Source organism: Janthinobacterium sp. OK676 (assembly GCF_900103595.1).
Lineage (GTDB): Bacteria > Pseudomonadota > Gammaproteobacteria > Burkholderiales > Burkholderiaceae_D > Janthinobacterium.
The window spans coordinates 115,344-171,403 of sequence record NZ_FNHA01000011.1 but is presented as its reverse complement, the minus strand read 5'-3'; the positions used below and the strand labels follow the sequence as shown (position 1 = coordinate 171,403).

At 63.9% G+C, this 56,060-nt stretch carries 54 protein-coding genes (2 of these 54 cut by a window edge); 21 read left to right on the top strand and 33 right to left on the bottom strand.

Features of this window, described 5'->3' with window-relative positions:
• The 3 genes in view from moaD to thrC are tightly spaced (at most 10 nt apart) and all read right to left on the bottom strand, a layout consistent with a single transcriptional unit that may run on beyond the window.
• On the bottom strand, positions 1-75 hold the start of the coding sequence (gene moaD, locus BLU39_RS20945) for a molybdopterin converting factor subunit 1 (protein WP_092716476.1). The gene continues 180 nt to the left of window position 1, outside the view; the window shows 75 of its 255 coding nt (coding positions 1-75); the start codon lies at positions 73-75; its stop codon lies off the left edge, out of view.
• Positions 76-85: 10 nt separating this feature from the next.
• The gene (glp, locus tag BLU39_RS20940; RefSeq protein WP_092716474.1) at positions 86-1,312 is read right to left on the bottom strand and encodes a molybdopterin molybdotransferase MoeA; all 1,227 of its coding nucleotides are present in this window, start codon (positions 1,310-1,312) and stop codon (positions 86-88) included.
• Positions 1,312-2,793 (bottom strand): threonine synthase, encoded by a 1,482-nt coding sequence (thrC, locus tag BLU39_RS20935; protein WP_092716472.1) that lies wholly within the window; start codon positions 2,791-2,793, stop codon positions 1,312-1,314. Before thrC ends, glp begins: the two co-directional genes overlap by 1 nt.
• 269 nt (positions 2,794-3,062) lie before the next feature.
• Between thrC and BLU39_RS20930 the strand changes: the two genes are divergently transcribed.
• A complete protein-coding gene (locus BLU39_RS20930) occupies positions 3,063-3,803 on the top strand; it encodes an AAA family ATPase (protein WP_092716470.1) in 741 nt (246 codons plus the stop codon).
• Positions 3,804-3,970: 167 nt separating this feature from the next.
• Here BLU39_RS20930 and BLU39_RS20925 read toward each other — a convergent pair whose 3' ends face one another.
• From BLU39_RS20925 to kbl, 3 genes are read right to left on the bottom strand one after another with little or no spacing between them, the layout of a single operon-like run.
• Positions 3,971-5,371, bottom strand: coding sequence for an L-serine ammonia-lyase (locus BLU39_RS20925; protein ID WP_092716467.1), 1,401 nt, complete (start codon positions 5,369-5,371; stop codon positions 3,971-3,973).
• 47 nt (positions 5,372-5,418) lie between these two features.
• Positions 5,419-6,384, bottom strand: a complete 966-nt coding sequence (locus BLU39_RS20920; RefSeq protein ID WP_092716465.1) for an NAD-dependent epimerase/dehydratase family protein — start codon at positions 6,382-6,384, stop codon at positions 5,419-5,421.
• 20 nt (positions 6,385-6,404) lie between these two features.
• Positions 6,405-7,628: a glycine C-acetyltransferase gene (gene kbl / locus BLU39_RS20915; protein ID WP_034781436.1), complete on the bottom strand. Its 1,224-nt coding sequence runs from the start codon at positions 7,626-7,628 to the stop codon at positions 6,405-6,407.
• Positions 7,629-7,846: 218 nt separating this feature from the next.
• Between kbl and BLU39_RS20910 the strand changes: the two genes are divergently transcribed.
• The 6 genes from BLU39_RS20910 to BLU39_RS20885 all read left to right on the top strand — a co-directional run bounded on the left by BLU39_RS20910 (position 7,847) and on the right by BLU39_RS20885 (position 13,706).
• The gene (locus BLU39_RS20910) at positions 7,847-8,422 is read left to right on the top strand and encodes a helix-turn-helix domain-containing protein (protein WP_092716463.1); all 576 of its coding nucleotides are present in this window, start codon (positions 7,847-7,849) and stop codon (positions 8,420-8,422) included.
• Between the two features lie 170 nt (positions 8,423-8,592).
• Positions 8,593-9,519: an STM4015 family protein gene (locus tag BLU39_RS20905; protein ID WP_092716461.1), complete on the top strand. Its 927-nt coding sequence runs from the start codon at positions 8,593-8,595 to the stop codon at positions 9,517-9,519.
• 6 nt (positions 9,520-9,525) lie between these two features.
• Positions 9,526-10,602, top strand: coding sequence for an STM4014 family protein (locus BLU39_RS20900; protein WP_092716459.1), 1,077 nt, complete (start codon positions 9,526-9,528; stop codon positions 10,600-10,602).
• A complete protein-coding gene (locus BLU39_RS20895) occupies positions 10,595-11,437 on the top strand; it encodes an STM4013/SEN3800 family hydrolase (RefSeq protein ID WP_092716457.1) in 843 nt (280 codons plus the stop codon). Before BLU39_RS20900 ends, BLU39_RS20895 begins: the two co-directional genes overlap by 8 nt.
• Positions 11,434-12,813: an STM4012 family radical SAM protein gene (locus BLU39_RS20890; protein ID WP_217635097.1), complete on the top strand. Its 1,380-nt coding sequence runs from the start codon at positions 11,434-11,436 to the stop codon at positions 12,811-12,813. Before BLU39_RS20895 ends, BLU39_RS20890 begins: the two co-directional genes overlap by 4 nt.
• A complete protein-coding gene (locus tag BLU39_RS20885; protein WP_217635096.1) occupies positions 12,807-13,706 on the top strand; it encodes an STM4011 family radical SAM protein in 900 nt (299 codons plus the stop codon). The genes BLU39_RS20890 and BLU39_RS20885 overlap by 7 nt, the downstream gene beginning before the upstream one ends.
• Positions 13,707-13,781: 75 nt before the next feature.
• On the opposite strand, the gene BLU39_RS20880 is transcribed toward BLU39_RS20885, so the two are convergent.
• Positions 13,782-15,977 (bottom strand): prolyl oligopeptidase family serine peptidase, encoded by a 2,196-nt coding sequence (locus BLU39_RS20880; RefSeq protein WP_092716455.1) that lies wholly within the window; start codon positions 15,975-15,977, stop codon positions 13,782-13,784.
• Between the two features lie 411 nt (positions 15,978-16,388).
• Here BLU39_RS20880 and BLU39_RS20875 point away from each other — a divergent pair, with 411 nt between their 5' ends.
• Complete coding sequence (locus BLU39_RS20875; protein ID WP_092716453.1) at positions 16,389-18,176, top strand: GGDEF domain-containing protein; 1,788 nt, start codon at positions 16,389-16,391, stop codon at positions 18,174-18,176.
• A gap of 25 nt (positions 18,177-18,201) precedes the next feature.
• Here the strand turns inward: BLU39_RS20875 and BLU39_RS20870 are convergent, their stop codons facing one another.
• From BLU39_RS20870 to BLU39_RS20850, 5 genes are all read right to left on the bottom strand, one after another.
• Positions 18,202-18,630, bottom strand: a complete 429-nt coding sequence (locus BLU39_RS20870) for a DUF6386 family protein (protein WP_092716451.1) — start codon at positions 18,628-18,630, stop codon at positions 18,202-18,204.
• Positions 18,627-19,103, bottom strand: a complete 477-nt coding sequence (locus tag BLU39_RS20865; protein WP_092716449.1) for a DUF4262 domain-containing protein — start codon at positions 19,101-19,103, stop codon at positions 18,627-18,629. Before BLU39_RS20865 ends, BLU39_RS20870 begins: the two co-directional genes overlap by 4 nt.
• Positions 19,104-19,196: 93 nt before the next feature.
• A complete protein-coding gene (locus BLU39_RS29205; protein ID WP_092716667.1) occupies positions 19,197-20,585 on the bottom strand; it encodes a tetratricopeptide repeat protein in 1,389 nt (462 codons plus the stop codon).
• Between the two features lie 175 nt (positions 20,586-20,760).
• Positions 20,761-21,390, bottom strand: a complete 630-nt coding sequence (locus BLU39_RS20855) for a 3'-5' exonuclease (RefSeq protein WP_175539376.1) — start codon at positions 21,388-21,390, stop codon at positions 20,761-20,763.
• A 38-nt stretch (positions 21,391-21,428) separates the two neighbouring features.
• Positions 21,429-22,679, bottom strand: a complete 1,251-nt coding sequence (locus BLU39_RS20850) for an Hsp70 family protein (protein WP_092716447.1) — start codon at positions 22,677-22,679, stop codon at positions 21,429-21,431.
• 179 nt (positions 22,680-22,858) lie between these two features.
• Here BLU39_RS20850 and BLU39_RS20845 point away from each other — a divergent pair, with 179 nt between their 5' ends.
• Both BLU39_RS20845 and BLU39_RS20840 read left to right on the top strand, forming a co-directional pair.
• The gene (locus tag BLU39_RS20845) at positions 22,859-24,910 is read left to right on the top strand and encodes an Ig-like domain-containing protein (protein WP_092716445.1); all 2,052 of its coding nucleotides are present in this window, start codon (positions 22,859-22,861) and stop codon (positions 24,908-24,910) included.
• Between the two features lie 238 nt (positions 24,911-25,148).
• The gene (locus BLU39_RS20840; protein ID WP_232731065.1) at positions 25,149-26,186 is read left to right on the top strand and encodes a LacI family DNA-binding transcriptional regulator; all 1,038 of its coding nucleotides are present in this window, start codon (positions 25,149-25,151) and stop codon (positions 26,184-26,186) included.
• Positions 26,187-26,238: 52 nt separating this feature from the next.
• Here BLU39_RS20840 and BLU39_RS20835 read toward each other — a convergent pair whose 3' ends face one another.
• On the bottom strand, positions 26,239-26,658 hold the full coding sequence (locus BLU39_RS20835) for a YidB family protein (RefSeq protein ID WP_092716440.1): 420 nt from the start codon (positions 26,656-26,658) through the stop codon (positions 26,239-26,241).
• Between the two features lie 260 nt (positions 26,659-26,918).
• Here BLU39_RS20835 and BLU39_RS20830 point away from each other — a divergent pair, with 260 nt between their 5' ends.
• The 3 genes from BLU39_RS20830 to BLU39_RS20820 all read left to right on the top strand — a co-directional run bounded on the left by BLU39_RS20830 (position 26,919) and on the right by BLU39_RS20820 (position 28,509).
• Complete coding sequence (locus BLU39_RS20830) at positions 26,919-27,131, top strand: hypothetical protein (protein ID WP_034751103.1); 213 nt, start codon at positions 26,919-26,921, stop codon at positions 27,129-27,131.
• Positions 27,132-27,240: 109 nt separating this feature from the next.
• A complete protein-coding gene (locus BLU39_RS20825) occupies positions 27,241-27,948 on the top strand; it encodes a hypothetical protein (RefSeq protein WP_092716438.1) in 708 nt (235 codons plus the stop codon).
• Between the two features lie 87 nt (positions 27,949-28,035).
• Positions 28,036-28,509: a DUF6328 family protein gene (locus tag BLU39_RS20820; protein WP_092716436.1), complete on the top strand. Its 474-nt coding sequence runs from the start codon at positions 28,036-28,038 to the stop codon at positions 28,507-28,509.
• Positions 28,510-28,542: 33 nt separating this feature from the next.
• Here the strand turns inward: BLU39_RS20820 and BLU39_RS20815 are convergent, their stop codons facing one another.
• Positions 28,543-29,001 carry a DUF421 domain-containing protein gene (locus BLU39_RS20815; RefSeq protein WP_092716663.1) on the bottom strand — a complete coding sequence of 153 codons (459 nt, stop codon included), beginning with the start codon at positions 28,999-29,001 and terminating at the stop codon, positions 28,543-28,545.
• 30 nt (positions 29,002-29,031) lie between these two features.
• Entirely contained in the window at positions 29,032-29,955 is a 924-nt protein-coding gene (locus tag BLU39_RS20810; protein WP_092716434.1) for a LysR substrate-binding domain-containing protein, read from the bottom strand.
• A 102-nt stretch (positions 29,956-30,057) separates the two neighbouring features.
• Here BLU39_RS20810 and BLU39_RS20805 point away from each other — a divergent pair, with 102 nt between their 5' ends.
• The 5 genes from BLU39_RS20805 to BLU39_RS20790 all read left to right on the top strand — a co-directional run bounded on the left by BLU39_RS20805 (position 30,058) and on the right by BLU39_RS20790 (position 34,769).
• Entirely contained in the window at positions 30,058-31,074 is a 1,017-nt protein-coding gene (locus BLU39_RS20805; protein WP_092716432.1) for an aldo/keto reductase, read from the top strand.
• A gap of 21 nt (positions 31,075-31,095) precedes the next feature.
• On the top strand, positions 31,096-31,512 hold the full coding sequence (locus BLU39_RS20800; protein WP_092716429.1) for an SRPBCC family protein: 417 nt from the start codon (positions 31,096-31,098) through the stop codon (positions 31,510-31,512).
• A gap of 294 nt (positions 31,513-31,806) precedes the next feature.
• Entirely contained in the window at positions 31,807-33,024 is a 1,218-nt protein-coding gene (locus BLU39_RS20795; protein WP_092716427.1) for an MFS transporter, read from the top strand.
• A 168-nt stretch (positions 33,025-33,192) separates the two neighbouring features.
• Positions 33,193-33,933, top strand: a complete 741-nt coding sequence (locus BLU39_RS28350; RefSeq protein WP_139178416.1) for a HipA family kinase — start codon at positions 33,193-33,195, stop codon at positions 33,931-33,933.
• Positions 33,930-34,769 carry a DUF3037 domain-containing protein gene (locus BLU39_RS20790; protein WP_175539375.1) on the top strand — a complete coding sequence of 280 codons (840 nt, stop codon included), beginning with the start codon at positions 33,930-33,932 and terminating at the stop codon, positions 34,767-34,769. The genes BLU39_RS28350 and BLU39_RS20790 overlap by 4 nt, the downstream gene beginning before the upstream one ends.
• Positions 34,770-34,870: 101 nt before the next feature.
• Here BLU39_RS20790 and BLU39_RS20785 read toward each other — a convergent pair whose 3' ends face one another.
• The 5 genes from BLU39_RS20785 to BLU39_RS20765 all read right to left on the bottom strand — a co-directional run bounded on the left by BLU39_RS20785 (position 34,871) and on the right by BLU39_RS20765 (position 38,983).
• Positions 34,871-35,569 carry an aspartate/glutamate racemase family protein gene (locus BLU39_RS20785; RefSeq protein WP_175539374.1) on the bottom strand — a complete coding sequence of 233 codons (699 nt, stop codon included), beginning with the start codon at positions 35,567-35,569 and terminating at the stop codon, positions 34,871-34,873.
• Between the two features lie 64 nt (positions 35,570-35,633).
• Positions 35,634-36,038: a hypothetical protein gene (locus BLU39_RS20780; protein WP_092716419.1), complete on the bottom strand. Its 405-nt coding sequence runs from the start codon at positions 36,036-36,038 to the stop codon at positions 35,634-35,636.
• Positions 36,035-36,580 (bottom strand): hypothetical protein, encoded by a 546-nt coding sequence (locus tag BLU39_RS20775; protein WP_092716417.1) that lies wholly within the window; start codon positions 36,578-36,580, stop codon positions 36,035-36,037. The genes BLU39_RS20780 and BLU39_RS20775 overlap by 4 nt, the downstream gene beginning before the upstream one ends.
• A 25-nt stretch (positions 36,581-36,605) precedes the next feature.
• Positions 36,606-38,141 (bottom strand): hybrid sensor histidine kinase/response regulator, encoded by a 1,536-nt coding sequence (locus BLU39_RS20770; protein WP_254789027.1) that lies wholly within the window; start codon positions 38,139-38,141, stop codon positions 36,606-36,608.
• A gap of 11 nt (positions 38,142-38,152) precedes the next feature.
• Entirely contained in the window at positions 38,153-38,983 is an 831-nt protein-coding gene (locus BLU39_RS20765; RefSeq protein WP_092716413.1) for an alpha/beta fold hydrolase, read from the bottom strand.
• A 237-nt stretch (positions 38,984-39,220) separates the two neighbouring features.
• Here BLU39_RS20765 and BLU39_RS20760 point away from each other — a divergent pair, with 237 nt between their 5' ends.
• On the top strand, positions 39,221-40,489 hold the full coding sequence (locus BLU39_RS20760) for a PepSY-associated TM helix domain-containing protein (RefSeq protein WP_092716661.1): 1,269 nt from the start codon (positions 39,221-39,223) through the stop codon (positions 40,487-40,489).
• 10 nt (positions 40,490-40,499) lie between these two features.
• Here the strand turns inward: BLU39_RS20760 and BLU39_RS20755 are convergent, their stop codons facing one another.
• The 10 genes from BLU39_RS20755 to mdcA form a co-directional block, all read right to left on the bottom strand.
• Positions 40,500-41,492 carry a S41 family peptidase gene (locus tag BLU39_RS20755; RefSeq protein WP_092716411.1) on the bottom strand — a complete coding sequence of 331 codons (993 nt, stop codon included), beginning with the start codon at positions 41,490-41,492 and terminating at the stop codon, positions 40,500-40,502.
• 94 nt (positions 41,493-41,586) lie between these two features.
• Complete coding sequence (mdcH, locus tag BLU39_RS20750; protein ID WP_092716409.1) at positions 41,587-42,519, bottom strand: malonate decarboxylase subunit epsilon; 933 nt, start codon at positions 42,517-42,519, stop codon at positions 41,587-41,589.
• Positions 42,516-43,124, bottom strand: coding sequence for a malonate decarboxylase holo-ACP synthase (locus tag BLU39_RS20745; RefSeq protein WP_092716407.1), 609 nt, complete (start codon positions 43,122-43,124; stop codon positions 42,516-42,518). The genes mdcH and BLU39_RS20745 overlap by 4 nt, the downstream gene beginning before the upstream one ends.
• Complete coding sequence (madM, locus tag BLU39_RS20740) at positions 43,124-43,888, bottom strand: malonate transporter subunit MadM (protein WP_034751139.1); 765 nt, start codon at positions 43,886-43,888, stop codon at positions 43,124-43,126. The genes BLU39_RS20745 and madM overlap by 1 nt, the downstream gene beginning before the upstream one ends.
• The gene (gene madL / locus BLU39_RS20735; protein ID WP_092716405.1) at positions 43,881-44,294 is read right to left on the bottom strand and encodes a malonate transporter subunit MadL; all 414 of its coding nucleotides are present in this window, start codon (positions 44,292-44,294) and stop codon (positions 43,881-43,883) included. The genes madM and madL overlap by 8 nt, the downstream gene beginning before the upstream one ends.
• Before the next feature lie 54 nt (positions 44,295-44,348).
• Entirely contained in the window at positions 44,349-45,161 is an 813-nt protein-coding gene (gene mdcE / locus BLU39_RS20730) for a biotin-independent malonate decarboxylase subunit gamma (RefSeq protein WP_092716403.1), read from the bottom strand.
• Entirely contained in the window at positions 45,158-46,012 is an 855-nt protein-coding gene (locus BLU39_RS20725; RefSeq protein ID WP_092716401.1) for a biotin-independent malonate decarboxylase subunit beta, read from the bottom strand. Before BLU39_RS20725 ends, mdcE begins: the two co-directional genes overlap by 4 nt.
• A complete protein-coding gene (locus BLU39_RS20720) occupies positions 46,009-46,317 on the bottom strand; it encodes a malonate decarboxylase subunit delta (protein WP_092716399.1) in 309 nt (102 codons plus the stop codon). The genes BLU39_RS20725 and BLU39_RS20720 overlap by 4 nt, the downstream gene beginning before the upstream one ends.
• Positions 46,304-47,170 (bottom strand): triphosphoribosyl-dephospho-CoA synthase, encoded by an 867-nt coding sequence (locus BLU39_RS20715; protein WP_254789029.1) that lies wholly within the window; start codon positions 47,168-47,170, stop codon positions 46,304-46,306. The genes BLU39_RS20720 and BLU39_RS20715 overlap by 14 nt, the downstream gene beginning before the upstream one ends.
• 20 nt (positions 47,171-47,190) lie before the next feature.
• The gene (gene mdcA / locus BLU39_RS20710; RefSeq protein WP_092716395.1) at positions 47,191-48,864 is read right to left on the bottom strand and encodes a malonate decarboxylase subunit alpha; all 1,674 of its coding nucleotides are present in this window, start codon (positions 48,862-48,864) and stop codon (positions 47,191-47,193) included.
• Between the two features lie 119 nt (positions 48,865-48,983).
• Here mdcA and BLU39_RS20705 point away from each other — a divergent pair, with 119 nt between their 5' ends.
• Positions 48,984-49,904 (top strand): LysR family transcriptional regulator, encoded by a 921-nt coding sequence (locus BLU39_RS20705; protein WP_092716393.1) that lies wholly within the window; start codon positions 48,984-48,986, stop codon positions 49,902-49,904.
• Positions 49,905-49,976: 72 nt separating this feature from the next.
• On the opposite strand, the gene BLU39_RS20700 is transcribed toward BLU39_RS20705, so the two are convergent.
• From BLU39_RS20700 to BLU39_RS20690, 3 genes are read right to left on the bottom strand one after another with little or no spacing between them, the layout of a single operon-like run.
• Complete coding sequence (locus BLU39_RS20700) at positions 49,977-51,818, bottom strand: glycoside hydrolase family 15 protein (RefSeq protein WP_092716391.1); 1,842 nt, start codon at positions 51,816-51,818, stop codon at positions 49,977-49,979.
• Positions 51,819-51,821: 3 nt separating this feature from the next.
• Positions 51,822-52,583, bottom strand: coding sequence for a trehalose-phosphatase (otsB, locus tag BLU39_RS20695; protein WP_092716389.1), 762 nt, complete (start codon positions 52,581-52,583; stop codon positions 51,822-51,824).
• The gene (locus tag BLU39_RS20690; RefSeq protein WP_175539373.1) at positions 52,583-54,868 is read right to left on the bottom strand and encodes an alpha,alpha-trehalose-phosphate synthase (UDP-forming); all 2,286 of its coding nucleotides are present in this window, start codon (positions 54,866-54,868) and stop codon (positions 52,583-52,585) included. The genes otsB and BLU39_RS20690 overlap by 1 nt, the downstream gene beginning before the upstream one ends.
• Positions 54,869-55,106: 238 nt before the next feature.
• Between BLU39_RS20690 and BLU39_RS20685 the strand changes: the two genes are divergently transcribed.
• Positions 55,107-56,060, top strand: the 5' portion of a protein-coding gene (locus BLU39_RS20685; RefSeq protein WP_092716385.1) for a mechanosensitive ion channel family protein. Its footprint extends 174 nt past the window's final position; the window shows 954 of its 1,128 coding nt (coding positions 1-954); its start codon is at positions 55,107-55,109; its stop codon lies off the right edge, out of view.

The following is a 56,060-nucleotide window of genomic DNA, read 5'->3' as shown; positions in this document are numbered from 1 at the left end:
GGCTACTTCCAGCACTTCATGGCCGGTGCCCACCAGCTCGCGCACGCTGGCAAAAAAACGCAGATTGATCTTCATCGATGCTTCCTCAGTACAGCAATTCATTAAACGGGATGAAACGCAGCATGTCGCCGCGCGCGATCGACAGCCCCGGCGGGCAATCGATCAAGCCGTCGCCCCACACGGTGGAGGTCAGCACGCCCGAACTCTGGTTGGCAAACAGTTCCAGCTCGCCCTCGTCATTGACCTTGGCACGCAAGAACTCGTTGCGCTTGTCCGCCTTCTGGCGCTCGAAAGCGGCGGGCAGCATGTAGCTGCGCGGCGCCAGATTCCCCGCCACGCCTTGCAGGCGCAGGATGAACGGGCGCACGAACAGCAAAAACGTGACAAAGCTCGACACCGGATTGCCGGGCAAGCCGACAAAGAAGGCATCCCGCACTTCGCCAAACGCCAGCGGCTTGCCCGGCTTGACGGCGATCTGCCACATGTTCAGCCGCCCTTCCGCTTCCACGGCCGGCTTGATATGGTCTTCCTCGCCCACGGACACGCCGCCCGAGGTGATGATCAGATCATTGCCCTGGGCCGCCTGGCGCAGCACGGCCTTCGTCGCCTCCAGGCTGTCGGGCACGATGCCCAGGTCCGTGATCTCGCAGCCCAGGTTTTCCAGCAAGCCGCGCAAGGTAAAACGGTTCGAGTTGTAGACGGCGCCCGGCGCCAGCGGTTGGCCCGGCATGGCCAGCTCGTCGCCCGTAAAAAACACGGCGACGCGCAGCTTGCGCAGCACGGGAACTTGGGCCAGTCCCACCGAGGCGGCCAGGCCCATTTCCTGGCTGCGCAGGCGACGCCCCGCGCCGAGGATCACGCCGCCGGCGCGGATATCCTCGCCCTGGCGGCGCACCCATTCGCCCGCTTTCGGCACGTGATTGACCGTCACCACGCCATCAAGCACGGTGCACTGCTCCTGCATCACGACGCAGTCGGCGCCTTCCGGGATCAGGGCGCCCGTGAAGATGCGCGCCGCCGTCCCCGGTTGCAGCGGCTGGCCCACGTGGCCGGCCGCGATGCGCTGCGACACGGGCAAGCTGGCCGCGCCGCTGGCGCAATCCTGCGCGCGCACGCAATAGCCATCCATCTGCGTGTTGTCGCGCTCGGGCACGTTCAGGGTCGACGTCTGCGCGGCCGCCAGCACGCGGCCGTTGGCGCGCATGGTGTCGACCAGTTCCACCTCGGCCACCGGGCGCGCCGCGCCCAGCATGAAGGCTTGCGCCTCGGCCACCGACAGCATCGGCTTGCGTACAGTGCTGGCGTCTGTCATCACAAACCCGTATTGGCGGCGATGTACGCCTTCATTTTTTCCACGTCCGTGTCCATCACGACGAACTTTTGCGGCAAGTCTTCGATGTTCTCGAAGCCGGCCGGGCGTTCCGCGTCCACGCCCAGCGCTTCGAGGATGGTTTCGTTGAACTTGGCCGCCAGCGCCGTTTCCAGCACGATCATCGGCACGTTGGGCTCCAGGTGCTCGCGCGCCACCTTGATGCCGTCGGCCGTGTGCGTGTCGATGGTGATGCCGTAGTCGTCGGCCACGTCGCGGATGGTGTCGAGGCGGTCCTGGTGCGTGGACTTGCCCGACTTGAAGCCGTATTTGGCCACCAGCTTGAATTCGTCGCCGTCGCTGCCGGGCTTGCCCGACAAGTCGAAGCCGCCGTGCGTTTCCACTTTCGTAAACAGGGCACGCACGCGCTCGCTGTCGCGGCCCACCAGGTCGTAGACGAAGCGCTCGAAGTTCGACGCTTTCGAGATGTCCATCGACGGGCTGCTCGTGTGGTATGTCTCGGCCGACTTGCGCACGCGGTAGACGCCCGTGCGGAAAAATTCGTCGAGCACGTCGTTTTCATTCGTCGCCGCCACCAGTTTCGAGATCGGCAGCCCCATCATGCGGGCGATATGGCCGGCGCAGATATTGCCGAAGTTGCCAGACGGCACCGTGAACGACACTTTTTGCTCGTTGCTGGTGGTGGCCGCCAGATAGCCGCGGAAGTAGTAAACGACTTGCGCCACGACCCTCGCCCAGTTGATGGAATTGACGGTGCCGATCTTCTGCTTGGCCTTGAACGGCAAGTCGTTCGACACGGCCTTGACCATGTCCTGGCAATCGTCGAACACGCCTTCGACGGCGATGTTGACAATGTTCGGGTCTTGCAGGCTGAACATCTGCGCCGTCTGGAAGGCGCTCATTTTCTTGTGCGGCGACAGCATGAAGACGCGGATGCCCTTCTTGCCGCGCATCGCGTATTCGGCCGCGCTGCCCGTGTCGCCCGAGGTGGCGCCGAAGATATTGAGCTCGGCGTCGTGCTTGGCCAAGGTGTATTCGAACAGGTTGCCCAGCAGCTGCATGGCCATGTCCTTGAAGGCCAGGGTCGGGCCGTTCGACAGCGCTTGCAGCATCAGGGTGGTCGATCCGCCCTTGACGATGTTTTCTTCGAGCACGCGCAGCGGCGTGATGTCGGCCGCGTTTTCGCCGGCGCGGGCGTTCTTGTAGACTGCCTTGGTATAGGTTTTCGCCGTCAGTGCCTTCAGGTCCGCGGCCGGGATATCGGTGGCGAACTTCTTCAGGATTTCGAATGCCAGGTCGGCATACGATAATGTGCGCCAGGCGTTGAGCTCGGCACCAGTGACTTGCGGATAGTGTTCAGGGAGATACAGTCCGCCATCGGGGGCCAGGCCGCCCAGGAGGATGTCGGAGAATTGCTGCAGATTCGATGGCGCTTTATCAGCGCGGGTAGACACGTAATGCATAAATTTGAAGAGTCCAGTTGAGCTGAGTGCGGTTGATCATGAATGGCAGCGGATATTATAGTGCCAGCCGCCGTCCAAGGCGAATCGCGTGGCGTCAGCCAGGTCAAGATGCGACAATTGGAGAGTCCGTGTGTTGCCAAACCATCCATAATGCATGAGATCAAGCCAGGCGAAGATGGCTGGCGTACCCACTGGCGCGCGACGCCGATTTGCGCCACACTGTGCTGAGTGTCCCTTGCCATGATCAATATTGGAGTCGAAAACCGGCCATGTCGCTGAGTAAAAAACCGTATCTGCAAAGCGCCGCGCTGCGCCACGACGCCGTCGTCGACCTCGATCACTATCCATTCACCATCCCCGCCATCCGCGACTTCGTGCACATGGACTTCCACCGGGACGTGACGTTTTTCGTGGGCGAGAATGGCAGCGGCAAATCGACCATGCTCGAAGCGCTGGCCGTGGGGCTGGGCTTCGGCAAGGATGGCGGCACGCGCAACGTGCGCATCGCCCTGCCGTCGGACGAGGAATCGGGCTTGCACGCGCATCTGCGCCTGAGCAAGAGCTACAAGAAGCCCGAAGACAGCTATTTCCTGCGCGCCGAGAGCTTTTTCAACGTCGCCACCTACATGGACGGGATGCCCGAGTACCTGGGCAGCTACGGCGGCAAGTCGCTGCATGCGCAATCGCACGGCGAAGCGTTCATGGCGACCCTGATCAACAAGCTGCGGGGCAAGGGTTTATATTTGCTGGACGAACCCGAGGCGGCGCTGTCGCCGAGCCGCCAGATGGCGGCATTGTCCGTGATCCACCAGCTGGTGCAGGACGACTCCCAGCTGATCATCGCCACCCATTCGCCGATTCTGCTCGCCTACCCGAACGCAAAGATTTTGATGTTCACGGGTGGCGGCATCCACGAAGTGGCGTATGAAGACACGGAACACTATGCCGTGACGCGCGATTTCTTGAATAACTACCCGAGGAGGCTGGAGCAGTTGTTTGAGGAGGAGTGAGGTATTGGATGGTGCTTGTCGGCTTACGCGCTTTGCGCTAAGCCGACCTACGCCGACCTACGCCGACCTACGCCCACCAACGCCCACCAACGCCGACCTGCGACATTGCCACTTACCGTAGGTCGGATTAGCGCGTGAGCGCGTAATCCGACAACACCACCGGCGCCTCAACAAGCAGCGTGATTGACCGTAATCACATGCACGGCCAAGCCGCCCAGCGACGTTTCCTTGTACTTGTCCTGCATGTCCGCGCCCGTCTGGCGCATGGTTTCGATGACTTCGTCGAGGCTGACGAAATGCGTGCCGTCGCCCTTCAGCGCCAGCGAGGCGGCCGTAATGGCTTTCACGGCGCCCATGCCGTTGCGCTCGATGCAGGGAATCTGCACCAGGCCGCCGATGGGGTCGCACGTCATGCCCAGGTGGTGCTCGATGCCGATTTCGGCAGCGTTTTCGATCTGCTCGTTCGTGCCGCCCAGGGCCGCCACCAGCCCGGCCGCCGCCATGGCGCAAGCGACGCCCACTTCCCCCTGGCAGCCCACTTCGGCGCCCGAGATCGAGGCATTGCGCTTGCACAGCATGCCGATGGCCGCCGCCGTCAGCATGAAGCGGCGCACGCCGCCGACCGGATCGCTGGGGCGGCAATCCTGCGCGTAGTAGCGCAGCACGGCCGGGATGATGCCGGCCGCGCCATTGGTCGGCGCCGTCACGACCCTGCCGCCGGCCGCGTTTTCCTCGTTGACGGCCATCGCGTACAGGCTGACCAGGTGCACGGCGTCGTGCGGCAAGTCGTTGGCGCGGTTGTCGGACGCCTTCGCCTCCTGCGCCAAGCGCCATAATTTGGCGGCGCGGCGCTTCACGTTCAAGCCGCCCGGCAGGTTGCCCGTCGTTTCCAGGCCGTGCGCGATGCAGTCGCGCATGACGTGCCAGATGCGGTCCAGGCCTGCGTTCAATTCCTCTTCGCTGCGCTTGACGCACTCGTTCGCACGCAGCATTTCAGGAATCGACAAACCGCTTTCCACGCCGTGCGCCAGCAATTGCGCCATGGTATCGAAGGGGAAGACGACTCGCGCGCTGGCGGCCGATTCCACGGCCGCTTCCGCTTGCGCCTCGCCTGCCTCGCGGATAAAACCGCCGCCGATCGAGTAATACACCTTGTCGACACGGCTGCCGTCCGCCAGTTTCAAGGTAAAGCGCATGCCGTTCGGGTGTTCGGGCAGGGATTCGCTCTTGTGCCAGACCAGGCCCGTGGCGGCCGTGAATGGCACCACGTGCGTGCCCAGCAAGGCGATTTCGCCGGCCGCCTCGATGGCGGCCAGCTTGCTGTCGACTTCATCGGGCGCCACGTCTTGCGGCGTTTCGCCCATCAGGCCAAGAATGACGGCCTTGTCCGTGGCATGGCCCACGCCCGTCAGCGCCAGCGAGCCATACAGGGCCGCCTCGACGCCCACCACCTGGTCCAGCGGACCGTATTCGACCAGAAAACGCCGCGCCGCCACCATCGGTCCCACCGTGTGGGAACTCGACGGCCCGATGCCGATCTTAAACAGGTCAAATACGCTCATATCCATGTAGTGTCTCTTTATATTTGTATGTTTTATGAATGCCGGGACTGGACTCAGGCCGCCTTGGCGGCATGGCCCACGTCGACATTGGCCAGCATGTCCGTGACCATCTGTTCGACGCCGATCTGCGCCTTCCAGCCCCAGTCGGCGCTGGCCTTGCTGTCGTCCAGGCTTTGCGGCCAGCTGTCGGCGATGGCCTGGCGGCTGTCCGGCTTGTAGCTGATCTTGAAGTCCGGCACCATGCGCACGATGGCCTTGGCCAGTTGCTCGGGGTTGAACGACACGCCGGCCACGTTGTACGAGGAACGGATCTTGATGGACTCCGCTGGCGCATCCATCAATTCGATGGTGGCGCGAATGGCGTCGGGCATGTAAATCATCGGCAAGGTGGTGTTCGCATCGAGGAAGCAGTCATAGCGCTCGCCGCGCAAGGCCGCGTGGAAAATGGCGATGGCGTAATCGGTGGTGCCGCCGCCCGGAGGCGATTTGTAGCTGATGATGCCCGGGTAGCGGATGCTGCGCACGTCCACGCCATACTTGTTGAAGTAATACTCGCACAGGCGCTCGCCGGCCAGCTTGCTGATGCCGTACATCGACGTCGGGTCCATCACCGTCATTTGCGGCGTGTTCACTTGCGGCGTGTTCGGGCCGAAGGCGGCGATCGACGAAGGCCAGAAGATGCGCAAGGGTTTGCCCGCCTCGCCCCGTTCGCGCGCCAGTTCCAGGATATTGAGCAAGCCATCCATGTTCAGGCTCCACGCCTTCAACGGCGCCGCTTCACCCGTGGCCGACAGCATCGCCGCCAGCTGGTACACCTGGGTGATGCCTTCATCGGCGATGATGCTCGCCAGGCCGTCCTTGTCCAGCACATTGAGCTGGGCGTAGCGCTTGGCCTGGTACAGATTATTCGTGCCGATGTCGCTGGCGATGACGTTGTCCGCGCCGTGCTGCAGCGCCAGCGCGCCCACCAACTCACTACCGATTTGGCCGTTTGCGCCGATGACTAAGATGCGTTCCATGCTATTTTCCTGAATTCGTATTAATTAGTAGTGGTCGTGGTCAGCAAACCAAGTTCCTTGCCAGCCTGTTCGAAAGCGGCCAGCACTTGCACCAGCTGTTCACGCGTATGGGCGGCCGACAGCTGCACGCGCACCCTGGCCTGGCCCATCGGCACGACAGGGTAAAAGAAGCCCGTCACCAGCACGCCCAGTTCATACAGGCGGGCGGCAAACTTTTGCGCCACGGGGGCGTCGAACAGCATCACCGGCACGACCGGGTGCGTGCCCGGCTTGATGGTGAAGCCGATGCGCTCGATTTCGCTGCGGAAGAAGGCCGTGTTGTCATGCAGGCGGTCGCGCAGTTCCGTCGACTTGGCCAACCGTTCCAGTACCGACAGCGACGCGCCGGCAATCGATGGCGCCAAGGTGTTCGAGAACAGATAAGGACGCGATTTCTGGCGCAGGGTGTCGATGACTTCCTTGCGGGCCGACGTGAAGCCGCCCATGGCGCCGCCCAGGGCCTTGCCCAGGGTACCGGTGATGATGTCGATGCGCCCCATCACGTTGTGGTGTTCGTGCGTGCCGCGGCCCGTCGCGCCCATGAAGCCGGACGCGTGGCATTCGTCGATCATCACCAGCGCGCCGTACTGGTCGGCCAGGTCGCAGATCTTGTCCAGCTGCGCGATCGTGCCGTCCATCGAGAACACGCCGTCCGTGACGATGACCTTGTGGCGCTTGCCGGCGGCAATCGCCGCTTTCAGCTGCACTTCCAGGTCGGCCATGTCGTTATGCAGGTAGCGGTAGCGGCCAGCCTTGCACAGGCGGATACCGTCGATGATGGAAGCGTGGTTCAGCGCATCCGAGATGATGGCGTCGTTCTCATCGAACAGGGGCTCGAACACGCCGCCGTTGGCGTCGAAGGCCGCCGCGTACAGAATCGTGTCTTCCGTACCCAGAAAAGCGGAGATCGCCTGTTCCAGTTCCTTGTGCACGGTTTGCGTGCCGCAGATGAAGCGCACGGACGACAGGCCGTAGCCGTACTTTTGCGTGGCGGCAATGGACGCTTCCTGCGTCTGCAGGTCGCCGGACAAGCCCAGGTAGTTGTTCGCACACATATTGATCAGGGTACGGCCATCGTCGCACACCACTTCGGCGCCCTGGCGCGAGGCGATCACGCGCTCGGGCTTGTACAAGCCCTGCTGGCGCAGTTGATCGAGATTCTGTTGCAGACCGCTGAAAAAGGTGTTCTTCGCTTGCTCGCTCATGATGATCCTTGTGTGTCCCTGCGTTTGTGGTATCCGTGTGACCTCAGCCGCCATAGGGAAAAGCGGCCGCTTGACCGGTGCGCGCACTATGCTGTACCGTGAAGCGCTGTTTGAAGTCTACACGTTTCCGTGTTTTTCCTCAAAATCCACTATTTCGAACTGAAATTCAATATAGTGGATATTACCCAAGCCTTTTGAACTTTGCAAGCCACCTGCCGATGAAAACCAGCGTTTCGACCAATTCTCCGCCCGAAGTGGGCGCCACCCTGCAACGGCTGCGCCTGGCGCGCGGCCTGACACTCGAGGATTTGTCGCGCATCGCCGGCGTTTCGAAGTCCATGCTGTCGCAAATCGAGCGCGAAAAAGCCAATCCCACCATCGCCATCACGTGGCGCCTGGCCAACGCCCTGGGCGTGCAGATCAGCGAATTGCTGTCCAGCGCGGAAAAAGCCGTGGAAACCATCCGCATCACGGACGCCCACGAAACCCCCACCCTGCCCGGCGACCACGCGGGCTACGTGCTGCGCATCCTGGGGCCGATGGAACTGGCCGGCAAATACGAATGGTATGAAGTGACCCTGGCGCCGGGCGGCGAACTGGCGTCGCAGCCGCACGACCCGGGCACGACCGAACATTTGACGGTCATCCACGGCAACCTGGAGCTGGAAGTGGGCGCGGCGAAGAAAAAGGTCAAGAATGGCGGCACGGCCCGCTATCCGGCAGACCAGCCGCATACCATCCGGAATTTGGGCAAGACCGAGGGCAAGGCGCTACTCGTGGTCATCCACAGATAAGCACCTCCTGCGGTGCGCAATATGCCTGAATGTCTATGCTAAGATTTTAGAATAGACAAGATTTCCAGGCCTGGATGTCTTCGCAGAGCGTCGCGGCACATTCCGGCTCATCCAGCACCGCTGCCACCGCGCGGCATCCAGGCCTCCAACGCCAACACGGAGCCCACGCGATGACCATTTCCGACAGCACCACCACCTTCCACAACAAGAAAGTCGTGCAGTACGACCCTGACTTGCCGTTCGACGCCTCGCCCGGCATCGTCTACCGCCTGTCGCTCGAATACGACGACGAGCGCAAGATGGACGAGCTGATCGCCGGCTTTCTCGCCAAGGCCGACAAGCACGCGCTGGAAGCGCTGATCATCGGCATGTGGGGCGACCCCTACGAATCGGGCGCCGACGAGGTGATGGCCGCGCTGATCGCCCACGCGCCGCAGCTGCCCAACTTGCGCGCCCTGTTCATCGGCGACATGACGTACGAGGAATGCGAAATCTCGTGGATCGTGCAAGGCAGCTACAAGCCCCTGCTGGACGCTTTCCCGCTGCTGCAGGAATTGCGCATCCGCGGCGGCAATGAACTCGTCATCGAACCGTTCGCCCACCAGCACCTGCGCCGCTTCACCATCGAAGCGGGCGGCCTCGGTCAAAAGATCGCCGAGGCACTGGCGCAATCGAGCATGCCGCAGCTGGAACATCTGGAACTGTGGCTGGGTACGGACGACTACGGCTTTTCCGGCGACGTCGACCTGTACCGCAAGGTGCTGGCGCAGCTGACCGTGCCGACCTTGCGCTACCTGGGCCTGCGCGACGCCGAAATCGCCGACGACCTGGCCGTCTGGCTGGCGGAAGAGCCACTGGTGGCGCAACTCGACACCCTGGACCTGTCGCTGGGCACCATCGGCGACCTGGGCGCCGTGGCCGTGCTCAATCATACGCAGCTGGGCAAGCTGAAACGCCTGGACCTGTCGCACCACTACATCTCGGAAGAAAACCAGGCGAAATTGAAGGCGCTGCCGTTCGAGGTGGTGCTGGACGATCCGCAGGAAGCCGATGAAGACGACGGCGAAAGCTATCGTTATGTCGCCGTCGGCGAATAAATACCGATGCTTTTACTGGCGACACAGGGCAGCAAGCGCGTGCGCCTGATGCAGGCGGCGCGCGCACAGCTGCGCCTGCCGCCCGCGCAAGTGCTGGAATGGCGCGACTGGCTGGCACAGCCGGCGCTGCTGGAAGGCGCTTTGCGCCAGTCCGGCCGGCTGAAGATCGAGCCGCCCGGCGACGATCCCGCCGCCCATGGGCTGTTGCTGGACGCGGGCTGCCGGCTGCTGGACCGTCCTCCGGTCGAGGGGCCCGCGCATGGCGAGCTGCTGGCCATGGATGCGTGGTTTGCCGGCTTTTCCAAGGCCATGCAGGACCTGGAGAGGCAACTGGTGGCCATGCCGCACATACGCGTCTTCAATGCGCCAGCCGAAATCTGTCTCATGACGGACAAGCTGGCTTGCCAGCGCCACCTGGCCGCGCACGACATCGCCATTCCCGCCCTGCTGGGACCCGTGCATGGTTACGACCACCTGCAATCGCTGCTGCACGAACACCAGCTTGACCGCGTCTATTTAAAGCCTCGCTACGGCTCGTCCGCGTCCGGTGTCGTCGCCTACCGCAGGAACAAGGCGGGGCGGCAGCAAGCCACGACCTCGGCCGCCTTGCAGCTGGGAGGCGGCGCGGCGCGTCTGTTCAACGTCAAGCGCATGGCCCGCTACGAGACCCGGCGCGACATCGCCGCCCTCGTGGACGCCTTGGCCGCGCAACAGCTGTATGCGGAAGCGTGGTTGAACAAGCCGCGCTGCGGCGACGGCCATTACGACCTGCGCATCGTCACTGTGGCGGGCCGGCCCGCGCACCGCGTGGCGCGCATCGGACAGCAGATGATGACCAATCTGCACCTCGACAACCGGCGTGGCGACGCGGCAGTCCTCCTGCACGCAGACGACCTGGCGGCGCTGGAAACGACCGCCACCCTGGCCGCACGCGCCTTCCCGCACAGCCACGTGACGGGCTACGACCTCGTCGTGCGCCACGGCCAGGCCTATGTGCTCGAAGCGAACGCCTTCGGCGACCTGCTGCCAGGCCTGTTGTGGCAAGGCGCGGACACTTACGCAGCGCAACTGAACCATGTTTAAAGATACAGCAGCCATCCCCGACATGCACGCCGTCGTCGGCAGCCACGACATCGTCTTCATCACGCTCGACACCCTGCGCTATGACGTGGCGCAAGCGCTGTATGAGGCGGGCGAACTGCCCGTGCTGGGGCGCTTGCTGCCGCCGGGCGGCTGGGACAAGCGCCACTCGCCCGCCACGTTTACCTACGCGGCGCACCAGGCGTTCTTCGCCGGCTTTTTGCCCACGCCGGCCGCGCCGGGCCGTCATCCGCGCCTGTTCGCCAGCGCTTTTGCGGGCAGCGAAACCACCTCGCCGCACACGTTTGCCTTCGAGGAAGCGGACCTGCCCGCCGCACTGGCCGCGCGCGGCTACCGCACCATCTGCATCGGCGGCGTGGGTTTCTTCAATAAACAGACCGCCTTGGGCACCGTGCTGCCATCGCTGTTCCAGGAAAGCCACTGGAGCGCGGGCATGGGCGTGGCCAGCCGCCATTCGACGCAAAAGCAGGTGGCGCTGGCGACCCGGCTGCTGGCGCAAAACGACCAGCGCACCTTCTTGTTCATCAACGTGGCCGCCCTGCACACGCCGAACCGCGCCTACCTGCCCGGCTGCCGCAGCGATAACCTCGATAGCCATGCGGCCGCCCTGCGCTATGTCGACAGCGCGCTGGCGCCCCTGTTTGCCGCCTGCGCCGCGCGCGCGCCCACGTTCGCCATCGTCTGCTCGGACCATGGCAGCGCCTATGGCGAAGACGGCTACCGTGGCCACAGGGTCGCCCATGACAGCGTGTGGACTGTGCCATACGCACACTTCGTCGTCGCGCCAGATACCATTTCCCAGGAGTCCCCACCGTGAACCCATCCGAACAACCGGGCACCCTGGCGCAGCGCATGCGCCACACGCCCTACCAGGCGTACTCGTACTCGTATCCGCACAAGGCGGCCTACCGCGCCTTGCCGCAGGCCGCGCCGCTGGCGCCCCTGTGGGCGCAGCAGGACCGCTCCGCCCTCTTCGCCTACATCCACATCCCGTTTTGCGAGATGCGCTGCGGCTTTTGCAACCTGTTCGCCATGGCGCGCCCCGGCGCCGACATGGTCGAGCGTTACGTGCGGCAGGTGCTGGTGCAGATGCGCGCCCTCGATGGCGCGCTCGGTGAACGGCGCTTTGCCCGCTTCGCGCTCGGTGGCGGCACGCCCACCTATCTGTCGCCCACGCAGCTCGACACCTTGCTGTGCGGCGCGCGCGACATCCTCGGCATCGATTTGCAGGCGACGCCGGCCGGCATCGAAGCGTCGCCCGAAACCGTCACGGCCGAGCGGCTTGCCGTGTGCCGCGCGCATGGCATCGACCGGGTCAGCCTCGGCATCCAGAGCTTTGCCGCCGGCGAGATGCGCGCGCTGGCCCGGCCCCAGCAAAACGCCACCGTCCATCACGCCATCGGCCTGATACGCGCGGCAGGATTTCCCACCCTGAACCTGGACCTGATCTATGGCATCGCCGGGCAAACCGTGGCCAGCCTGCTCGCTTCCATCGATAGCGCATTGGCCTTCCGGCCAGAGGAAATCTATCTGTATCCGCTGTATGTACGGGAACAAACGGGTCTTGGAAAAGTGGCGCGCCGCCAAGGTGCCGCGTCGCTCAACCCCATCATGCTGGCCCACGATGGCGACAGCCGTCTGGCCCTGTACGCGGCCGCGCGCGACCATTTGCGCGCCCAGGGCTATGAGCAGGTGTCGATGCGCATGTTCCGCGCACCGCATGCGCCCGAGCAGAACGGTCCCTCGTACTGCTGCCAGAACGACGGCATGGTGGGCCTGGGCGCGGGCGCCCGTTCCTACACTTCGCGCCTGCATTATTCGAGCGAATACGCGGTGGCGCGCACGCAGACCATCGGCATCATCGAACAGTATCTGGCGCTGGACGAGGCACGCTTCGGGCAGGCCGAACATGGCTATGTGCTCGACGAGGTGGAACAGCGCCGCCGCTACGTGATCCAGTCGCTGCTGACGGAACCGGGCCTGGACCGCGACGCCTACGCGACGCGCTTCGGCAGCCGCTGCGAGCTTGATCTGCCGCAGCTGGCCGAGCTGCACTCCTTGGCCCTGGTGGAAGAAGATGGCCCGCTGCTGCGCCTGAATGACCGCGGCTACAGCTACGCCGACACCATCGGCCCGTGGCTGGCGTCCGAGACGGTGCGCGCGCTGATGGCCGAAGGCGGCCAGGCGTGCTGACAACGCAAGCGCCAACGCTGTCCCTGCTGTATCGCGGCACGCTTTCGAGCTGTAATTACGCCTGCGGCTACTGCCCGTTCGCCAAGAAGCGCGACAGCCACGCCACCCTGGCCCGCGATGCGCGTGAAGTGGCGCGTTTTACCGGCTGGGTGGCGGCACAAAAACGGGACATTGGCGTCCTGTTCACGCCGTGGGGCGAAGCGCTGGTGCGGCGCCATTACCGCGCGACCATGCAGACGCTGGCTGCCTTGCCCCACGTGCGCCAAGTGGCGCTGCAGACGAATCTGTCCGGCCCCCTGAGCTGGTTGCGTGACATGCCAGGGCTGGAAAAAATCGGCCTGTGGTGCACCTACCACCCGGGCCAGACGACCCTGGCCCGCTTTCTCGAACGCTGCGCGAGGCTGGACGCGATGGGCGTGCGCTATTGCGTGGGCGTCGTCGCCATGAACGAGCACCTGGACGCCATCCGCGCCCTGCGCGCGGCCCTGCCGGAGCACGTCTATCTGTGGCTGAACGCCTACGACCGCCGTGGCCCCGGCTACTACAGCGGGGAAGACCTGGCCTGGCTCGATGCCGTCGACCCGTGGTTTGCGCAAAACCGCCGCCCGTCGCCCTCGCGCGGCAAGCCATGCCTGGCGGGCGAAGCGTCGCTGTCCGTCGATGGCGATGGCGAACTGACACGCTGCCATTTCGTGCCGGAGCGCTTGGGGAATCTGTACGTGGATGACTTGGCAGACATGCTACAGGAACGCCGCTGCCCGCGCTTCAAGTGCGATTGCTATATCGGCTATGCACAGCGCAAGGATTTGCCGTTTCAAACGGTGTTCGGGGAGGGAGTATTGGCGAGGATTGTGACCGTAAGTCGGATTAGCGGGGCGAAAAGCCCCGCGTAATCCGACATCTTGCTGGCATGACGGATGTTGTCGGATCACGCGCGGCGATGCCGCGCCAATCCGACCTGCCGTATTTTACTGCGCAGCCACCTTGGCCGGCTCCGCCACTACCGGCGTCATCTTCAAGGAACGGCTGAGGAAGCCCCAGCGGTCCGCCACTTCTTCGATCTGCTTGGTCGTCGGCTTGCCGGCGCCATGGCCCGCCTTGCTATCGATGCGGATCAGCACGGGCGCGGCACCGCCTTGCGCTGCCTGGGCGGCGGCGGCGAACTTGAAGCTGTGGGCAGGCACGACGCGGTCGTCGTGGTCGGCCGTCGTGATCATGGTGGCCGGATAGCAGCCGCCCGCCTTCAGGTTGTGCAGCGGCGAGTACTTCACCAGCGCCTTGAACTGTTCGGCGTCGTCCGACGAACCGTAGTCAGGCACCCAGCCCCAGCCCACTGTAAACTTGTGGAAGCGCAACATGTCGAGCACGCCCACTTGCGGGATGGCCGCCGCGAACAAGTCGGGACGCTGCGTCATGGCCGCGCCCACCAGCAGGCCGCCATTGCTGCCGCCGCCGATCGCCAGCTTCGATGGCGAAGTAACCTTGTTGTCCACCAGCCATTGCGCCGCGCCGATAAAGTCGTCGAACACGTTTTGCTTGTTCAGCTTGGTGCCAGCCTGGTGCCAGGCTTCGCCGTACTCGCCGCCGCCGCGCAGGTTGGCCATCACGTAGACGCCGCCCATTTCCACCCAGGCAAGATTCGCCACGGAGAAGCTTGGCGTGAGCGAAATATTGAAGCCGCCATAGCCGTACAGATAGGTCGGGTTGGAACCGTCGAGCTTCATGCCTTTTTTCGAGACGATGAACATCGGCACCTTGGTGCCGTCGCGGCTGGTGAAGAATTGCTGGCGTGTTTCAAAGGCGTTCGGGTCGAAATCGACCTTCGGCTGGCGGTATACCGTGCTCTTGCCCGACTTCATGTCGTAGCGGTAGATGGTCGCTGGCGTCGTGAAGCTGGTAAACGAGTAAAACGTTTCCGTATCGCCGCGCTTGCCCGCAAAGCCGCCGGCCGAACCGATGCCCGGCAAGGCCACTTCGCGCACCAGCTTGCCGTTCAGGCCGACGATCTTGATTTGCGTTTGCGCATCTTTCAAGTAGTCGAGCACCAACTGGTTGTTGATCAGGTTGACGGCGACGAGGGTTTCCGCCGCTTCCGGCACGATTTCCTTCCAGTCGGATGGCTGCGGTTTGCGCGTATCGATGGCGATCACGCGCGATTTTGGCGCCTTGTTGTCCGTCTTGAAGAAGAACACGGGACCGTCATTGTCGATGAACGAGTACGAAGCATCGAACTCTTCCAGCAAGCCCACGACCTTGGCGTTCTTCTGGCGCAAGTCCTTGTAGAAGATGCGGTTCTTGCGTTCCGTGCCTTGCGTGGCCGTGATGATCAGATAATTGCCGTCGTCGCTGACGGTGCTGCCGCCGAACGCCCATTCCTTCTGGTCGGGACGGTCGAAGACCAGTACGTCGTCGCTTTGCGGCGTGCCGATCTTGTGGAAATACAATTTCTGGAAGTAATTGATATCGGCCAGCTTGGTGGCTTCGTTCGGCGCGTCATAGCGGCTGTAGAAGAAACCGGTGTTGTCCTTGGTCCACGAGGCGCCCGAGAACTTGGCCCACTGGATGTGGTCCGTCAAATCCTTGCCCGTCTCGATGTCGCGCACTTTCCACTCGTTCCAGTCGGAACCGGAAGCGGCCGTGGCGTACGCCAGGTACTTGCCGTTCGGGCTGATCGAGGTGCCGGCCAGCGCCACCGTGCCATCCGTGGACAGGGTGTTCGGATCCAGCAGCAGGCGTGGCTCGTCCGTCAGTTTTTTCACCGTGTACAGCACGGCCTGGTTTTGCAAGCCGTCATTGCGGCTGTAGAAGTAGCGGCCGCCCTGCTTCGTTGGTGTAGAGAAACGCTCATAGTTCCACAGCTTGGTCAGGCGCTGCTTGATCGCGGCGCGCTCGGGGATGGTGCCCAGGTACGACTGCGTCAGCTTGTTTTGCGCCGTGACCCACTCGCCCGTTTCCGCGCTGTTGGCATCTTCCAGCCAACGGTACGGATCGGCAATGGTGGTGCCGAAATAGCTGTCTTGCTGGTCGACTTTTTTGCTGACAGGATACGTCACCGGAGCGCCGTCGCCGGCCGGGCACGATGGCGTCGCGGCGCTTTGCGCCAGGGCATTGCCACCGAAAGCGGCCAGCAAGCTGAATATGAGGGTTGCACTACGTAATTGCATGGGTTGTTTGTCTCATTGTTGGATGTCGAGGAAAGCAGGCCAGGCATACGCCGCGGCTGCCCATGTTGACTTTCGCCAAGAGAAATCATAGCGCGGATTGCCACTTTTAAAGCACAGTTATCTGAGGAATTTGCCGTCTTTTGTTTGGCAAATTCACATGGATCGCCATGATAAATCTCGCTTTCCGCGAAATCGACAAGCTGACGTTCATACAAGAAACATTATCAAAAGCAAAGTCGTTTCATCAAGCTGTCATAAATCTTCTTTACTATCGGCAACATGTTCATGGCCCGTCCAGAGGCCGTGCCGCCACAGCCTCCTATGCACACTCTCGCCCTCCCTTCCACCACCGCCGCGCCGCCCGGCGTGATGCCATCGAACGTGGCTTACCTGAAACCGCCATCGCTTCCCATGACCATCGAAGGGACGGACGCCTTGCACGAGATCCTCGCGGGCCGCAAGCTCAGCGCGCTGTTCCAGCCCATCATCCACATGCACAGCGGCGACATCATCGGTTACGAAGGCTTGATACGGGGGCCGTCCGACAGCCCCCTGCACGCGCCGATGAATCTGTTCAAGGTGGCGCGCGCGCACGATCTGACCCTGGAAGTGGAACACCTGTGCCGGCAAGTGGTGCTTGAACGCTTCGCCGAACTGCAGCTGCCGGGAAAACTGTTTCTCAACGTCAGCCCCGAATGCCTGCTGCTGCGCAATGCCCGCCATGGCGAAACCCTGGAATACATCGAGCACATCGGCATCAATCCGGACCGTGTCATCATCGAGCTGACGGAAAACCAGCCCACCTACGATTACGAGCTGATGCGCGAGGCGGTGCTGCATTACCGTAACATGGGTTTCCAGATCGCCATCGACGACCTCGGTGAAGGTTTTTCCAGCCTGCGCCTGTGGTCGGAACTGCGCCCGGAATACGTGAAGATCGACATGCATTTCATCCAGGGCATCAACAACGATCCCGTGAAACTGCAGTTCGTGCGCTCGATCCAGGAAATCGCGGAGAAATCGGGCACCCTGGTCATCGCCGAAGGCATCGAGGCGCAGACGGAATTGCTGGTCTTGCGCGACCTGGGCGTGGCGTTCGGGCAAGGCTATCATTTGGGCCGGCCCAACGCCGTGCCGGCGCGCGCCCTGCCGGCCGAAGTGGTGCAGGCGCTGGGGCGCAATGGCGTGGCCGTGTATCCGCAGCGCAGCAGCCTGGAAAAAAATGGCGCCAGCATCCGCAAGCTGCTGCACAAGGTGGCGGCCGTGTCGCCGCAGCTCAACAATAACGAGGTGTACGATATCTTCCTGAAGGAACCGAAGCTGATGATCATTCCCGTCGTCGACGACGGCGTGCCGCTGGGCCTGATCAGCCGCTTCGACATGATCGACCACTTCGCCCGCCCTTACCAGCGCGAACTGTATGGTAGGAAATCATGCAGCCTGTTCATGGATGCCACGCCCCTGATTGCCGACCACGAGACGAGCTTGCAGGAACTCAGCTACACCATGGTGCAATCCGATGCCCACCACCTGTTCAACGGCTTCATCATCACCGAGCACGGCCGTTACCTGGGCATGGGCACGGGCCACGACCTGATGCGCGAAATCACGCAGATGCAGATCAACGCGGCCCGCTACGCCAACCCGCTGACACAATTGCCCGGCAACGTGCCCATCAACGAACATATCGACCGCTTATTGCACAGCGGCAGCCGCTTCTGGGTCTGCTATTGCGACCTCGACCACTTCAAGCCCTTCAACGATGTGTACGGCTACCGCAAGGGCGACGACGTAATCCAGCTGACGGGAGAAATCCTCAGCAGCCATTGCGACCCGAACCGCGACTTCATCGGCCACATCGGCGGCGACGATTTCATGATTCTGTTCCAGAGCGAAGACTGGGAAACGCGCTGCCAGGCCATGCTGGACGACTTCGCGGCCGCCATCCTCGCCTACTACAGCACGGGCGACTGCGAACGGGGCGGCTACATCAGCGAAGACCGGCAAGGCAAGAAAGTGTTTTACTCGTTGATCAGCTTGTCGCTGGGCGTCATCAAGGTCGAGGCGCACCAGTACTACACGCACCACCAGATCGCCACGCAGGCGGCCGAAGCAAAGAAGCAGGCAAAGAAAATCCACGGCAACAGCCTGTTCCTGGACCGGCGGCAAGGCACGGGCGCGGCGCGCATGGATGCCTAGCCCGGGGCAATACGGGTACGCAAGATCAAATACGCACAAGGTCGCCAAACGCATTGCCGCTGCGCGCATCGGGCACGAATGCCAGGCTGATGTGGGCGCCATCGCGGCGCGCCTGCACACGGTAGCTGCCTGCGGGCAGGTCCACGAACAGGCCGCCATAGGCCGTGTCCGGTTCCAGGCCGCCGCCCGTGACGTCCTCTCCGGCGCCGATGAAGACGCGGCCCGAGACGACGGCCAGGTGCACGATCACCTGCGGCTCGGCAAGTTCGGCATGCAAGGCGAGTTCATACGCGCCGTCGCCGCCCACGTTGAAAAACGCCGCTTGCCCCGCATTCACGGCCGCCAGTTCCGCGCTGGGGATGCTCCACCAGTCGCAGTCGTCTTCCAGCCTGTGGCGCAAGAGGGCCGGGTCGAACACGCACACGGTAGCCGTACCCGTGACGATGCGCGTCATGCGGCCAGCGGCGCCGGTCCCAGCAGGGGCTGGCTCGCCACATACTGCGCGCTCGCTTGCGCCTGCCATGGAAAATGCCCATCGCGCGACGGCCAGACGATCTGGTACAAAGTAAAGTCATCGCCCTGGTAATACCAGCGCGCATAGCCGACGTAGTCGCGGTATTGCTCGACCGGCACACGCACGAAGGCGCACTGATGGCCTTCCAGCAAGACGTCCGTGGTGGCCGTGAAATCCGTGATGGCGCCGCTGCGCGCGGCATCCAGCGCCACGTCGAGTATCTGGTGGGCCATGTGTCGCGGCAAGCCCATGATGAGAAATTCAGGCTGGCCGAAGCTGTGGCCAGCGCCTATGGTAAAAGCATAGCCGGGACCTTCTTCATCGGCACCGATATGCACGCCATGCCAGCCATGCGTGGCGATGTCGTCGATGACTTTTTGCTCGGATGCGTCCTCGCCTGCCTGCCTTACCATGTTCCACCTTTCACTGTGCCAAGAACGACGCCGCCTTCGCGACATGCCTGTCGGCAATTATCGCATGCAGCGCCAGCCCATGCGCGCACAGTCTCAGTCGCGCGGCGGCAGTTGTGGAAAGCGCAGCTGGTGCCATTGCCGCATGCGCTGCTGCGCCTCCTGCAGCTGCGCCGGTTCCAGCCTGGACGCCGCCGCTTCCCGGGCCCTGGCCGCCCCGCTATCGCCGCCCTCGGCCGCCAGCGCCAGCCACACGTAGCCGCAGACGCGATCCCTCTCCACGCCGCGACCGCTGTTGTACATGCCGCCCAGATTGTACTGGGCCAGCGCATGGCCCTGGCCGGCCGCGCGCGCATACCATTGCACGGCCAGGCCGTCGTCTTGCGGCACGCCATGGCCGTTCGCATACATGACGCCCAGGTTGTTCTGCGCGCTGGCGTCGCCCTGGTCGGCAGCCGTGCGGTACCAGCGCACGGCGCACACCTCGTCGCGCTCCACGCCCTGGCCATTGGCATACATCACGCCCAGGTTGAACTGCGCATTCGACGCACCCTGGGCCGCCGCCCTCGCATACCAGTCCAGCGCCTGGCGCAAATCGCGGGTGACGCCGCGCCCGCCCGCAAACATGCCGCCCAGATTGTATTGCGCCATGCAATGACCTTGCAGGGCGGCACGCCGGTACCAGGCGACGGCGCGCGCCTCGTCCTTGTCCACGCCCTGCCCGCGCGCCAGCATCAGGCCCAGGTTGAACTGGGCGTCGGCGTCATCCTGCTCGGCTGCCCGCTGCAGCCAGGCATAGGCGCGCAGCTGGTCGGGCGCCACGCCCAAACCTTCCGCATACGCCACGCCAAGTTGCCGCTGCGCCACGGCCAGTCCCTGGGCGGCGGCCTGGCGGAACCAGGCCAGCGCCTGCGCATCGCTCTGCACCACGCCCTGGCCCCGCTTGTAGACGAGCCCCAGGTTCAGCTGCGCCTGCGCATCGCCCTGCAAGGCTGCCTTGCGGAACCAGGCCAGGGCCAGCGCATCGTTCTTTTTCGCGCCGAGACCCTGGGCATACGCTTCGCCCAGCAAGGATTGCGCGCTGGCCACGCCCTGTTCTGAAGCGCGGTAAAACCACGCCAGGGCCAGCTCGTCGCTCTGCGGAACACCGCGTCCCCTGCGGTACATCTGTCCCAGGTTTTGCTGGGCCGAGGCGTCACCCTGGGCGGCTGCGCGGCGAAACCACAGCACGGCGTCTTCATCGCTCTGCTCCACGCCGCGGCAATGGTAATACATGGCACCCAGGTGATTCTGCGCGAACGCCAGCCCCTGCAGCGCGGCCAGGCGCAGCCAGACAAAGGCGCGCGCATCGTCCTGCGCCACGCCTTCGCCCTTTTTGTACATCAATCCCAGGTTGAACTGGGCGTAGGCATTGCCCTGCTCGGCAGCCGTGCGGAACCAGATATACGCCTGGTGGCTATCTCTGGCAGTATGGTGCTTGTCCATGTGCGCCCCCATCCACATCGCGCTTGCCGACAGCACGCGCAAAACGGCGGCCCAGGGCGGCGAATCGTGTGTTGCCTAAATTTTAAATTCGATGCGGGGGAAGGGCTTGAGCAGGCTCAAACGAAATAACAAAATCATATCGTTTTGATGAGCCCGCTTAGAGAGGAATCGGCGCTCAGCGGCGCGATGGATGCTTTTGCAGGAATTGCGGCACCTTGGCGGCGGCCAGCTTGTTCAGCGACACGAGCAAGTCCGCGTCGACGTCGGCGATGCCGTAGCTGCTGCGCAAATGGCGGCCGATATGGATCAGCACTTGCGCCGCCACTTCCGCATCGGATTCGGCCCTGTGGGCGGCGCTCTTGAAGGCGATGCCCAGCTGGCTCGACAGCTGGCCCAGCTTGTAGCTGGCCATGCCGGGAAACACGCGGCGCGACAGTTTTAATGAACACACGAGCGACTGGTGCGCCGGTGTCAGGTTCAGCCTGGCGCTTTCCGCGCGCAGGAATTTTTCATCGAAGCTGGCATTGTGCGCCGACAAGGCATCGCTGCCGATAAAGTCGAGCAACTGCGGCACCACCTCGGCCACGGGCGGCGCCTTGTCGACCATCGCCTGCGTAATGCCCGTCAAGCCCGTGATGAACGAGGGAATGCGCGCATTGCAATTGATCAGGGTCACGTAGCGGTCCGTGATCCGCCCGCCCTCGATACGCAGCGCCGCCACTTCCGTGATGCGGTCGCCCATGTCGGGCGACAATCCGGTCGTCTCGAAGTCGATCATGACGATCGGTTTGTCAAACACATTCATGAAGTCAGGCTCTTTCTGCGATGCTGCGGTGGGCCAGCTTAGCCGAACTTGCGCACGGCGTCCAGCGCCAAGCCGGCACCAATACTGCCGAACAAGTCGCCTTCGACCTTGCGCGCGGCCGGCACCAGGGCCGCGATCTTTTCACGCAGCAAGCGCACGCCGCTGGAGCCGCCCGTAAAGAAGACGGTGTCGACGGCTTCCGGCGCCACGCCCGCGTCGCGCAGCAAACGCAACACGGTGTCTTCCACGGAACCGCACAGGTGGCCAATGGCCTCGTCGAACTGCGCGCGTTTGAGCAGCAGGCTTTGCGCGGGCGACAAGCGGTCCAGTTCCAGCTGCACTTCGGCCGCATCGGACAGGGCGATCTTGCCCTCTTCCACTTTCATGGCCAGCCAGTGGCCGGCGCGCTCGTCGATCAGCTTTTGCAGACGCCCCATCTTGTCTTGCTCGCGCGCATCGCGGCACACGTCGGCCAGTTGCACCCAGATCTTCTTCGTGTAGGCCAGGTTGATGGTATGCCAGGTCGCCAGGTTGAAATAATAGCTGGACGGCACTTCGCTATTATTGTGCAGGCGGCTGCCATAGCCGAGCAGCGGCATGACGGAAGACAGGCTCAGGTATTTATCGAAGTCCGTGCCACCGATGTGCACGCCGCCGGTGGCGAGGATATCGTCACGGCGCTCGGCCTTTTTCGCCCGTTCCGGCGACAAGCGCACCAGCGAAAAGTCGGAGGTGCCGCCGCCGATGTCGGCGATCAGCACCAGCTCTTCCTTGGTTATCTGCGACTCGTAGTCGAAGGCGGCGGCGATCGGCTCGAACTGGAAGGCGACGTCCTTGAAGCCGACGGAACGGGCCACTTCGGCCAACGTGTCTTGCGCCAGCTGGTCGGCTTGCACATTGTCATCGATAAAGAAGACGGGACGGCCGAACACGGCGGACGAGAATTCGCGGCCGGCGGACTGCTCGGCGCGGCGTTTCACTTCGCCAATGAATTGCGCCAACAGCATACGGAACGGCAGCGCGCGGCCGCCCACTTCCGTCTGGCCATCGATGAGACTGGTACCCAGCAAGCTTTTCAGCGAGCGCATCAAGCGCCCCTCGTAACCGGCCAGATAGCCGGCCAGCGCCGCGCGGCCAAAACTGACTTCCTCGTCTTCCGCATTGAAGAAGACGACGGACGGTAAGGTCGTCTTGCCATCTTCCAGGCCGAGCATGGTGCTCTGCCCGGGACGCGCCCAGCCTACCGTGGAATTTGACGTGCCGAAATCGACGCCGCAAGCATTGGCCATGTCGACCCTTCCCTGAATAAAGGGGCGTTATGTTATCAGAAGGCAGGGCTTTGCACCAGCAAAACCCGTCCGACGAGCTCAACAGCATAAGCTTGCTTTGCATCAAGTACCAGCCGCCCGCAAAAGATACTCTTGGGAAATTAACGCCGAGCAACTCGGCCAGCTCCCGGAGACCCGTCGTGCCCCATGCTCCCCTGCGCCACCTGTCCGCTGCCTTGCTGGCGGCTTTCCTCGTTTCCCTGGCCGGCTGCGGCGGCGGTTCGGCCGATACCCAGGCCGGCGCCGGTTGCGGGCTGCACGGCACGGCAGGCTGCGGCGGCAGCCCGCCACCCCTCAATCCGCCCGTCACGCCACCGGTGACGCCGCCCGTGATACCGCCAGTCACGCCGCCCGAGCCGGCCACCCTGGCCAGCGCCGTCAACCTCGTGTTTTCCAGCACGGAACTGGCTTCGGCGGGCCTGGCCGGCAGTGAAGTGGCCGTCACGGCCCTCGTCAAGGATGACGCCAACCTCGCCTTGCCCAACGCGAAGATTTCCTTTGCTACCGATTCCGGCATCCTCGGCAGCGTCGATGCCGTGACGGACAAGAATGGCCAGGCGCGCGCCCTGCTGGGCACGGGAGGCGCCAACAGCAACCGCAGCATCACCGTGACGGCCAATGTGGGCATGCGCAGCGGCAAGGGTACGGTGGCCGTCACGGGCAGCACCGTGGAAGTGCTGGGGCCCGCCGCCTTGATGCTGGGCCAGGGCGCCGACCTCACCGTCACCGTGCGCGACTCGGCGCGCAAACCCGTTTCCGGCGCCGCCATCGCCTACAGCACGGGCGCCGGCAACGGCGTGCGTGTCAAGGATGGCGGCGCAGCGCTCAGCAATGCGCAAGGCCAGCTGGTGCTGCGCCTGACGGCAGGCAGCCTGGGCAAGGATGCCGTGTCCGTCAATGCGCTGGGCGCGGCCGCCACACAGGCGTATGCCGTGGCGGGCAGCGACCTGCGCCTGAGCCCGGCCGTAAGCCAGGATGCCGGCGGCGCCGACGTGTTGCCGGAAGTGGTCACCCTGGCGTGCCAGCCCATCGACGTGCGCTACGACAAGGCGGGCGTGGCGCAAACGGGTAGCGCCAGCCTGTCGACCTCGCGCGGCAGCCTGTTTGCGGACAGCGCCTGCAGCCAGGCCTTGCCTGTCAGCTTGATGTTCAGCAATGGCAACTTGCCGCGCAGCTATGTGCAATCGGCCAACGCGGGCGTGGCCACCATCACGGCGGCCGTGGCCGGCGGCCCCTCGGCGCAGACGCGGCTGGAATTCGTCGCGCCCCTGAGCGCCGCCAGCAAATTGGCCGTGCAAGCGGAGCCGGCCGTGCTGCGCGCCAATATGACGCCATCGGCCGGCAGCGCCAGTATCAGCAGCATCGGCGCCGCCGTGCGCGATGGCACGGCCAACAACCTGGTCAAGAACGCGCCCGTGCTGTTTACCATCTTGAGCGACCCCAGCGGCGGCTACCTGCGGCAGGCGGGCCGCGTGCTGACGGGCAGCGACGGCCTGGCGCGTGCCGAGTACGTGGCGGGAGCAGCCGACAGCGGCCGCGATGGCGTACTGATCCAGGCCCGCATCGAGGGCGCTGCGCAAGCGGCGGCCACGGCCCTCGTGCGCCTGACGGTGGCGCGGCAAGCGCTGTCGATCAAGCTGGGCACGGGCAGCCTGCTGCGCGAGTATTCAGCCAGCGTGCTGCAAAAGGACTTTGCCGTATTCGTATCCGACAGCGCCGGCAACGCCGTGCCCGGCGTCGCCATCACGGCCGCCGCCTGGCCCAGCCGCTATGCCAAGGGATACTATGTGTGGCAAGCGGACAAGCCCGAGTTCCCCGACACGGGCGTCTGGCGCCTGGCCCTGCCCAATTACAGCTGCGCCAACGAGGACGTCTTGCGCAATGGTATTTTTGATGCCGCCTACGATGGCAACGGCAATGGCGTGCTCGACCCGGGCATTCCCCTGACCGTCAGCGCCAGCGGCCTGAGCGACGCGCTGGGCATGGCCACCGTCACCGTCAGCTATCCGCGCAACTTCGGTTCCTGGGTGCGCATCGCATTGACTGTGCGGGGTACGGTGAGCGGCACGGAAGCGAGCGCCACGGCGGACTTCCCCTTACCCACCCTGGCCAGCGATTTCAGCGCCCGCCGCGTGGACCCGCCGGGACGCATCAGCCCTTATGGCAGCGGCCCCTGCGACAGTCCAGATTGAGGAGCAAGCATACCACTTGCCATTAAATCAAATTATTTGCAACATGGATAAGAAAACAGTCTTGCCACATGGAAATATTTTCGCTATGCTCATTTTTCCCGCCCAGGCCGCCACAAGCGGCCGGGCCTGCAGGAATACTTTGAGACAGGTTGCTTGCCAGACCACTATGCGAAAAAAGAATACTGTAGCCAGGACATCCAGCACCACCACCCGCGCCATACCCGGTGCCGATCGGCGCGTGACCTCGTATGACGTGGCCCTGCTGGCCGGCGTGTCGCAATCGGCCGTGTCGCGCTGCTTCAAGCCGGGCGCCAGCGTTTCGCCAGCCACCCACGCCAAGGTCATGCAGGCGGCCATCAGCCTCGACTACATCCCCAATGCAGCCGCGCGCAGCCTGATCACGCGCCGCTCGAACCTGGTGGCCGTCATCATTTCCAACCTGGCCAATCTGTACTATCCGCAAGTATTGTCCGACCTGAGCCAGCAAATCGCCCGCCAGGGCAAGCGTCTCCTGTTGTTTACCCTCGAGCGCGAAGCGGACATCGGCAAGGTCTTGGGCGATGTGTGGCAATACCAGGTCGATGGCGCCGTCGTGGCCGCCTGCCTGTCGGACGAGCAGATGGCTGAATTCGGCCGGCGCGACGTGCCGCTGGTGCTGTTCAACCGCAGCCCGCGCGAGCACGCCGTGCATGCCGTGCTGTGCGACCAGGCCGAAGCGGCGCGCCTGCTCGTCTCGCGCCTGGCCGAGGCGGGCCACCGCCAGTTCGCCATCATCGACGGTCCCGGCGACTCGGCCGTCGCGCAGGAGCGCAAGGCCGGCATGCTGGACCGTCTGCTGAGCCTGGGCTTGCCCGCGCCCATCGTCGTCAGCGGCAACTACGATTACGCCAGCGGCGGACGCGGCTTGCGCAAGGTCATCGACCGCCTGGGCCGCGTGCCGGACGCCGTCATTTGCGGCAACGACATCATGGCCATCGGCTGCCTGGACACGGCGCGGCATCAGATGGGCATCGAAGTGCCGCTGCAAATGTCGGTGGCCGGTTTCGACGCGCTGGAAGCATCGGGCTGGCTCAGCTACGACATCACCACCCTGCGCCAGCCAGTGCAAAAGATGGCTACGGACGCCGTCGCCATGCTGGGCGAACTGATGGAACGGCGCGGCGGCATCGCCGAACGGCGCCGCTATTGCTCGTATCTGGTGGAGGGAAGTACGGCCAGGCTGACCAGTGAACCGGCGTATATGGCGCAACGTCTCGGCATGATGGCCGCCGCTTAAAACAAAAAAAACCTCGCATCGCTGCGAGGTTTTTGGTTGTGGCATTGTCTGATCAACCGAAGATCTTGCCCTTGAGCATATTCAAACCCTGGCTGACGAGGTCATTGCCTTCCGGTACCTGACCGTCGGGGGTCAGCTTGTCGATCAGCTGGGGCAGCAAGGCTGCCAGGCCGCCCGAGGCCGCGTCCGGTGCGACGCCCGCTTTTTCCGCGATCTGGCTGATCGTGTCGCTACCGAGCGCATCCTTGATCTGTTCGCCGGAGACGGGCGCATTGGCGCCGGTGCCGATCCAGCTGGCCACCTGGTCGCCCAGGCCGCTTTCCTGGAATTTCTGCAGCAAGCCGGGCAAGCCGCCATGCTGGTTGACCAGGTCCATCACACTGGCCATCAATCCCGATGGGGCTTCCCCGTCAGCACTCTTGTTGCCCAAAGCGCTCATCGCCTGTCCTGCAAGTTGATCTAGCAAACTCATCGTATTCTCCTGAACGCTATCGATTGGTGCCGCATGACTGCGGCGTCCGGCATGAACGCAGACCATTCTGCGCCATGGAAATCATTATACTATGAATAATAAAAATGCTATAATTACAATCTCGAGGCGAACGCATGGATAACCCCACTGTCGAGGCATCCACCTCCATCATATTTAGTTCGGCCCAACTTGCAAGCGTAAATTGACAGTTTGCAAAAACGTGTAGAATTAATTTTCCACTTACTGAGGAGTATCAACACATGAACATCAATAAAGCGGTAGACAAGGCTTACGAAAAAAAGACGTTCAAGGAAATCGCTGATGCGCCCGTCGATGCGCTGCAAGGCGTGAGCGAGAAGGATGCGGAGCTGCTCAAGCAAGCGTTCAATATCAAGACCGTGCGCGATCTGGCAAACCTGAAATACTCGAAGTGGGCGCGGGCCATCGTCACCCTGGCCGATACGGAAGAATAATCCGGGCCATGCCTCAGGCATTCCCGTCAGCACAGCCCGCCCCAGTCGGCGGGCTTTTTCATTCCGGCCCGCTATCGGCTCGCAAGCCGATAGCGGCGCGGAGGCGCCATTGGCCACGCCGCTGACCCTGCCAGGCATCTGCTGGCCCCTGCAAGCGAGCATGGGCCACCTTGCCGTCACCACACAGCACATCACGGGCCACTTTCGCGCCGGCGCAGGCGAAGACGCCATCGTCGCGTGCGATCTGCTGCCAGCTGGAAAATTTCGCAATGGCGCGGCGCGCCACTGGTGCCGCACGCACCAGTGCTACTGGGGCACCCTGGCCGACGTGGCCGACCGACAGGCAACGGGGCAGATGCGTTGCCGCCAGCACGCCAGCCCCATGGGCTATGTGCTGTATCCAACGCTGTTCGACCCCAGCCAGTTTCACGCCACGACCTTGCGCCTTGGCACGGATGGCTTGCTGCAACTGCGCGCCAAGGCCAATGACGGCGGCGCCCTGCTGGCGCGCGACACGGCCGCGCTGGCCATCGATTGCCGCGCCCTGCCCGGCCTGTTCCCCACCGACGTCGTGCAACTGAACATCACGCCGCCCGCCGTCCAGGCGTTCACCGCCGCCTTGCAGGCGGGCACGCCGCTGGACTGCAGCGACTGCGCCCGCTGCGGCCATCCGCACCTGGACCTGGGCAGCTTTGCGCTGGCGCCGCACCGCCGCCATAGTTGCGGCCATTGCGGCCACGACGCCTCGCACAGCGCCACGCCCATCGTCTCGACACCGCTGTGGCGCTTGCACCAACGCTACGCGCAATGGTTCTGACACAATACTTCTGAAGGTGCGCCCGCCCACAGTCGGCCTGGTCGCTTGTGCGTAGACTGGCGCCATCACCACCACGAGGACGCTCCCATGCCACACACGCCACACCAGGATGAAGATGGCCAGCCAGGCGAGGACGGCGACTTGTCCGACCTGCTCAGCGAATTGCGCATCCTCTTGCCCGGCGCACAGACCTTGACGGCCTTTCTCTTCCTGCTGCCCTTCAATGGCGGCTTCGCGAAAATCGTGCAGGCGGAAAAGATCGTCTTCCTGGCTACCTTCTTCTTTTCCATGGCGAGCCTGGTGCTGCTCAGCGCCCCGGCCATCCAGCACCGCGTCATGCGCCCCCTGCAAGACCGCGAACGCTTCAAGCGCAATGCCGACCGCATCATGATGGCGGGCGCCCTGTCGTTGGCAATGGCGTTTATCCTGGGTACCAACCTCGTGATATCGGAAGTGTTCGGCCAGGCCGCCGGCATCGTCGCCTGCGCGCTGATCGGTGCACTCGTCATTTGCATGTGGTGGTGGCTGCCCCTGCATTGGAAGCGCAGGAAGAAGATTTGACCAGGCCGCATGCTTTTGCACTTCTTTTTGCGCTTACTTTTGCAAAATGGTGATCTTGCCGTCCGCTTCCAAGAACGCGCATTTCATGTCCTGCAAGGGACAATCGGCCTCGCGCAGCGCCTGCTCCACGTCGCCGCCGGCCACCCGGCATTTTTTGACGACATCATCGAAAATCTGGCCATCGCGGCCCAGCAGCACGGGCGTGCCGTCGACCAGCTCGGCGAACTTGCGGCTGCGCGAACTCAGCCATGCGATCAGCATGTTGAGGCAAATCAGGGTCAATGCCAGTATCAGGCCGGCGGGTACGGAGTCGTCGCCGCCGGACAGGGAATTCGATACGGCCTCGCTCAGCAGCATGACGACCAGCAAGTCGAACGGCGTGAATTGCCCCACCGTCCGCTTGCCCGTCATGCGCACCATCAGCAGCAAGGCAAGGTAGATGACGACGGCGCGCGCCACCAGTTCCCATACCGGCACATCCATATCGAACATGGCCATCCTCCCGACAGGTGATTGCCTTATTTATACGTCTTTTTGCTCCGGCATGGCCACACCGCTGGCCTGCTCCAGCAAGGTTACACGGAAAATCCCCACCAGCGGACGCAGGTTGACCTTGTGCCAGGCCAGCCACAAGGGCGTGCGATAGCTGAACCACGGCAGTGTGCGCACCACCACGCCGGCCGGCGCGTGCTGGCGCAGGCTGCGCTGTATCATGGCCATGCCCAGCCCGGCCGCCACCAGGCCCAGCGCCGTCAAAGGCTCCGTCGCTTCCATGCGGATATCGGGCGTAAAACCGGCGCGCGCGCAGGCGGCGATGAAGTTATCGTGCTTCAGCACGCTTTCCTTGTGCAGCACGGCTATCCACTCTTCGCCTGCCAGGTCCTCGGGCGTGAGGTCGGCCTTGGCCGCCAGCGGGTGCGTCTCCGGCAAGGCCAGCAGCATGGGGTCGCTCAGCACTTGCGCGCAATCGAGGTCCGGGTCGTCCGGCAGCGGCGGTTCGCACAGCAGCGCGATATCGAGGCTGCGCTGGCGCAAGCCCTCGATTTGCTCGGCCGAATGCAGGTGGTACAGGGCGATGTGCACCTGCGGCCGCGTGGCGCGCAAGGCGCGCAAGCCATCGGGCAAGACGCCCGCATGCATGGCGTTCTCGATATAGCCGATGCACAAGCCCCCTTCGTCGCCGCGCCCCAGGCGTTTCGCCAGCGCTTCCAGGCGATTCCCGTGCGTGATAAAAGCGCGCGCTTCGGCGAGGAAAGTGTGGCCGTCGCGCGTGAGACGGATGCGCTGGGCGCTGCGCTCGAACAATGTCAGGCCCAGCCTGTCTTCAAGCTGGGCGATTTGCCGGCTCAGCGGCGATTGGGAAATGTGCAGGCGCTCGGCGGCCCGCCCCACGTGTTCTTCCTCGGCGACGGCGATGAAGTATTGCAATTGGCGCATGTCCAGCATATCAGACCTTTCAGGACTCAAGTTGCGCAAATTATGTCTTGGACAGGCTTAACTTGTCCAGCTATTCTGTCTTCACTGATCCACACATTGAAGGAAAACATCATGAGTATCAAACACTTACTGACAGGCAAACTGGGTTTCGGTACGGCGCCGCTGGGCAATATGTTCCGCAACATTCCCGAAGGCGAAGCGCTGGCGACCGTCGACGCAGCCTGGGAATCGGGCATCCGCTATTTCGATACGGCCCCGTTCTACGGCGCCGGTCTGGCCGAGCTGCGCCTGGGCGCTGCCCTGAAGCGGCGCCGCCGCGACGATTACGTGCTGAGCACCAAGGTCGGCCGCCTGATCCTCGACGCACTGGAAGATCCGGCAAGCCGCGAACTGGGCGAAAAAGGGGGCTTGTTCGAATTTGGCCGCAAGAACAAAATCGTCGATGACTACTCGGCCGACGCCACCCTGCGCTCGGTCGAAGACAGTTTGAAACGCCTGGATACGGACCGCCTCGACATCGTCTGGGTACACGACATCGCCCAGGATTTCCATGGCGACAACTGGCTGGCCCAATTTGAAACGGCCCGCACAGGCGCCTTCCGCGTGCTGACCCGCTTGCGCGAAGAAGGCGTGATCAAGGCCTGGGGTGTGGGCGTGAACAAGGTGGAACCGCTGGAACTGACCCTGGAACTGGCCGAAACCCAGCCCGACGCCTTCCTGCTGGCGGGCCGCTACACCCTGCTCGACCATGAACGGGCGCTGCAGCGATTGATGCCTGCTGCGGCGAAACAGAACGTCGACATCGTCGTAGGCGGTCCCTACAGCTCGGGCATCCTGGCCGGCGGCGCGCATTTCGAATACCAGAAAGCCTCGCCCGAGATCATTGCCAAGGTGGAACGCATCAAGGCGATTGCCGCGCGCCACGGCGTCAGCGTGAAGGCGGCCGCCCTGCAATTCTCGCTGGCCAACCCTGCCGTGGCTGCCGTGATCCCCGGCGCCAGCCGTCCGGAACGCCTGGCCGAAGACCAGCAAGCATTGAACAGCGTCATCCCCGCCGCCTTCTGGCAAGACATGCGCGCCGGGCAGCTGGTGTCGCCATTCGCTCCGCTGCCCGGCAGCACTCTCTAATATAGACACAAGGAATTCACCATGGCCCGTACCACTACCTCGATCGACATCGCCGCCACCCCGGCGCAAGTGTGGCAACTGATCGGCGGCTTCAACTCGCTGCCCGACTGGCTGCCCTATATTCCCAGCAGCACGTTAAGCGACGGGGGCCGCATCCGCCACCTGGCCAACCCGGCCGGCGACGTCATCGTCGAGCAACTGGAAGCGTACGACAATGCGGCGCGCAGCTACAGCTATTCCATTCTGCTGGCGCCATTTCCCGCCACCGATTATTTGTCCACCCTGCAAGTGAGCGCGATTCCCGGCAGCGATGGGGCCCGCGTCACCTGGTCGGGCCGCTTCACGCCGGTGGGCGTGAGCGAGCAGGAAGTGACGGAGCTGTTCCACGGCATCTACGTGGCTGGACTGGAAGCGCTGCAGCAATCATTGACGAAGTAATAAGCCGCGAAGACCATTTCCGCCACAGCCAGCGTTTCTTCGCCTGCTCTGTGGCGGAATCGCGCAGATTCCGTGTTATCGTTAACAACAAGAGCAATCGCGGTTGTGTGCAGTGCAGCAGATTTCAGCTATCGCCCAGCAGAGCTTGCCCGAATCTTTTACAATGTTGTCTTTGGGCAGCTCTTATAGCCCGAAAATACGGGCCAGCCGTCGACTCTGGCGGCGCATTGCCGCTTCCGGCCGGGCCACAGCACGCCTCACCACCCTGTCATTCCTTACCCAGCTAACAAGAACATGCACGCATCCATAGACCCATTGATTCCGCGCGTCACCGCGCCTTTTGGCGCTGGTTATGCCGACCTGGCCCTGGCCATCGGCGGCCTCGCCATCGGCACGGGCGAATTCGCCTCCATGAGCATCCTGCCCGTGGTGGCCGACGACCTGGGCACGACCTTGCCGCAGATGAGCCACATGATCAGCGCCTACGCGCTGGGCGTGGTCATCGGCGCGCCCCTGATCACGATCTTCCTGGCCCGCATGCCGCGCCGGCTGATGCTGATGTGCCTGATGCTGATGTTCGCGGGCGGTAACCTGCTCAGCGCCATCGCCCCCAACTATGGCTTGCTGGTCGTCGCCCGCTTCATCGCCGGCATTCCGCACGGCGCCTATTTCGGCGTGGCAGCGCTGGTGGCGGCCGCCCTGGCCGAACCGGACAAGCGGGGCCAGGCCGTGGCCCGCGTCCTGATGGGCTTGACGGTGGCCAATATCTTCGGCGTGCCGCTGGCCACGTATATCGGCCAGACCCTGGGCTGGCGCTCGGCCTTTTTGCTCGTCGCCGCGCTGGGCTTGCTGACCATGCTGATGGTGCGCATCTTCGTGCCCATGGTCGCCGCCGGCGACTCGAGTCCACGCCGCGAACTGGGCGTGTTCCGCCGCCTGCAAGTGTGGCTGACCCTGCTGATGGTGGCCATCGGCTTCGGCGGCATGTTCGCCGTCTACACGTTTATTACGCCAACCTTGCTGGAAATCACGAAAGTGTCGCCCCTCGTCATTTCCATCCTGCTGGCCATCATCGGCGTCGGCATGACCGTGGGTAACCTGATCGGCGGCTGGCTGGCCGACCGTTCGCGCCTGTGGACGATCTTCGGCGTGCTGCTGTGGAACGTGGCCGCCCTGGCCGCGTTTACCTATACCAGCAGCAATGTCTGGCTGACGGCCATCAACCTGTTCGCCATCGGCGCCGGCATCGCCGTCGCTCCCGCCGTGCAGACGCGTTTGATGGACGTGGCCGGCGACGCGCAAACCGTGGCCGCCGCCCTCAACCATTCCGCCTTCAACATCGCCAACGCCCTGGGCGCCTGGGCCGGCGGCATCGCCATCGCCATGGGCATGGGCTTGCGCTCGACGGGCTGGGTCGGCGCCATGCTGGCCTGCGGCGGCATCGTCGTGCTCGGTATATCTGTGCTGGTGGAAAACCGCAGCCGGAATCTGGGCGGCGCGCAGCCGGCTTGATGCTTGCGTCATAGGGATGATAATTTTCTTTGCATAGTTATCATTTCCTATATCATGGATAAAGATCAGATCCCGCAATTCCTGTGTATCCGATTTCTTTACATGATGAAGCGTGCAAGCCATGAACAAAGCAATCATCGCCTGGTACAAATCTGAAAGCTGTCATCTGTGAAGGCAGCTACCATCTTCATTGACGAGGTTCTCGGACGAGCACAGCAAGGCATAACCGAGCCGTTTATTTGCCGAGGCGACGACGGAGCAATTTACTTTATCAAAGGCAAGGGAGCTGGTCGGCGAAGCCAGATTTGTGAGTGGGTTTCGGCGCAGCTGGCGACGGAATTTGGCCTTCCAATCGCGGAATATGCATTGGCCGAAGTAGCTGAGGAGCTCATTGAGGCAAATGCATTTCCAAATATTAGCCAACTCGGTAGTGGAATAGTCTTTGCGTCGAAAGAGCTTCCTCATCCACAAGAGCTGACAGCGATCACACGAGACCTTGTGCCAGATCAAGTGGCAAGCGATGTGTTGGTTTTCGACTGGTGGTTGCATAACGAAGATCGTCATTTAACTACACGCGGCGGCAATCCTAACCTGCTGTGGGACATGCAGAATTCAGCACTGGTCGTGATCGACCATAACCAAGCCTTTGACCGGTACTTCGACCCGCGCAACTTCCTGAAAACGCATGTGTTTTCGAGCAGGTGGAATAACATTTTTAGCGACCATTTTCAACGCGAACACTACGCAAGGAAGTTAGAGGCAATTTTGCCAAAATTAGCGGATATCCGTGCTAACATACCTGACTCTTGGTGGTATGTTGATGAGGGCGTCCCGGCAAATGTGACGTGGGATGAAATCGAAGCATGTCTGCAACGGTGCCGCCGAGAAGATTTTTGGAATACCCCATGAAAAAGTTCGCCTGCCAATACGCTCTTTTGCGATTTCGCCCGTTTGTCGAAACCGGAGAGTTTGCCAACGTCGGCATTGCGCTGATCGCACCCGAAGCGCGCTTCTTTGGCTTCCGCATACTAAAACGGTATGCCCGTATCACACAGTTTTTTCATCAGCTTGACCGTCAAATCTACTTGGATGGCCGCCAACTTTTTAAAGAGGAGATGGATCGCTTCGCTCTAGAGCTTCGGCGTCTGGCATTGGATGGACGAAAAATACAGCCTGACGTAGTACTCGCAAGAAATCTGTTTGCTGAAGTGGTTCGCCCACGGGAAGCCATGCTGCAGTTTGCCGATCAACGCGTCGTTATGGCGGAGGATCCAAAAGCCAAACTTCTGCAGCTATTTGATCACTATGTCGAACGCAACTTTGTCACCAAAGAATATCAAGAGCGCTTATTGGAAAACAATGTTCGCAAGCTCCTCTTCAACGCGCAAGTCGGAGCACGATATCAACGTGAAAAGGTTGGTACGGAAGATTTCGCCGTAAACTTCCCCTTTGTCGATATGGTTGAAGGCAAAGCTGAACGAGTGATCAAGCCGCTCTATCTTGCCCAAGGCGATAGCACCAAGATCCTTACACATGGCGGTCAATGGGTTGACAAAGTCCGGCGCCTACGCAAACGCAATGCATTACCACCAAAAGTGTTGTTCCCGGTCACTCAACCGGCAGCCAACACCAAGCCCTATCATGCATTCCAAGAAATTATGCAAGATTTGCTGGCGGAAAATGTACAGGTAGTGGCGGCGGACGATGAACGCCAAATTCTCAAGTTCGCTACGGACCGAAACTGACTATATCTGATCATAGTAGCGATCTTGAAGGTGGGAGTACCGTTCAAAGTGCCCGTGAATGGCCAGGGTCACTATCCGTAGCATACAGATTGACAGGCGCCCTACTCTGCGATGGCAAACGCCACCGCCGCCTCGCAATGAATGGCCGTGGTATTAAACAGCGGCAAGTCCACATCGCCCTGCTGGATCAGCAGCGGTATCTCCGTGCAGCCCAGAATCACGCCCTGCACACCTTGCAGCCGCAGTTTCTCGATGATGCCCAGGAAGATGTTCCGGCTGGCATCGGTAACAATATTCTGTACCAGTTCCGTGTAGATAATGTCGTGGACGACTTCCTGGTCCGCCGCATCGGGCGTCACCGTGGCGATGCCGCGCTGCTCCAGCGCATCGTGATAAAAGCGTCCCGTCATCGTTTGCTTGACGCCCAGCAAGCCGACCTTGCGTACGGCGGACTGCCGCACCCGCTTCGCCGTTTCCTCGACGATGCTGATGAAAGGCAAGCCGATCCGCGGCACGACGGCCGGTGCGAAACGGTGCGCGCCATTCGCGCACAGCAGGAAAAAATCCGCGCCCATGCCTTGCAGGCGCCGCCCTTCCTGGACAAGAAATTGCTCGATGGCGTGGGAATCGGCCTGCGCCGCGTGCGCAACGAAGTCGGCCTGATCCATGCTGACCAGCATGATGCGTGCGCTATGCGCGGGGCCGAGGCGCGCCACCAGCATCTCATTGAGCAAGCGATAGTATTCCAGGGTGGACGCCCAGCCGATGCCGCCGAGGAGCCCTATGGTTTTATGTTGCACGTTATGCCCGGCGAAATGAGTTGCGTAAATTATACGATGGCCAAGCCCGGCCATGCACTTGCCATCAAGCGTCCAGCCACAGAAACAAGGCCTTATCCGGCGTGGCGGACCGATGCCAGTTCGCTTTCAACTCCATCAGGAATCCTGCCAGATCGACGGGATTGACGTCCAGCCCAGCCCATGGCGCGGTTTGCGCCCACGCCACCGCGATATCGGCCAGGTCATCGGCCGCTATCCGGTCGAGCGCCTGCCCTATTGCAGTACTGAACACGTACATATAGCGCCCATGAATAGGCACGGGCCTGAGGAAAGGCGCCGTCGAGTGCGTCAGCAATTGCCCCAGCGACGCAAAATCCAGTTTCCCTGGCAAGGTGATGCCGGTGACGGGAAAGGAGTCGAAGGCATCCTGCCAGCTGGCACATGCGCGCATCTCGGATTCGGCACAGACAAAAATATCGATCTTCTTCATGGGACTGTCAGATGCCCTCCTGACGCGCCGGTCGCATCATGCCGGTTCGACGTCTCGCGGCTGTAGGCGCTCTCGAACGCGGCCAGGCTCTCCGCCTGCGCCCACAGGCTGGCGACATAGTGGAATTCATCCTCGAACGGCTGTTCGAAATCGGCCACGTCCATCGCGTATTCGCAATTGCGGCTCAGCATCGTCAGCCAGCCGGGATAGGCTAGCGCCGGGTACAAGCGGGTCAAGATGGCATCGAGCGACGACACGCTTTCGCGCCCTGCCAGATAAGCTGCGCGCAACTCGACAATGTATTTGCCAGCCAGAAATTGCTGATCGAGCCGCTGCGCGCCCCCGTAGCGCTCGATGATCACGTCGGCCAGCGGCAGCACCTCATCAATACCCCGGGCGCTGGCCAGCAGCACGACCTCGAGGTCGTCACCTTCCTGGTCCAGGCGCAAGCGCTCCACGGCCCAATCCACGCAGCGGTCCGCCGGGGCGAAACCCATCTGCAGCTGGAAAACGGCGAGTTCCAATTCTGTCAGTTGTTCCATGTCTTTCATTTTGCTGATGCCATCCTCACTCCGCCTGCAGCATCTTTTGCAGCACCGCATCAAGCTCGTAAAAATCCACAGGCTTGGTCAGGTGCAGATCGAAGCCCGCATCGGATGCCATCTGGCGGTCCTTGTCCTGGCCCCAGCCCGTGACGGCCACGAGGATGGCGTCCTGGCCGCAGGGTTCACTACGCAACAGCCGCGCCACGTCGTAGCCATTCATGTCCGGCAAGCCGATGTCGAGCAAGATGACTCGTGGCATGAAACTTTTTGCCGCCGCCATGCCGGCCGGGCCGTCGTAGGCCGTGCGCACTTCATAGCCGAGGATGTCGAGCGCCAGTGCCAGGCTTTCGGCCGCGTCGGCGCTGTCGTCGATGACCAGCACCTTGCCCTCGCGCGTGCCGGCCAGCAGGCGGCGGTTGGGCTCGGGCGGCGCTTGCAGCGGCACGGCGGGCAGCGGCAGGCGCAAGGTGAAGGTGCTGCCCAGCCCTACGCCATCGCTGTGCGCGCTGATGCTGCCGCCATGCAATTCAGCCAGGCCGCGCACCAGCGACAGGCCGATGCCCAGGCCTCCCTGTGCCCGCGACAGGGCCGGTTCCAGCTGCGAAAACATGTCGAACACCGTGTCCAGGTGCTCGGGCGCGATGCCGATGCCCGAATCGCGCACGGTAATGTGCACGTCGTTTTCCCTGCATGCCACTTCCAGCCCGACGACGCCGTTGGCGGGCGTGTACTTGACGGCGTTGGTCAGCAGGTTGGCGATCATTTGCCCCAGGCGCGTGGCATCGGCGTCGAGCCAGATGGCTTGCGGCCATTGCTCCACGTGCACCGCGTGGCCCGATTGCGCGGCCAGCTCCGCCACGCTGTGCAGGGCCGCTTCCACCACGGGGGCCAGCTCCACGCTGGCGCGGCGCAGTTCCAGGCGTCCCTGCGTGATGCGCGACACTTCCATCAAGTCGTCGACCAGGTGCGTCATGTGCGCCACTTGCCGGCCCAGCACGTCGCGCGCCCAGCGCAGCTGCGGGTCGTCCAGCTGCGCCAGGCGCAACACTTCCAGCACGTTGCGCATGGGCGCCAGCGGATTGCGCAGCTCGTGCGCCAGGGTGGCCAGGAACGCGTCCTTGCGCCGGTCGGCGGCCGCCAGCTGTTCGTTGAGTTCGCCCGCCTCCTTGCGCGCCAGCTGCAGCTGCTGCTCGTATTTGCGCCGGTCGCTGGCGACAAAGACGGCGATCTCGTCATAACGCACGCCCTCGTGCACGCGGCGCACGGCGTTGAACAGCATAGGAATGGACTGCCCCTGGCGCTGGCGCATGTCGAGCAGGATTTCCGACACGCTGCCCTGCACCTGCATCAAGGGCAGCCAGTGCGTCTGGTGGAATACGCGACCGCCGATGGTCAGCAAGTCCTGCAGTTTCTTTTTCCCCAGCACTTCCGCGGCAGCATAGCCGAGCCAGCCGCAAAAGGTGGCGTTCGCCTGCACGATGGTGCCGTCGGCCGTGCACAGCAGCAAGCCGCAGGCCGCGTGCTGGAACAAGGTATTGGTATCAGGCAAGGAAGGCATCGTGTCGCGCATTACAGGTGCAAGCTGTCGAGAAAGCGGCGGATGGCGCGGTAGCTGGTGTCGGGCACACTCATGTGCGGGCAATGGCCGACATTCTCGACCACGTGCAGGCTGCTGCGCGGCAGCATCTCGCGCAAGTACTCGCCCACGGACGGCGGCGCGATGAAGTCGTCGCTGCATTGCACGATCAGGGCTGGCGTGCTGTTGCGCGGCAAGACGGCGCGGTGATCGGATAAGAACGTGGCTTGCGCGAAATGCCGGGCGATGGCCGGATCCGTGCGACAAAAACTGTTCACCAGCTCGTCTCCCAGCGCCGGCTGCCCGGGCGCCCCCATGATGGCAGGCGCCATGCCGGCGGACCAGCCCAGGTAATTGGCGTCCATGGCATCGAGCAAGTCGTCGATATCGGCACGGCTGAAGCCGCCCCGGTAGCCGGCCGCCGCATCGTCGACATAGCACGGCGACGGCGCCAGCATGACTTGCGCGGCGAACAAGTCCGGCTCGGCGATCGTGGCCAGCAAGGCGCTCATGGCGCTGACGGAATGGCCGACGCAAATGACGGGACCGCCACCGACGGCATGGATGACCCGGCGCAAATCGGCGCCATGCGCATCGAGCCGCGCATAGCGATCGAAATCATAGGCGCCGAGGTCGGAAGCGCCGCTGCCGACCAGGTCGAACAGCACGGTGCGATAGTGGGGACGAAACAGCGGTTCCAGATAGCGCCACATGGTTTGATCGCAGCCAAAGCCATGCATGAACACCATGGTGGCAGCCGCGTCCGCCGTCGACGCACCGCTGCGTTCGCTCACGCGGACATTGTTCCGATCTTCTATGTGCATACTGCTTCAGCCTTGAATATTTCCATGTGGAATGTAAATTAACTTCTTGCTAGCATCTTAACATGCGCTATTTGACTCTGGACAACACCAATGGCGCTGGACAAACGCCACGCCACGGCGGATAATGAGAACGATTCCCATTATCATAATACCAGGCTTGTGCCTGGTTCTTACTGTGCGCCGACAGGGCGTACGCTGGCGGCAACAAGCCGGTTTCATGTTGAAGGTTTGTACCGCATGCGCGCTTTCTGGACTGTCATACACCGCTGGGCCGGCCTGACCATCGCCCTCTTCCTCATCGTTGCGGGCCTCACGGGCGCCGTCACGTCGTGGGACCACGAACTGGACGAATGGCTGAACGCCGACATCATGAAAACGCCGGGCCGCGGCCCCCTGCAGCCGCCGTTCGTCCTGGCGCAAAAAGTGGCCGCCGCCGACCCGCGCGTGGAAGTCAATTACATGACCCTGGGCCTGGAAGAAGGCCATGCGGCCGCCTTCATGGTGCGTCCGCTCACCGATCCGGCCACGAACAAGCCGTTCGTGCTCGACTACAACACCGTCTACATCGATCCCGTCACGGCGCGCATCACGGGCACGCGCGATTCGACGGCCATTTCCCTGTCGCGCCGCAGCCTGATGCCGTTCTTGCGCCACCTGCACTACAGCCTGCACGTGCCCGCCTTCTGGGGCACGGACCGCTGGGGCTACTGGCTGATGGGCACGGTGGCCCTCATCTGGCTGCTCGACAGCATGGTGGCGTTCTATCTGACCACGCCGCGCCGCTTGCGTCTGCGGGCACACGACGAGGCGCCGCGCCACCGCGACGCCGCCAGCTGGTGGCAGCGGTGGAAACCGTCATGGGTCGTGCGCTGGGCGGCCGGTGGCTACAAGCTCAACTTCGATCTGCACCGCGCGGGCGGCCTGTGGGTGTGGGCCATCATCATCGTCGTCGCGTTCACGTCGTTTTCGTTGAACCTGTACCGCGAAGTGTTCTATCCCGTCATGTCGCTCGTCTCCACCACCACGCCGGGTCCGTACGAAACGCAGACGCCGGCGCCGTACGGCACGTATATCACGCCAGCGATCGGCTTCGAGCAAGCCGCGGCCATCGCAAAAAAGCAAGCCGTACAGCGTGGCATCACGGCCCCCATCGGCGGCATTTATTATGGCGGAAATTACTCGTTTTATAACGTCTCGTTTTTTGATCCGGCCGATGAATTCGGCGCGGCCGGCATGGCTTTGTCGAACCTCTACGTCGACGGCATGGACGGCAGCATCATCGGCCAGCACAAGCCATGGGAAGGCACGGCGGCCGACGTCTTCGTGCAACTGCAATTCCCCTTGCACTCGGGCCGCATCCTCGGCCTGCCGGGGCGCATTCTGATGTCCTTCATGGGCGTGATGGTGGCGATGCTGTCGGTGACGGGTATCGTTATCTGGGAAAGAAAACGTCGTGCGCGCCGGCTGCAGGCGCATAAATTGAAGACCGTGGGCACCCAATCATAACGCTACGGCGTTAATTCCCCGGCTTTGCCCCCTGCCGCAGACTGGCGCGTGCCGCCGCCAATCGTTCCAGTGCCAATTGATGGGCCTTTTCCAGCGCCTCGCTGGCCGGCACCCCGATATCGGGCGTCACGCCAATGCCTTCCCAATTGCTTTTGCTGATCGGATTGATGGCGCGCCCGTTCGGGATGAAGACGGCAAAATGCGGACCCAGTTCACGCATGCGGCCGGGATTGGCGCCGCCGCCAGTCATCTCGCCCACCAAGGTCGCGCGCTTAAGCTGCTGCAGGTTGTAGCTGAATTCTTCCGCGCCGGAGAAAGTACGCGGCCCCGTCAACACGTAGACGGGCTTGTGCTGGCCGTAGCGCTTGCCCGGCACACCGGTATCGGTCCAAAACTGCTCCGTGCGCTTGCCTTCACGCCAATACAGATCATTCAAATGGGTACGCTGATCGAACAGATAGCTGCTCAGGAAGGCAACGCCGGCCGGGTCGCCACCGCCGTTAGATCGCATATCGAATATCAGCGCATCGCTGTCTGCCAGCCGGGTCATCGCCTCGGCAATCGCGGGCGCCGCGTCCTTGAGGCGGAAGAATCCTTGCAAGTCCAGGTAGCCGACATTGCCAGCGAGGGTCTCGACCCTGGCGACGCCATAGCCGCGCGCGGCCATCTGCCGGCGCATCTCGTCCTGTTGTTCCGGCGACGTGGCCGCGTTGTGCGGCAGCAGGGTATCGCTGGCAGTCACGCGCAAGTGCTTGTCTTGGCCGAAAGTGTGCAAGTCGGCAGTCAACACGTTGGCAAAGACCTTCGCATCGGTGATGCCGTCATAGCCGCCATCGCGCTGCCTGGCGCGCAGCGCCGCATTGATCCTCACTGCCACCTCTGGAAACACATAGTAATCAGTAAGCTGTTGGCGCAAGGTGTCAACCAGTTGCCCCCGCAACGCGGCATCGAGAACGGGCGCTTCCGCCTGCACAGTCCCGCATGACATGGCAAAAGCGAGCAAGGCTGCTGCGGCTGAACGGGACAGTGGGATGGCAGCTCCGAAGGATGTGTGTGAGCCGATTCTACCGTAAAGCGCTGCGCCATATTGCCCTGCATCACGGCCCGTCCCGCTCCCGCCTCACCAGCGCCAGCAAGCTGTCGCCCCGGCTGCCGTCGCAGCAGACGGCCACGCCGTCCGTGAAGTCTAGCGCCGTCAAGCGCGTCAGGACGCTGCCGGGCGGCATTTCCAGCGCCAGCCTGGCGCCCCGTTCCCACGCCAGGCGCACGGTACTGCTCCACTGCACGCGCTGCGCCATGTTGGCGGCCAGGCTGTCGCGGATGCGGGCCGGGTCGAACAGCGCGCGCGCCGCGCTGCTGCTCAGATAGACGAGCGGTGGCCGACGCACGACGACACCATCGAAGGCGGCGGCCATGTCGCGCGCGGCAGCTTCCATCAACGGGCAATGCGACGGCACGCTGACGGCCAGGCGCTTGGCCTTGCTGGCGCCATGCGCGAGGGCCAGCGCCATCACGGCGTGCAAGGCGGGCTCGCTGCCGGCGATGGCGATCTGGCGCGGCGCGTTCAGGTTGGCGATATACACGGGCGTGGCAGCGCCATGCACCCGGGCCAGCAAGGGTTCCAGCTGCGCCAGGTCCAGGCCGATGATGACCGCCATGCCGTAACCGGTGGGATACGCCTCTTCCATCAACTGGCCGCGCCGCGCCACGAGGCGCACGGCGTCGCAAAAATCGAGCGCGCCGGCGACGACGGCCGCCGCATACTCGCCGATGGAAAAGCCGGCCACCATGTCGGGCCGCGCGCCGCGCGCGGCCAGCGAACGGGCCATGGCCACGCCCGCGATCAGCAGACACAGTTGCACGGCCCGCGTCGAGGCCAGCGCGTCAGCCGTGTCCAGCGCCAAGGGATCGTGGCCCAGCACTTCAGCCGCTTCGGCCAGGGCCGCCGCCACGGCAGCATCATCGGGCAACGCATGCAGCATGCCCGGCGTCTGGGCGCCCTGGCCCGGAAAGGTAAATAACACGCTCATGCCAGCTCCCAAGGCGTGGCCGTCAGCACGGGTCCGCGATCCGTTTTCAGCAAGACCCGGCCCCGCCCCGCCGCCCACTCGGCATACGCAAAGCCGCCCAGGCCCGTGTCGATCTGCAGGTCCAGCCGGCACGCCGTGACGGTCGCCGCGATGGCGCGCAGGGTGTCGGCCTGGGCGGCGTCCGGCGGCGCGCCTATGCGCAGCACGAGATCGAGGTCGCTGTCGGCGCGCAGCACGGGCAAGCCGCTGGCCAGCGCGAAACCCACGCCGCCGGTCGGTCCCCAGGCCCAGCCCGTGGCGTCGAGCAGCGGCGCCACTTGCCGCAGCGCGTCCAGTGCTGCGCAGGCAAAACCAGGCCCCGGCGCGTGCACCAGCATTTCCGGCGTCACGCGGCGCACGACGGCGGCGGCATCCACTTCGCACGCATGCCGCTCGCTGCGCAGCATGCCCCGCAGGCCAACGGGGATGCGCCCGGGCGCCGTGCTGGCGCGCCGCACCACCAGGGGTGCATCCTGCAGCCAGGCATAGTCCAGCCAGGCGGGCAAGGATGCGCCGTCCGGCAGGCCGGACACCCACAGCAAATCATGCGCGCGCCAGGTGTACATCAGGCCACCACCGCCTTGACGGCGAAGAACAGCAACGATGGCCCCAGCAGGCAGCCCAGGCCCGTGTGAAACGTGGCCACCAGCGCGCCATACGGCACCAGTTTGCGGTCGGTGGCGGCAAGGCCGGCCGATACGCCGCTGACGGTGCCGGCCAGGCCGCCGAAGACCATCGCCGAGCGCGGCGTTTTCAGGCGCAGAAAGCGCGCCGCGGCGGGCGTGCCCACCATCACCAGGATGGCCTTGATGAGGCCCGCCGCAATGCTCAGGGCCATGACATCGGAACTGGCGCCGATGGCCGCGCCCGTGACGGGGCCGACGATGTAGGTGACGGCGCCGGCGCCGATGGTGGTCATGCTGACGGCGTCCGAATAGCCAAATGCATACGCGATGCCCGCGCCGACGAGAAACGGCAGCACGACGCCCAGCATCAGCGCCACGACGCCGATCAGGCCAGCCTTGCGTGCCTCCGTCGCCTGCACTTCGAAGGCCGTGGCGACGATGGCAAAGTCGCGCAGCATGGCGCCGCCCATCAGGCCGATGCCGCCGAACAGCGACAGATCGGCCAGTCCCTTGTGGCCGCCGCTATGCACGCCGCCCCAGTAAGCAAGCCCCAGGCCGATGACGATGGCGATGGCCGAGCCGTGCACGCGGCCCAGGGTCAGATACTTCGACAGCGCCACGGACAGCAGCATGATCAGGCCGACAAAGGCGAATGCCGTCACCAGGCCATTGTGGATGGCGGCTTTTTCAAATATCTCAAGCATGACGGTGCTCCTTGATCAGCATCGGGTCGGCTTCGGCGGCGGCGACGGCAGCCGGGCTTTCCATGCGATTAATGGCGGAAATCACGGCGCCGCAGACAAGCACGGAACCGATGGCGGCCAGCACGGCCACCGGCCCGCCACGCAGGGCCGCCACCACGTCCTGCTGCGCGGCCATCGCCACCACCACGGGAATATACATGGCGCCCCAGTATTCAACGCCCCGCTCCGTCATCGGCGGCAGCCAGGCGCGCCGCTGCATGTAGAGCCGGGCGCAAATCAGCAGCAGCATGGCGATGCCCACGCCGCCCACGTTGGTCTTGACGCCCATCAGCTGGCCGAGCAGGTCGCCCAGGAAGATGCCGAGCAAATGGCACAGGGCCAGCAGTGCGGTTCCGTAAATGATCATGATTTGTCTCCGTTATAGGAATGGAATGACTTTAAGTCTTCTCTTTCGTTTCACCTACCACTGCTGCCCCAGCACCTCCCTGACTTTTGCCGACGCCTGGCGGTGCGGCGCGCCCAGGCGGCTGGACAGGCCGCGCTCCGGATCGGCGCGGATGTCGGCCAGGGCCGCCCGCAGGCTGGCCGCGACGGCGGCCGTGTCCTGCGCCGATGGCGCGTCAGGCTGCGCCACTTGCAAGGTTTGCCACAGCAGGCCCAGGGTGGCGTAGTTGCCAATGTCGTAGGCCATCGGCGCGATGCTGGCGGCCAGCGCTTCGAGCGCTTCCACCGTGCGCAGGGTGATGCGGGCGGCCGACGCCTTGCCCATCGCATGCACCATCACGTGCGGATCGTCGAGCGCGATCAGGCGGTTTGCCTGGTAGCCGTGCGCAAGGAAGGCGCCCGACATGGCCTTGCCGACGATCAGGCCGATCACGGGATGGCCGGCCAGGCGCGCCTCGGCGTAAGCGCCTGCCGCGCCGGCCAGCGCCTGGTGGATGCCGTACGCTTCTTCGCGCCGGCCGTACGCCTGGCTGGCCACGTCGATGACGGCGACGATGGGCCGTTTCACGGCCAGCGAGTGGTCTTCAAGCACCACCTGCTGCACGGCGCGCGCCAGCTGCCATGCCTCGACCAGGCCGACTTCGCCCGAGCGTGCTCGCGTAAAACGGTTGTCCGGGTCGGGCAGCACGGCAAGGTAGCGCGCAGTTTCTCCCGCCAGCGGCGCGTCGACCACGCGCACGGCAGACGGGTAATCAGGCAGCGGCGCGGCATGCTGTGTCAGTGCCGCGAGCCAGACGGCGCCCCGGCTCGTATCGGTGATGGCGTTCATGCCGCAACTCCTTTGCTGTAGATGGCGCGCACGGCTTGCGGCGTGGCTTGCGGGCCGGCGTCCACTTGCGCCAAGCGGGCGAGAAAATCGTCGGCCTGGCTGCTGCGGTGCTGTGCCGGCACGCCGCGCGCGAACAATTCGGCGACGGTGGCGCGCATCTGCGCCGTGTCGTCTTCCACGTAGGCGTCGGCCAGGCCGCTGTGGAAGCGCTGCTCGCCGCCCGTCAGGCTCCAGATGAACGGTTTGTTGCGCGAGTCGAATTCGTCCACGCCCGCCTCCTGCTCGATGACGGCCGGGCCGTTGAGGCCCAGGCGCGCCTCGCGCGTGACGACCAGATAGCTGCACAGGCCCGCCGCGATCGACATGCCGCCGTAGCAGCCGACGGTGCCGGCCGTGATCCCGATCACGGGCTGGTAGCGGCGCAAGTCGACGATGGCCGCATGGATATCGGCGATGGCCGCCAGACCCAGGTTGGCTTCCTGCAGGCGCACGCCGCCCGTTTCGAACAGGATCACGGCGCGCGTCGGCACGCCGTTGCGGTTGTCGCGCGCCGCCAGTTCCAGCGCGCCGGCGATCTTCGCGCCGCCCACTTCGCCCATGCTGCCGCCCTGGTAGGCGCCCTCGATGGCCAGCACGACGGCCGGCTGGCCGCCGAACAGGCCCTTGGCCACCACCACGCCGTCGTCCGCCTGGGCCGTCACGCCTTGCTGCGGCAGCCAGGGCGACGCGATGCCGCAGAACGGGTCGAGCAGTTCGCGCATGCTGCCCGCATCCAGCAGGGCCTTGGCCCGGCTGCGCGCGCCCCGTTCGATGAAGCTGTCGCGCTCGAGTAATTGCTGCAGTGTGCTCATGCCGTCCTCCCCGCTTGCAATGCTTCGTAGGCTTGCTCGATGCGCATGCGCACCACGCCCGGCGTGGCGCCGCAATCATTGATGACGATGCGCGCCGCCGGCAGCGGCTCGCCGCCGAATACGCGCTGCAACAGCGCGTCCCACACGGCGCCCTTGCCATCGACGCAGGTGTTGACGACGATGCGGGTCACGCCATCGCTGCCTGGCTGCAGCAGCACTTCCAGGTCGCCCGAGCCGACGACGCCAGCCAGCGCGCGCCCTGATGCCGGCTGGCCGGCCGGGAATGTATAGTCACGCGTTTCCATGCGCTTCTCCTTGTGTCAATCGGTCGAGGAACAGGGTCGCGGCCAGCAGATCGGCCGCGCCGCCCGGCGAGACGCCGCGCGCCAGCGCCACCGCTTCCAGCGCCAGCAGCGCCTCGGTACCGGCGGCAGTGGCCACGCCGCCGGCGGCCAGCACCCGCGCCGCACCCGTTTGCAGTGCCAGCAAGGCCGGCTCGCCGCCGCGCGACAGCACGCAGGTATCGTCCAGCCGGCTGACGATCGCCAGCAAGGCGTTCAGGCGCGCCGTCGTCTCGTTGTCGCCGCGCGCCCGCGAGGCGTGCAAGGCGGGCAATCCGGCACCCGTCACCAGGGGAAAGCCGGCGCGGGCCTGGCCCCGCGCGCCGTCGACCTGATACTGGCGGCAGGCCAGCTCGCCCTTGTTGCCGGTGGCGCCAGGCGCGCCGCGGTCGTGCAAACGGGCCAGCGCACCAGCCCGCGCCGCCACGGCTGTTGGTACCAGCGACGCGCCGCGCGCGCCCTGATGCGCCGCCGCCGTCACCAGGAGGCCCAGCGCCCAGATGGCGCCACGGTGCGTGTTCACGCCGCCCGTCGCTGCCAGCATCAGCGCCTCGCCGTCGCGGCCGATGGCGCCGATGCGCTGGCGCAGCAGGTCGTCATCTTCACTGCGCGCGCCGGCGTCGGCCATGGCGGCAAACACGGGCTCCAGCACACAGGCCGAATGGCACATCAGGGCCCAGTTCAAGTCCGTGTGCGCGCCACGGCTGCGCAAATCGACCAGGCCCGGTTTCGGCGTCAAGGTCACTTCATCGAGCAGCGCCTGCAGCACTTGCCGTCCCAACGCGGCGCAGCGTTCCCGCACCGGCGTCATCGTCATCATTGTGCTCATTGCAATCATTACCAGCTCCTGAATTTGGCGGGTGGTTGATACAGGCCGTCCGACCATTCGACCAGGTCGGCGATGCTTTTCGCGGCCAGCAGCGAGCGGTTCGCCGCGCCGCGCTGCACGCCGATGTCCTCGGGCAGCGCGATCAGGCCGTCGGCGCGCAATTTGGCCGTCGTCTTCGGGTCGTGGCGCAGGCCGATGGGCGTCACGCCGGCGACCGCCGCCAGCATGGCCTTGCGCTCGTCGAGCGACCGGGCCTTGTACAGGTAGGCGATGCCCTCTTCCGTCAGCACGTGGGTGACGTCGTCGCCATAGATCATCACGGGCGCCAGCGGCATGCCGCTGGCCTGCCCCACGGCCACGGCATCGAGCGATTCGACGATGGTCGGCTGGCCGCCATCCTGGAACGTTTCGACCATCTGCACCACCAGCTTCTTGCCGCGCGCGAGCGGATCGTCCGTCTCGATCAGGTCCAGCCAGGCCGGCGTCGGATGGCGCCGGCCATGCGGGTCGTGCCCCATGTTCGGCGCGCCGCCAAAGCCGGCCAGCCGGCCATTCGTCACGGTGGACGAGTTACCTACGCCATCCATCTGCAAGGTGGCGCCGATGAACAGGTCGACCGCGTACTGGCCGGCCAGCTGGCACAGGGCGCGGTTCGAGCGCATGGAGCCGTCGCGGCCCGTGAAGAACACGTCGGGCCGGGCGGCTGCATAGCCTTCCATGCCCAGTTCCGCGCCGAAGCAGTGCACGCTCTCGACCCAGCCCGTCTCGATGGCCGGTATCAGGGTGGGATGCGGGTTGAGCACCCAGTTGCGGCAAATCTTGCCCTTCAAGCCCAATTGTTCACCATACGTGGGCAGAATCAGCTCGATGGCGGCCGTATTGAAACCGATGCCGTGATTGAGCGACTGCACCTGGTGTTTTTCATACACGCCGCGGATCGCCATCATGGCCATCAGCACGTGCACGGGCTTGATCACGCGCGGGTCGCGGGTGAACAAGGGTTCGATGAAAAACGGTTTGTCGGACTGCACGACGAAATCGATCCACGAGCCGGGCACGTCGACCCTGGGTAAATCGCTGACGTCGTCGACGATCTGATTGACCTGGGCGATGACGATGCCGTCGCGGAAGGCGGCCGATTCCACCAAAGTGGGCGTATCCTCGGTGCTGGGGCCCGTGTACAGATTGCCCTGGCGGTCGGCCATGTAGCCGGCCACCATGACGACGTTGGGCGTGAGGTCGACGAACAGGCGCGCATACAGTTCGATATAGGTGTGGATGGCGCCCACTTCGAGCAAGCCATCCTGCAGGAACTGGGCGATGCGCAAGCTTTGCGTGCCGGCAAATGAGAAATCGAGCTTGCGGGCGATGCCCCGCTCGAACAGGTCCAGATGCTCGGGCAAGCTGACGCTGGGCATGATCAGGTGCAGATGATGGATCTTGTCAGGGTTGACCTGCGTCAGCATGCGGGCGAGGAAATCGGCCTGCTTCTGGTTATTGCCTTCGAGGACGACGCGGTCGCCCGGCGCCAGCAGGGCTTCGAGCACGGCGACCATGTCGCCCTGCTGCAGCACGGGGCCGCTCGCGTACTGGCGCACGGCTTCCAGGCGGCGGCGCTTCTCGGTGCGCCGCGTGTCCCATTGTTTTTGCCGCTGCGCTGGCGCTGCTGTGGCGGTTGACATCTTGCCTCCGAATTGAGCTATCGAACCCTGACGATAGAGCCAAAACGGAGACGCGACAATCAACCTGTTACCATGTTCATTACCCTGAAGTTAATGAACTCCCTTGAAAGAGGCTAACCATGGCCATCAATGAAGAAATCACCTTGAAAAAACTCGAGGTTTTTCTCAGCTTTATGGAATTGAACAATCTGGCGCGGGTGGCCGACGCGCTGGGCCAGAGCACGGTCAGCGTGCACCGCGCCCTGCACTCGCTGGAAGACGGCTTGCGCTGCCCCCTGTTCAAGCGCGAGGGCCGCAGCCTGATCCCCCTGCATGCGGCCTACACCTTTGCCGAATCGGCGCGGCGCGCGCTGGCCGAGTGCGAGGAAGGCGTGCGCAAGGTGCGCGAAATGTCGGGCATCAACCCCGTGCGCCTGAAGATCGGCTCGCTGTATTCCTTGACCCTGCACTGCATCCCGCAGCTGGTGATCGCCCTGAAACTGCGCCGGCCCGGCCTCGACATCGACCTGACCCTGGGCTCGAACCGCGAACTGCTGCAAAGCCTGGCCGACGGCAGGCTGGACGCCATCATCGTCGGCGTGCAGGAAGAAGAACAGCACCCGGGATTGGTCGCCGTGCCCCTGTTCCAGGACGACGTCTACCTGGCCGCGCCGCTAGCCTCGCCCTATGCGGGCGCCGCCTCGGTGGACTTGCAGCAGCTGCGCAATGACAAATTCGTCACCCTCAACGAGGGGTTCGTCACCTCGCAAAGCTTCAACCACGCGTTCGACCTGGCAGGCTTCGTGCCCGACACGGCCATGCGGGTGGGCGACATCTTCTCGCTGATCAACCTGGTCAGCGGCGGCATCGGCTACAGCCTGCTGCCGGGCCGCGTGCGCGCCTTCAGTTCGCGCATCGAACTGCTGCCTCTCGACGCGCGCTACGGCTCGCACCAGCAAATCACCCTGCTGATGCTGAGCAGCCGCGAGCGCGACCCGAATTTGCTGGCGCTGGCGGCGGAGTGCCGGTTGTATGGACGGCGCGAACCTGCTGGCGCATGATTACCCTTAACCCTGAAAGGACTGGGGTCGGACCCTGAGGGTCCGACCCCGGAACTTGCTTTTGGGGTGAGCTTACACCGCGCTATCCCAAGGCGCCGACAAGCGCACGGCGCAGTTGATGAGGCCCACCATCGAATACGTCTGCGGAAAATTGCCCCACATCTCGCCCGTCACGGGATGCGTATCCTCCGACAGCAAACCCAGGTGGTTGCGCGCCAGCAGCATGGTTTCGAAGATCTTGCGCGCTTCGTCCTTCCTGCCGATGCGGGCCAGGGCGTCGATGCGCCAGAAGGTGCAGATGTTGAAGGCCGTTTCCGGTTTGCCGAAGTCGTCGGGCGCTTCGTAGCGGCGCATGTAGGGGCCGTCGCACAGCGAGGCTTCCAGCGCGTCGACGGTGGCGATGAAACGGGGGTCCATGGGGTCGATGAAGTTGACTTCCGCCATCAGCAGCACGGAGGCGTCGAGGTCGCGCCCGCCCAGGCTTTCCGCGAAGGCCTGGCGTTCCTCGCTCCACGCTTCGCGCAGCAGGCGTTCACGGATCAGCACGGCGCGGCTGTTCCAATGCTCGGCGCGGTCCGGCAAGCCCAGTGTATGGGCGACCTTGGCCAGGCGGTCGCAGGCGGCCCAGCTCATCAGCATGGACGAGGTGTGGACCCTGGCCCGCGTGCGCAGCTCCCACATGCCCGCGTCCGGTTCCGCGTGCAATTTGAAAGCCTGGTCGCCCACGGCTTCCAGTGCGGCGAACTCGGCTTTTCCGCCCCGGTGGAACAATCGATGGTCGAGGAAAGCCTGCGCCGCACCCAGGACGATGTTGCCATAGACGTCGTGCTGGAAATGTTCCTGCGCCTGGTTGCCCACGCGCACGGGGCCATTGCCGCGGTAGCCGGGCAAGTGCTCGAGCATGGATTCGGGCAACTGCTCTTCCAGGCCGATGCCGTACAGGGGCTGGATGTGGCCGCCTTTCGAGCGGGCGACGATATTCGTCAGCCAGCGCAAATATTCTTCCATCGTGCCCACTTCGGACAAACTATTGAGTGCGCGCACGACAAAGAAGGCGTCGCGCAGCCAGCAGTAGCGGTAATCCCAGTTGCGGCTGCTGCCGGGCGCTTCCGGGATGCTCGTCGTCATGGCGGCGATGATGGCGCCCGTATCCTCATATAAAGACAGTTTTAATGTAATGGCCGCGCGGATGACCACGTCCTGCCATTCCAGCGGCACGGCCAGGCGGCGCGTGTAGGTGCGCCAGTAGTTGATGGTTTCCTTTTCGAAGATGCGCGCCGTCTCGTCGATGCCGCCGGCCAAGGTTTCATCGGGACCCAGCAGGAAGTTGGCCGTGCCGCCCAGCACGAAATACGTTTCGCTCAGCACATAGTTGAGCGAAACATCGGTATTCAGGCGCAAGGTCTGTTCCGGCCCCACGTAGCGGATGTGGTGGCTGCCCTGCGTGACCTGCGGCGCCAGCTTGCCCCAGTCGTAGCGGGGGCGCAGGCGCACGCGGATGCGCACGGCGTGGTCGAGCGGACGCACGCGGCGGATCAGCATCAGCGGGCGGAACATGCGGTCGCGGCTGAGGAAGCGGGGCGCGAAGTCCGTGATTTCCACGCCGCGCCCATCCTTGTCGTACAGCCGCGTGCGCAGCACGGCCGTGTTCGGTTCATAGAACTGTTCGCTGCGGGCAAAATTCTCGATGTCGATGGCCCACACGCTGCCGTTTTCCGTGTCGTCCAGCAAGGTATTGAAGACGGGGTCGCCATCGAAACGGGGCAGGCAGGACCAGACGACCTGCCCCGCCTGGTCGATCAGGGCGCTGAAGGCGCAATTGCCCACCACGCCGCAATTGAGCGACGCTTGCGCCGGTGGCGCACTGGCGGCGGGCGCGTTGGCGCCGCTGGGGGTGTCATACGATGTCGTCATCGGCTACTCCTTGAACGGGGATACGGACGCGGCCAGCAATACGGTGCGCAAGACGTCCGGGCTGGCCAGGCGCAGGCTGGCGGCGCTGGGGCCGCTGCCCACTTTCACGCCCTGCCCCCCAATTTGTTGAACATAGGCAAAGCCTGCCTCGTCGGTGGTATCGTCGCCCGCGAACACGGGCCGGCGTCCCTTGAACGGCGCCTCGGCCATGAAGGCGGCGATGGCGCCGCCCTTGTCCGTGGCGGCCGGCTTGGCTTCCAGAACCATTTTGCCATGCAACAGCAAAAGACCGGGGCACGCTTGCACGGCCACCGTCATTTCCTGCAGGCACAGCTGCTCCAGTTCCGGCGCGAGACGGTAATGCAGGGCCACGGCGCCGCGCTTGTGTTCCACCAGCAAGCCGGGGTACCTCGCCGCCAGCGCGCGGGCATGGGCCAGCACGAGCGATACGTCGGGCGTGGCCGCCACATGCCGCGTGCCATCGGCGCCGCGCCGCTCCACGCCGTGCACGCCGGCCACGGGCAGGATCAGGGGCGCCAGCATGGCGTCGATCTGCGCCACGGGGCGGCCGGAAACGAGGGCCAGCGCGCCGCCATGCCAGCGCGCCAGCAGCATCAGCGCGTCGACCACGCCCGCTTCCAGGCGCACGCCGTCGGGCGTGGGCGCCAGGTCAACGAGGGTGCCGTCGAAGTCGAAGAAGACGGCGCTGCCGGGCGTACTCAGCAGTTGCAGCAAGGCTGCGCTATCGTCAGGAATCTCCGCCATCAGATCCCCTTGCGCCGCTTGATGCGGCTGTGGGCGTCGATCTTGGTCATGACCTTGTCGCGCTGGCGCAGACGGGCCGCATCGAGCAGCATGCGCCCGGCCCAGCGGTAGACATTGAAATGTTTCACGCGGGCCCGCATGCTCTTCATGCGCTCGCGCTGTTCCACAGGCGGCATCACGAGGGCGCGGTACAGGGCTTCGGCGCCCTGCTCGATGTGATACGGATTGATGATCAGCGCTTCGTGCAGCTCGCGCGCGGCGCCCGTGAACTGACTCAGCACCAGCACGCCCAGCTCGTCGTCGCGCGCGGCGATGAATTCCTTGGCCACCAGGTTCATGCCGTCATGCAAGCTCGTCACCATGCACACTTCGGAGGCGCGGAAATAGCGCTGCAAGTCGTCCTGTCCATGGTGTTCGGCTTTGAGCAGGATGGGCACGTAGTTGCCGCCGCCGAAGCGGCGGTTGATGCGCTCGACCATCTTGCGCACCCTGGCGTCGAAACTCTGGTATTCGTCGAGCGACGCGCGGCTGGGGGCGGCGATTTGCACGAAGGTAAAGTTGCCGACCATGCCGGGCTGCTGTTCCAGCATGCGCTCGACGGCCTGGAAGCGCTCGACGATGCCTTTCGTATAGTCGAGGCGGTCCACGCCGATGCCCAGCAAGTGGTCGGGCGCCACGCCCAGCTCGCTGCGGATTTGCGCGCGGCACGTGGCCACGTCGGGCTGGTCCGGCTTGTCTTCCGGCCAGGCGATGGAAATCGGGTAATCCTCGACCTGCGTCATCTCGCCGCCATAGGAAATGGTCGACGCTTCCGGCTCGATGCGCGTTTCCAGGTAGCGATCCACCGTTTCGAGGAAATTCTTGCGGTGGAACGGCGTGTGGAAGCCGAGGATCGTACTGCCCAGCAAGCCGTCGAGGATTTCTTCGCGCCAGGGGCAAATGCCGAACGATTCCGAGTTTGGCCAGGGGATATGCCAGAAAGTAATAATCGTCGCCTTCGGCAAGGCTTCGCGCACCATGCGCGGCAGCAAGGCGAAATGGTAATCCTGCACTAGCACGACGGGGTTGTCCGTCTTCGCCTCGGCGATCACGGCATCGGCAAAGCGGCGGTTGACTTTCACATACTGTTCCCAGTCGGACGAGCGGAACACGGGGCGCACGTGGGCGATATGGCACAGCGGCCACATGCCTTCATTGGCGAAGCCATAATAATAGCCCTGCTCTTCCTCTTCCGTCAGCCACACGCGGCGCAAGGTATAGCTGGGATTGTCCGGCGGCACGGGCACGTGGTCGAATTTATCCACCGTCTCGCGGTCGGCGGAACCGGCCCCATGCGCGATCCACGTGCCGGAGCACGCCCGCATCACCGCTTCCACGGCCGTCACCAGGCCGCTGGCGGGACGCTGCACCGCAACACCGGTCTCCGTTTTGGTGTGGATGTACGGCTCGCGGTTCGACACCACGAGCACCTGGTCGCCGGACAGGTCCGCTTCCAGCAGGGCGCGCAGCTTGTCCGGCGTCCAGTCGGCCGACCAGCCGTTATCGCCCTGGCGTTCCAGATGGTATTCCTGCAGCAATTCGCGCAAGTCGCCGATCAGCGGCTGCATTTCCGGCGGCGGCGCGGGCGCGGCGGCCGGTGCGGCGGCGGCAACGGCGGGATTGTTCTTCGACAGCAATTCACCGCGCAGGATGTCCTTGACGGCCGCCAGCCAGCCGCGCCAGCTCAGGTGGGCCACGAACACGGTCATCAGGGAAATCAGTACGGCCAGCACGGCCAGGAAGGCAAAGATGAAGCGCTTGGTATCGGTATTGCGGCGTTCGACAAAGCTCATGTCCTGCACCAGCACCAGACGGCCCAGCTGGGACGCATCCTGCATCACGGGCGTTTCACTGATGTGGACTTGCCCTTGCGGCAATTGCGCCAGGGATTTGTACAGGCCGCCCGTGGGAGGCGTGCTCCAGCAGCCGATCGAGGCCGGGTACTCGAGCGAGTGGTACAGCAAATGGCCCGCGTTGTCGCAAAAGCCGATGGCGATCAGGCGTTCGTCGCGCGTCGCGCCCTGGAACAGTTCGCCGATGCGCGTGGCGTCCTGGGCGGGCAGATATTCGGTCAGCGAGGGTCGGAGAGTGCCAGCAAGCAATTCAGCCCGGCTGTCGAGGTCGCGCACGTACCAGCGCAGGGTGATGTTGTCGAGCAGGGGTACCACAATATAGGCAAACAATCCCAGCACCAGGGCCAGCGGCAGGATGAAGCGCAAGGACATTCGGAGTGATCGTACTATCATCGTTTTCCTTTGCAAAAACAAAAAGCATGGCAAGTATGACTATGTTTCCACTGCGGCGACGCCCGTTTGATTTCCGTATTGAAACGTCAACGTGACATGGCGCAGCGCAGCAATTTCATCCAGTATCCACCTTGACGCAGGTCTTATCCGTTCGGCAACGCACGCCCCCGTTACGTCATCTGCCCGTAAAATACCCGCTTCCGACATCCATCTCACCAATCTCAAGGAGTTTTCGCCTATGGATCTCAGCACGTTCCACTCGCTGATGGGAGGCCCGCTGCGCTCGGCGCTGACCGTGCTCGTTTCCGCCCTGCTCGTCAGCGTGGTCGCCATCGGCGTGCACCGGGCCGGCATCAGCCTGCTCAAAAGACTGGCCAATGGCCGCCCGTTCACCACCAACGCCACGCGCGTGGCCTTTCGCGCCAGCCAGCTGTGCGTGGTCGTCTTCGGCTTGCGCATGGTGCTGGCCGGCGCGCCCGACGACACGCCGGGCTTGCTGGCCATGTCGCACCTGGCCAGCGTGGCGCTGATCATCGCGCTGACCTGGCTGGCCATGCAGTGCATCCAGGCCTTATCCATCACGATTTCCGAAATCAATCCCGTCGACGTGGCCGACAACCTGCGCGCGCGCCGCCTGATCACCCAGGCCCGCGTGCTCACGCGCAGCGCGCACGCCATCGTCGTCGTCCTGGGACTGGCCTTCGTGCTGCTGACCCTGCCCGGCGCGCGGCAGATCGGCGCCAGCCTGCTGGCCTCGGCCGGCGTGGCCGGTCTCGTGGCCGGTATCGCCGCCCGTCCCGTGCTCGGCAATTTCATCGCGGGCCTGCAAATCGCGTTCTCCCAACCGATCCGCATCGACGACGTGCTGATCGTCAATGGCGAATGGGGCAAGGTCGAGGAAATCAAGGGCACGTACGTGGTCGTGCGCGTGTGGGACGAGCGCCGCCTGATCGTGCCGCTGCAGTGGTTCATTGAAAACCCGTTCGAAAACTGGACCCACAGTTCCTCGACCCTGCTGGGCACGGTGTTCCTGTGGCTCGATTTCAGCATTCCGCTCGAGCCCCTGCGCGCGGAACTGACGCGCATCTGCGAAGCGGCGCCCCAATGGGATGGCCGCGTCTGCACGGTGCAGGCGACGGATTCGAACGAGCGGGCCGTGCGCGTGCGCTTCCTGATCAGCGCGGCAGATTCG

Excerpts from the sequence above, each read along its gene's own strand:
- BLU39_RS20895 (WP_092716457.1), top strand. The coding sequence starts at position 10,595 with ATGTTTAAAGATACAGCAGCCATCCCCGACATGCACGCCGTCGTCGGC.
- madM (WP_034751139.1), bottom strand. The coding sequence starts at position 43,888 with ATGCTTGAGATATTTGAAAAAGCCGCCATCCACAATGGCCTGGTGACG.
- BLU39_RS20910 (WP_092716463.1), top strand. The coding sequence starts at position 7,847 with ATGAAAACCAGCGTTTCGACCAATTCTCCGCCCGAAGTGGGCGCCACC.
- BLU39_RS20690 (WP_175539373.1), bottom strand. The coding sequence starts at position 54,868 with ATGATAGTACGATCACTCCGAATGTCCTTGCGCTTCATCCTGCCGCTG.
- BLU39_RS20775 (WP_092716417.1), bottom strand. The coding sequence starts at position 36,580 with ATGGAACAACTGACAGAATTGGAACTCGCCGTTTTCCAGCTGCAGATG.
- BLU39_RS20920 (WP_092716465.1), bottom strand. The coding sequence starts at position 6,384 with ATGGAACGCATCTTAGTCATCGGCGCAAACGGCCAAATCGGTAGTGAG.
- BLU39_RS20745 (WP_092716407.1), bottom strand. The coding sequence starts at position 43,124 with ATGTACACCTGGCGCGCGCATGATTTGCTGTGGGTGTCCGGCCTGCCG.
- BLU39_RS20850 (WP_092716447.1), bottom strand. The coding sequence starts at position 22,679 with ATGGCCAATGCTTGCGGCGTCGATTTCGGCACGTCAAATTCCACGGTA.
- BLU39_RS20795 (WP_092716427.1), top strand. The coding sequence starts at position 31,807 with ATGCACGCATCCATAGACCCATTGATTCCGCGCGTCACCGCGCCTTTT.
- BLU39_RS20855 (WP_175539376.1), bottom strand. The coding sequence starts at position 21,390 with ATGAATGTGTTTGACAAACCGATCGTCATGATCGACTTCGAGACGACC.
- BLU39_RS20715 (WP_254789029.1), bottom strand. The coding sequence starts at position 47,170 with ATGACGATGACGCCGGTGCGGGAACGCTGCGCCGCGTTGGGACGGCAA.
- BLU39_RS20820 (WP_092716436.1), top strand. The coding sequence starts at position 28,036 with ATGCCACACACGCCACACCAGGATGAAGATGGCCAGCCAGGCGAGGAC.
- BLU39_RS20875 (WP_092716453.1), top strand. The coding sequence starts at position 16,389 with ATGACCATCGAAGGGACGGACGCCTTGCACGAGATCCTCGCGGGCCGC.
- kbl (WP_034781436.1), bottom strand. The coding sequence starts at position 7,628 with ATGAGCGAGCAAGCGAAGAACACCTTTTTCAGCGGTCTGCAACAGAAT.
- BLU39_RS20705 (WP_092716393.1), top strand. The coding sequence starts at position 48,984 with ATGGCCATCAATGAAGAAATCACCTTGAAAAAACTCGAGGTTTTTCTC.
- BLU39_RS29205 (WP_092716667.1), bottom strand. The coding sequence starts at position 20,585 with ATGGACAAGCACCATACTGCCAGAGATAGCCACCAGGCGTATATCTGG.
- mdcH (WP_092716409.1), bottom strand. The coding sequence starts at position 42,519 with ATGAGCGTGTTATTTACCTTTCCGGGCCAGGGCGCCCAGACGCCGGGC.
- BLU39_RS20700 (WP_092716391.1), bottom strand. The coding sequence starts at position 51,818 with ATGACGACATCGTATGACACCCCCAGCGGCGCCAACGCGCCCGCCGCC.
- BLU39_RS20905 (WP_092716461.1), top strand. The coding sequence starts at position 8,593 with ATGACCATTTCCGACAGCACCACCACCTTCCACAACAAGAAAGTCGTG.
- BLU39_RS20880 (WP_092716455.1), bottom strand. The coding sequence starts at position 15,977 with ATGCAATTACGTAGTGCAACCCTCATATTCAGCTTGCTGGCCGCTTTC.
- madL (WP_092716405.1), bottom strand. The coding sequence starts at position 44,294 with ATGATCATTTACGGAACCGCACTGCTGGCCCTGTGCCATTTGCTCGGC.
- BLU39_RS20835 (WP_092716440.1), bottom strand. The coding sequence starts at position 26,658 with ATGAGTTTGCTAGATCAACTTGCAGGACAGGCGATGAGCGCTTTGGGC.
- BLU39_RS20865 (WP_092716449.1), bottom strand. The coding sequence starts at position 19,103 with ATGGTAAGGCAGGCAGGCGAGGACGCATCCGAGCAAAAAGTCATCGAC.
- BLU39_RS20725 (WP_092716401.1), bottom strand. The coding sequence starts at position 46,012 with ATGAGCACACTGCAGCAATTACTCGAGCGCGACAGCTTCATCGAACGG.
- BLU39_RS20830 (WP_034751103.1), top strand. The coding sequence starts at position 26,919 with ATGAACATCAATAAAGCGGTAGACAAGGCTTACGAAAAAAAGACGTTC.
- thrC (WP_092716472.1), bottom strand. The coding sequence starts at position 2,793 with ATGCATTACGTGTCTACCCGCGCTGATAAAGCGCCATCGAATCTGCAG.
- glp (WP_092716474.1), bottom strand. The coding sequence starts at position 1,312 with ATGACAGACGCCAGCACTGTACGCAAGCCGATGCTGTCGGTGGCCGAG.
- BLU39_RS20790 (WP_175539375.1), top strand. The coding sequence starts at position 33,930 with ATGAAAAAGTTCGCCTGCCAATACGCTCTTTTGCGATTTCGCCCGTTT.
- BLU39_RS20815 (WP_092716663.1), bottom strand. The coding sequence starts at position 29,001 with ATGTTCGATATGGATGTGCCGGTATGGGAACTGGTGGCGCGCGCCGTC.
- mdcE (WP_092716403.1), bottom strand. The coding sequence starts at position 45,161 with ATGAACGCCATCACCGATACGAGCCGGGGCGCCGTCTGGCTCGCGGCA.
- BLU39_RS20805 (WP_092716432.1), top strand. The coding sequence starts at position 30,058 with ATGAGTATCAAACACTTACTGACAGGCAAACTGGGTTTCGGTACGGCG.
- BLU39_RS20720 (WP_092716399.1), bottom strand. The coding sequence starts at position 46,317 with ATGGAAACGCGTGACTATACATTCCCGGCCGGCCAGCCGGCATCAGGG.
- BLU39_RS20930 (WP_092716470.1), top strand. The coding sequence starts at position 3,063 with ATGTCGCTGAGTAAAAAACCGTATCTGCAAAGCGCCGCGCTGCGCCAC.
- mdcA (WP_092716395.1), bottom strand. The coding sequence starts at position 48,864 with ATGTCAACCGCCACAGCAGCGCCAGCGCAGCGGCAAAAACAATGGGAC.
- BLU39_RS20810 (WP_092716434.1), bottom strand. The coding sequence starts at position 29,955 with ATGCTGGACATGCGCCAATTGCAATACTTCATCGCCGTCGCCGAGGAA.
- BLU39_RS20925 (WP_092716467.1), bottom strand. The coding sequence starts at position 5,371 with ATGGATATGAGCGTATTTGACCTGTTTAAGATCGGCATCGGGCCGTCG.
- BLU39_RS20770 (WP_254789027.1), bottom strand. The coding sequence starts at position 38,141 with ATGCCTTCCTTGCCTGATACCAATACCTTGTTCCAGCACGCGGCCTGC.
- BLU39_RS20780 (WP_092716419.1), bottom strand. The coding sequence starts at position 36,038 with ATGAAGAAGATCGATATTTTTGTCTGTGCCGAATCCGAGATGCGCGCA.
- BLU39_RS20900 (WP_092716459.1), top strand. The coding sequence starts at position 9,526 with ATGCTTTTACTGGCGACACAGGGCAGCAAGCGCGTGCGCCTGATGCAG.
- BLU39_RS20800 (WP_092716429.1), top strand. The coding sequence starts at position 31,096 with ATGGCCCGTACCACTACCTCGATCGACATCGCCGCCACCCCGGCGCAA.
- BLU39_RS20765 (WP_092716413.1), bottom strand. The coding sequence starts at position 38,983 with ATGCACATAGAAGATCGGAACAATGTCCGCGTGAGCGAACGCAGCGGT.
- BLU39_RS20870 (WP_092716451.1), bottom strand. The coding sequence starts at position 18,630 with ATGACGCGCATCGTCACGGGTACGGCTACCGTGTGCGTGTTCGACCCG.
- BLU39_RS20760 (WP_092716661.1), top strand. The coding sequence starts at position 39,221 with ATGCGCGCTTTCTGGACTGTCATACACCGCTGGGCCGGCCTGACCATC.
- otsB (WP_092716389.1), bottom strand. The coding sequence starts at position 52,583 with ATGGCGGAGATTCCTGACGATAGCGCAGCCTTGCTGCAACTGCTGAGT.